The sequence below is a fragment of the Agromyces atrinae genome, from assembly GCF_013407835.1.
GTDB lineage: Bacteria > Actinomycetota > Actinomycetes > Actinomycetales > Microbacteriaceae > Agromyces > Agromyces atrinae.
This window is the reverse complement of the sequence record NZ_JACCBI010000001.1, coordinates 3,539,775-3,597,165: the sequence shown is the minus strand read 5'-3', so window position 1 is coordinate 3,597,165 and position 57,391 is coordinate 3,539,775. Positions and strand designations below refer to the sequence as shown.

Below are 57,391 nucleotides of genomic sequence, written 5' to 3'. Positions count from 1 at the left end.
GAGCCCGTAGCCCTCGACGAGGTATCCCCCGGTCTCGGCCTCCCACGGCTCGACGACCTCGGCCGAGAGCGGCATGGCCCCCGAGATCGCGATGTCGATGCCCGCGAGCGAGACGCCCCGCTCGGCGGCCGCACGCGTGAGCCGCTCGTAGATCGGCGGAACGGCGGGCAGGAAGGTCGCCGGGCGCTTCTTGACCACGGCGAGGACGAGATCGGGCTCGAACTTGGGGAAGAGCACGAGGCGCGCGCCCATGCTCATCGCGAACGTCAGACACAGGGTGAGGCCGTACGCGTGGAACATCGGCAGCACCGCGTAGACGACGGCCGTGCCGCGCTCGACCTGCGGCACCCAGGCACGCGACTGCGCGGCGTTCGCGAGCAGGTTGCCGTGGCTGAGGGTCGCGCCCTTCGGCGAGCCCGTCGTGCCGCTCGTGTACTGGATGAGGGCGACGTCGTCGACCGTCGGGCTGATGATGCGTTCCTCGATCGGGTCGGCCTCGAGGAGCTTCGGCCACGGCACCGTGCCGCGCACGCTCGTCGTGAGCGCGGCGCGCGACTCGCGTGCCTTCCGGATCGGCAGACGGAGCGCCGCACGCGTCGCGAAGGGCATCGCCCGCGTCACGTCGACCGAGACGATCGTGGCGATCTCGATGTCGTCCGGGAAGTCCTGGATCGTCTCGACGACCTTGTTCCAGGCGATGACGACGCGCGCGCCGTGATCCTCGAACTGGTGCCGGAGCTCGCGCGGCGTGTAGAGCGGATTGTGCTCGACGACGATCGCGCCGAGCCGGAGCACCGCGTAGAACGCGACGATGTGCTGCGGGCAGTTGGGCAGCACGAGGGCAACGGGGTCGCCCTTCTGCACGCCGAGCAGACGCAGCCCCTCGGCGGCGCGATCGATCTCGGCCCCGAGCTCGGCGTACGTCGTCGTACGCCCGAAGAACTCGAGCGCGACGTGCGAACCGTAGGTCGCCACCGAGGCCGCGACGAGGTCGTAGAGCGAGCCCTCGGCGGGCTCGATCTCATCGGGCACCCCCTCGGCATAGCTCGCAAGCCACGGACGCGGGGTGCCGATACCCATCGGCTACGCCGCTCCGTCGAACATGCTCGTCACCGAGCCGTCATCGAAGACCTCGTGGATGGCACGCGCGAGCAGCGGCGCGATCGGCAGGATCGTGAGACGGTCCCAGCGCTTGTCCTCGGGGATCGGCAGCGTGTCGGTGACGACGACCGAGTCGATGAAGTCGCTCTGCAGGATCTCGACGGCGGGCGGGCTGAAGACCGCGTGGGTCGCGGCGACGACGACGCCGATGGCGCCCGCCTTCTTGAGCGCCTCGGCGGCCTTGACGATCGTGCGGCCGGTGTCGATGAGGTCGTCGACGAGGAGGCACACGCGGCCCTCGACCTCACCGACGATCTCGTGCACCGAGACCTGGTTCGGAACGAGCGGGTCGCGACGCTTGTGGATGATCGCGAGAGGCACACCGAGTTTGTCGCTCCAGATGTCGGCGACGCGCACACGGCCCATGTCGGGCGAGACGACGGTCAGCTTGTCGGTGGCGATGTTGGCCTTGAAGTGCTCGAGCAGCACGGGCATCGCGAAGAGGTGGTCGACGGGGCCGTCGAAGAAGCCCTGGATCTGCGCGGCGTGCAGGTCGACGCTCATGATGCGGTCGGCGCCAGCTGCCTTGTAGAGGTCGGCGACGAGGCGGGCCGAGATCGGCTCGCGGCCGCGACCCTTCTTGTCCTGACGCGCGTAGGGGTAGAACGGCGAGACGACGGTGATGCGCTTGGCCGACGCACGCTTCAGGGCGTCGACCATGATGAGCTGCTCCATGAGCCACTCGTTGATGGGCGCCGTGTGCGACTGGATGACGAATGCGTCGCAGCCGCGCACCGACTCGTCGAAACGGGCGTAGAGCTCACCGTTCGCGAACGTGCGGGCATCGGTCGGCACGAGCTCCGAGCCGAGCTCGTCGGCGATGTCGACCGCGAGCTGCGGGTGAGCGCGCCCCGACACGAGTACGAGGCGCTTCTCGCCCTTGACCTTGATTCCCGACATGTGAGTCCTCTCGTCCGGTAGGAGACCGGTTGTCAGTGTTCGTCGGTCTCGATCGCGGACTCAGCCGCGTGAGCGGCTGCCGACCCCGGGCGATTCTTCTGCACCCAACCTTCGATGTTGCGTTGCGGAGCGACGTTCACGGCGAGCGAGCCGGCCGGCACGTCCTTGCGGACGACCGTTCCTGCTCCCGTGTACGCTCCGTCGCCAATCCTAATCGGCGCGACGAACACACCGTGCGATCCGGTGCGCACATGCGACCCGATCTCGGAGCGATGCTTCGCGACGCCGTCGTAGTTCGCGAAGATCGAGCCCGCTCCGATGTTGGAGCCCTCACCGATCTCGGCGTCACCGACGTACGAGAGGTGCGGCACCTTCGAGCCGTCGCCGATGCGCGCGTTCTTCGTCTCGACGAAGGTTCCGATCTTGCCGTCGGCTCCGAGGATCGAGCCGGGACGGAGGTACGAGAACGGGCCGACGGTGGCATTGCGTCCGATGACGGCGAGCGTGGCATCCGTGCGCTTGACGGTCGCCCCCTCGCCGATCTCGCAGTCGACGAGCGTCGTGTCGGGGCCGATCGTCGCGCCGGTCGCGACGACCGTCGCGCCGAGGATCTGGGTGCCGGGCAGGATCGTGACGTCGGGCTCGAGTTTCGCCGTGAGGTCGATCCACGTCGTCGCCGGGTCCTGGATGGTCACGCCCGCGAGCTGCCAGCCGCGCACGATGAGCGCGTTGAGACGAAGACCCGCCTCGGCGAGCTGCGCACGGTCGTTGACGCCCGCGACGAGCCACGGCTCAGCCACGGCGACGGCTTCGACCTCGGAGCCCGCGCGACGGAGGAGCCCGATGACGTCGGTGAGGTACTTCTCGCCCTGCGCGTTCTCGGTCGTGAGGTTCGCGAGCTGGTCGCGGAGCGCGCCGACGCCGAACGCGTAGACGCCCGCGTTGATCTCGGAGATGGCGAGCTCGGCCGCCGTGGCGTCCTTCTGCTCGACGATGCGGTCGAACGCGCCGTTCTCGCCGCGCACGACACGGCCGTAGCCCGTCGCGTCGTCGTAGATCGCCGAGAGCACCGAAGCGGCCGAACCGCGATCGCGGTGCGCCGCGAGGAACGCGCCGAGCGTGTCGGCGTCGAGGAGCGGCACGTCCCCGTTCAGCACGAGCACGTCGCCGTCGAAGTCATCGGGCAGTGCCGCGACGGCCTGCTCGACCGCTCGGCCCGTTCCGGGGACCTCGTCCTGGTCGATGATCGCGGAATCGGGCATCGCGGCCTCGATCACCGCGGCGACGCGATCGCGCTCGAAGCGCACGACCGAGAGCACGTGCGCCGCGTCGAGGGCGCGCGCCGTCGAGAGCACGTGCACGACGATCGGCGCACCCGCGATCGCGTGGAGGAGCTTGGGGGTCTGCGACTTCATGCGCGTACCCTGACCTGCGGCGAGGACGATGATGGCGAGCTTCTGATCCGTCATGCTCCGCCGCCAGGACTCGAACCTAGACCTCACAGCTCCAAAGGCTGTCGTGCTGCCATTACACCACGGCGGACCGCGCGCCACCGGGCGCGCGTCCTCCAGTCTGCCAGACGCCGCCTGCGCGACCCGCACGTGTCGCGGGGCGTGGCAGCGAGATAATGGACGGATGGCCGCACATGACGAAGTCGATCGCATCGTCGACGACTGGGAGCGCGAGCGACCCGACCTCGACTTCTCTCCGCTGCAGGTGCTCTCGCGCGTGGCGCGGCTCACGAAGCATCTCGATCGGGCCCGGCGCACGGCGTTCGCGCGCTCCGAACTCGAGTCATGGGAGTTCGACGTGCTCTCTGCGCTCCGCCGAGCGGGCTCGCCCTACCGGCTCTCGCCGAAGGCGCTCCTGCAGCAGACGCTCGTCTCGAGCGGCACCATGACGAACCGCATCGACCGACTCGTCGAGCGCGGGCTCGTCACCCGTCAGACCGACCCGAACGACGGCCGGGGCATCCTCGTCGTCATGTCGCAGCCGGGGCTCACCCGGGTGGATGCCGCGATCACGCGTCTCGTGGACGCCGAGGCCGAGCTCCTGTCGACCCTGCCGCTGGCTGATCGCACGCGCCTCGCCGCGCTGCTGCGGAAGCTCAGCCTCGACTTCGACTGAGCATCCCGCCGGCAGAGCACGCGCGCTAGCGGCGCAGCACCTTCTTCGCGAGCGAATTGCCGAGCCACTGCAGCAGCTGCACGATGATGATGATGACCGCGACGGCCGTCCACGTGACCCACGGGTTGTAGAGGCGATAGCCGTACTGGATCGCGAAGTTGCCGAGTCCACCCGCACCGATGAGGCCCGCGACCGCCGACATGTCGACGAGCGCGACGACCGCGAACGTGTAGCCGAGGATGAGCGGGCCGAGCGCCTCGGGCACGACGACCGTCACGAGGATGCGGAACGGGCCCGCACCCATCGACCGGGCCGCCTCGATGACGCCCGGCGGCACCGTGACGAGGTTCTGCTCGACGAGGCGCGAGATGCCGAAGACCGCGGCGAAGGCGATCGAGAACGTCACCGCGTTCAGTCCGATGCCGCTGCCCGTCACGGCCCGTGCGAGCGGCTGCAGAGCCGCGACGAGGATGATGAACGGGATCGGCCGGAAGATGTTGACGATGAGGTTCAGGATGCCGTAGACGACGCGATTCGGGAGCACACCGCTCGAGCGGGTCGCGTAGAGCGCGAGGCCGACGATCAGTCCGCCGAACCCGCCGAAGAGCAGGGCCAGCGTGACCATGTAGAGCGTCTCGCCGATGATGCCCGGGAGCTTCGGCAGCTGCTCGATGAGATCGTTCATCGTGCGGCCTCCGTCACGGTCGAACGCCGGGCGATGCCGGCGAGGGTCTGATCGATCGCGGCGTCGTCGCCGCGCAGGGCGAAGGTCAGGTGCCCGAAGGCGCGGCCGCCGATGTCGTTGATGCCGCCGTAGACGAGTTCGAACTCGATGCCCGCGCGCGCGAACTCGAGGAACACCGTGGCCTGGGAGGCATCCGTCTCGCTGAAGGAGACCGTGACGATGCGGCCGACGTGCCGCTCGCGGAGGGCCGCGAGCTCGGCGGGCGAGGGCACGCCCTTCACGACCGTGGCCACGAAGCGCTGCGAGGCCGGATTCTGCGGGGCGGAGAACACGTCGAAGACGGGCCCCGCCTCGACGACGCGGCCGTTCTCCATGACGGCGACCTTCGTCGCGAGCGACTGGATGACGTCCATCTCGTGCGTGATGACGATCATGGTCACGCCGAGTTCGCGGTTCGCGCGCCCGAGCACCTCGAGCACCTCGCCCGTCGTCTCGGGGTCGAGGGCGCTCGTCGCCTCGTCGGCGAGCAGGATGCTCGGCGTCGTCGCGAGCGCACGGGCGATGCCGACGCGCTGCTTCTGACCGCCCGAGAGCTGCTCGGGGTAGGAGCCGGCCTTGTCGGCGAGACCGACGAAGTCGAGAGCCTCACGCGCGCGGGTCAGGGCCTCGCTCTTCGCGACACCCTGCAGACGCAGCGGGTAGGCGACGTTCTTCAGGGCCGTGCGTGACTGGAAGAGGTTGAACTGCTGGAAGATCATGCCGATTCCGGCACGCACGCGGCGCAGCTCCTTCTCGGGCAGCGCCGTGATCTCTTCGCCCGCGACGGTGATGGTGCCGCCGGTCGCCGGTTCGAGGGCGTTGACGAGTCGCACGAGGGTCGACTTGCCCGCGCCCGAGTAGCCGATGACGCCGTAGACCTCACCGGCCTCGATGTCGAGACTGACGCGGTCGACGGCGACGACCGTCGGGGCGCCCTTCGAGGAGCCGGGATAGCTCTTGCTCACGTCCTTCAGACTGACGAGCGGCATGTGACCTCCGTGAAACGGGGCGAGCCCGGCCGGAGAGATCCGGCCGGGCGCACCCTGGTGTTCGGTAAAACTACTTCTGAGCCTTGGTGTCGGCTTCGACCTTCTTGAGCGACTCGACGAGGTCGGCGACCGGGGTCTGCAGGAGCACCGCGGTGCCGCCCGAGACCTCGAGCACGCCATCCTGAACGGACTGCGTGTTCTGGAAGATCTCGACGAGCTTCAGGTAGGTGGGGTTGTCGACCTGGTCGGCCTTCGCGGCGAAGATGTTGACGTACGGGAGCGCGTTGGGGTCGCTCGGGTCGTCCTGCGCGATGGCGTCGCTGGCCGAGAGGCCCGCACGCTCGACGAAGTCGTTGTTGATGATCGCCGCGGCGACGTCGGGGAGCGAGTTCGCCGTGATGTCGGCGGCGAGCTCGGTGACGGTGACCTTCGACTTCTCGGTGTCGACGTCGTCGAGGTTCGAGAAGATCGATCCACCGCTCTTCAGCTCGATGAGGCCGGCCGACTGCAGCACGAGGAGGCCGCGGGCGCGGTTCGACTCGTCGTTCGGCACGGCGACGGTCTCGCCGGCGGGGATGTCCTCGACCGAGTCGTACTTCGTCGAGTAGAGGCCGAGGGGGTAGATCGCGGTCGAACCGATCGGCTGGAGGTCTTCGCCCGAGGCGACGTTGTAGCCGGCGAGGTACACGATGTGCTGGAACTGGTTGAGGTCGAGTTCGCCCTCGGTCAGCGCCGGGTTCGGCTGCGAGTAGTCGGTGAAGTCGACGAGCTCGACCTCGATGCCCTCGGCCGCTGCGGCCTCGACGTAGTCGGCCCAGTACGGGTCGCTCGCGCCGACGACGCCGATCGTGACGGGGCCCTCGGTCTCGGCGTTGTCGCCCGAACCGGCGTCGCCGGTCGAAGCGCACGCGGCGAGGAGCGCGGCGAGGGGCAGGGCTGCGAGTGCGGTGAGGATGCTCTTCCGAGCGGTGCGGCGTGACATGCAAGTTCCTTTCTCAGGTCTCGCGAGCGTGCTGGTGGCAAGGGGGTGCTGACAGCGTGCAAGGACTGCCAACACAGAAAATGGCACGACCCGAGTGCGCCGGTAGGCGAGGGATCGTGCCGCTGCTGTGCGAGACGACCTCAGGCTATGCCACACCGCCGACGAGTGTTGAAACGATTGTCATACAGGGTCACGAGAGCCAAGCTCAGTCGAGCAGCTCCGAGAGCTCGAGCCAGCGCATCTCGAGGTCGGCGACGGATGACTCGTGCGCGCGCAACTCGTCGGTCACCGCCGCGAGGCCGACGTAGTCGCCCTGATCGTGCTGGGCGAGCTTCTCGTGGAGACGCGCGATCTCGGCCTGCAGTTTGACGAGCTTCCTGTCGATCGCGGCGACCTCCTTCTCGGCCGAGCGACGCTCGGCACCCGAGAGTGTCGCGATCGGCGTGGGCGCGCCCGCGTCATCCGCTTGGTCGGGGCGGTCGGTCGTCGCGACCGCGCCCTCGAGACCGACCCGGCGGAGCTCCAGGTACTGGTCGACGCCGCCGGGGAGGTGGCGGAAGTGCCCGTCCATGACGGCGTACTGCTGATCGGTGACGCGCTCGACGAGGTACCGGTCGTGGCTCACGACGAGGAGGGTGCCCGGCCACGTGTCGAGGAGGTCCTCGATCGCGGCGAGCATGTCGGTGTCGAGGTCGTTCGTGGGCTCGTCGAGGATGAGCACGTTCGGCTCGTCGAGGAGGATGAGGAGCAGCTGGAGCCGACGTTTCTGTCCACCCGAGAGGTCCTTCACGGGAGTCTGCAGCTGGGCGCTCGTGAATCCGAGGCGCTCGAGCAGCTGGCCGGGGGTGAGTTCCTTGTCGCCGACGGCGTAGCTCGTGCGCTGGCGGCCGATGATCGTCGCGACGCGTTCGTCACCGAGGTCGGCGAGTTCGGCGAGCTCCTGGGTGAGACTCGCGATCTTGACCGTCTTACCGCGCTTGACCCGACCGCTCGTCGGCTCGACGGCGCCCGTGACGAGGCCGAGGAGCGTCGACTTGCCCGCACCGTTGACGCCGAGGATGCCCGTGCGCTCGCCCGGCGCGATGCGCCACTCGACACCGCGGAGAACCGTGCGGTCGCCGTAGACGACACCCGCGTCGAGGAGGTCGACGACGTCCTTGCCGAGACGGGCCGTCGCCATCTGCTTCAGCTCGACGGTCGATCGCACGGGCGGTTCGTTCTCGATGAGCTCGTTGGCGGCGTCGATGCGGAACTTCGGCTTCGACGTGCGGGCGGGGGCTCCGCGTCGCAGCCAGGCGAGCTCCTTGCGCATGAGGTTCTGGCGCTTGGCCTCGCTCGCCGCCGCCATCCGGTCGCGCTCGACGCGCTGCAGGACGTAGGCGGCGTACCCGCCCTCGAAGGGCTCGAGGATGCGGTCGTGCACCTCCCACGTCGCCGTGCAGACCTCGTCGAGGAACCACCGGTCGTGGGTCACGACGACGAGCGCGCCCGAGTGGGCCGGCCAGCGGCGCTTGACGTGCTCGGCGAGCCAGGCGATGCCCTCGACGTCGAGGTGGTTGGTGGGCTCGTCGAGGAACACGACGTCCCAATCGCCGACGAGGAGCGCCGCGAGACCGACGCGGCGACGCTGCCCTCCCGAGAGGTCGCCGACACGGGCCTGCCACGGGATGTCGCCGAGGAGGCCTCCGATGACGTCGCGCGCCCGGGCGTCGCCCGCCCACACGTGCTCGTCGACTCCGCCGACGACGGCCTCGGCGACGGTGAGCTCGGGGTCGACGGTGTCGGACTGGTCGAGCATGCCGATGCGCACGTCGCGGCGACGCGTCACCCGACCGCCGTCCGGTTCGAGGCGGCCGGCGAGGAGCTTGAGGAGTGTCGACTTTCCGTCGCCGTTCTTGCCGACGATGCCGACGCGATCACCCTCGTCGAGCCCGATCGTCACCTCGTCGAAGACGACGCGGGTGGGGAACTCGAGGTGCAGGCGCTCGGCGCCGAGGAGATGTGCCATGTCCCGTCGAGCCTACCCGCGCGCCGACGGGCGGATGACGGGCGTCAGTGGATGACGCGGGCACCGTGCACGGGCCCGTGAACGCGCAGCGCGGTGAGGCGAGCGGCCGAGAGCGCGACCTGCAGTTCGAGCGCGGCATCGGCGTCGGCCGCGAGGAAGGCGAGGGTCGGGCCCGAGCCCGAGACGATGCCGGCAAGGGCGCCGTGCTTCTCGCCGAGTTCGAGGATCGCGCCGAGGCCCGGTGCGAGGTGCAGCGTCGCCGCCTGGAGGTCGTTGTGGAGCGAGTCGGCGAGCAGTCGCGCGTCACCGGCGCGCAGAGCCTGCAGCACGGCGGTGTCGACCGACGGGGACGACGTGGGCACGGCGAGCTCGTTCGCGTGCAGCTCCCGGTGGCGGTCGAGTTCGCCGTAGACGAGCGGCGTCGACATGCCGAACTCGGCGATCGCGAGCACCCAGTGGAAGTCGCCCGTCGCGAGCGCGGGGCTCAACCGGTCGCCGCGACCGGTTCCGATGGCCGTGCCTCCCATGAGCGAGAACGGCACGTCGGCACCGAGCTTCGCCGCGAGTGCGAGCAGCTCATCCTTCGCGAACTCGGTTCCCCAGAGAGCGTCGCACGCGACGAGAGTGGCCGCGGCATCAGCCGACCCGCCGCCCATGCCACCGGCGATCGGCACGTTCTTCTGGATCTCGAGACGCACACCCGTCGGAATGCCCGCCTTCCGCGCGAGCATCTTCGCGGCGCGGATGGCGAGGTTCGTGCGATCGGCCGGCAGCGCCGACGTGTCGATCGAGCCGCTGAACTCCACCGAGAACGTCTCCGACGGGTAGGCCGTGACCTCTTCGTAGAGCGACACCGCCTGATAGGCCGTCGCGACGTCGTGGTACCCGTCGTCGTGCAGAGCACCGACCTTCATGAAGAGGTTGATCTTGCCCGGCGCCCGCACGCGCACACTCGGTACGGTCTGGGCGAACGTCATGCGACAACGCTATACCAGGGGTCGCGCCGCCCATTTCGGCTTCTCCCAGTTCGCAATTCAGGTGCGGAGCGGCGTGTCGGCGAATCGCACGGGCCAGAACAGGCCGCGACACGCGCGCGGGCCTGAATTGCGAACACTGAGATGTCGCGGGGTGGGGGAACTCAGTGCGGCGAGCGGGCGATCGCGAGGAAGTCGTGCACCGAGAGCTGCTCGCCGCGCGCCTGCGGGTCGAGGCCCGCCGCTTCGATGGCCGCGCTCGCCGCGCCCGAGCTTCCGAAGACGCCCGAGAGCGACTGCCGCAGCATCTTCCTGCGCTGCTGGAAGGCGGCGTCGACGAGGGCGAACACGCGCACGCGCTCCTCCTCGGAACCGAGCATGTCGGTCCGGCGGTCGAACCCGATGAGCACCGAGTCGACGTTCGGCACCGGCCAGAACACGAAACGCGAGACCTGACCGACGGTCCTCCACGATCCGTACCACGCGGCCTTGACGCTCGGGCTGCCGTACACCTTCGATCCGGGGCCTGCCGCGAGACGGTAGCCGACCTCGGCCTGCACCATGACGACGCCCGCGACGATCGACGGGAAGTGCTCGAGCAGGTGCAGCAGCACGGGCACCGAGACGTTGTACGGCAGGTTCGCGACGAGGCGCGACGGCGAGCCGGGGAGTTCGGCGATGCGCAGGGCATCGGCATGGATGACGGTGATCGACGTTCCCGGCTGCATGATCGCGACGGTGTGTCGGAGCTGCTCCGCGAGTCGGCCGTCGATCTCGACGGCGACGACGTCGGCTCCGGCCTCGAGCAGGCCGAGTGTCAGCGAGCCGAGCCCGGGGCCGACCTCGAGCACGGTCTCACCGGCGGTGACACCGGCGGTCTGCACGATGCGGCGCACGGTGTTGGCGTCGTGCACGAAGTTCTGACCGAGCTTCTTCGTCGGCGTGACGTCGAGCAGCTCGGCGAGGTCGCGGATCTCCGCCGGCCCGAGAAGGCGCGGCTGTGCGACCTCGAGCGATTCGTTCTCGTGCTTGTGGGCGTTCACCGGCACCTCCCGCGCTGCGAGGCTACCGTCACGAGGGGTCACCGGAGAGGCTCGGCGCGCCGTCGCCCGCCGAAACGACGGGCTCCGCGTTCCAGGCGCCGTACGCGCGTTCCGTGTTGCGCACGAGCTGACCGCAGAACTCGTCGAGGTCGGTGCCGAGGAACTCGGCCATGAAGCGCACGGTGTGCGGCACGAGGTACGGAGCGTTGGGCCGGCCGCGGTACGGCGCTGGCGTGAGGTACGGGGCGTCCGTCTCGACGAGGATCGACTCGATCGGTGTGAGGGCGAGAGCCTCGCGCAGGTTGCCCGCGTTCTTGAAGGTGATGTTGCCCGCGAACGAGAGGTACCAGCCCTCGTCGATGCAGACTTTCGCGAAGGCGGCGTCTCCCGAGAAGCAGTGCAGCACGACGCGGTCAGGGGCACCGACCCGGTGGAGGGTGCTCGCGACGTCGTCGTGCGCGTCACGGTCGTGGATCTGCAGGGCGAGGCCGTGCTTCTTCGCGATCGCGATGTGCGCCTCGAAGCTCTCGAACTGCGCGGGTCGCCCCGCGTCATCCGTGCGGTAGAAGTCGAGCCCGGTCTCACCGACGGCGACGACGCGCGGGCGCGAGGCGAGCTCGTCGATCACGGCGAGCGCGTCGCCGAGCTGACCCGCCGCGGCGAGTACGGGGGCCTCGTTCGGGTGCAGGGCGACGGCCGCGAGCACACGCGGGTCGCGCGCGGCGAGCTCGGCCGACCAGATCGACGTCGGGACGTCGGTGCCCACCTGCACGACACCGCGCACGCCGGCCGCCGCCGCGCGCGCGAGGTGCTCGTCGGCATTGATCGGCATCGCGCCGTCGGCGATCTCGAGGTGCGTGTGGTTGTCGATCACGGCGACGCCGAGGTGGTCGGGGACGGGCGGGTACTCGACGACACGGCCCTCCTGCGCGCGAGCGCGGATGTGCGTGTCGCTCGAACTCACTCGGACTTCTCCTCGACGCGCGGGAACAGGGCCTCGAGCGCACTCACGCGCTCGCCGCCGGTCCACTCCCAGGCGCGGTCGATGCGCTGGTCGGCCACGGAGCCCTCGCCTCCGATGGCGGTCCAGAGCTTCGCCGTCGCGACGGGCAGCACGGGCGACAGGAGCACGCCGAGCGTGCCGAGGCCACGGAAGGCCGTGTGCAGCACGGTCTCGAGACGCTCACGCTTGTCGGGATCCTTCGCGAGCGACCACGGCTCTTCCGAGGTGATGTAGCCGTTCAGGGCGTCGACGAGCTCCCACACGGCGGCGATCGCGTCGTGCGGCGCGAGGCGTTCGATCGCGGCGAGCGACGCTTCGGTCGCGCGGATCTCGATGGCACGGATCTCGTCGTCGGCCTCGGTCGTCGCACCCGCCGCGGGCACCACGCCGTCGCAGTAGCGCGTGATCATCGCGACGACACGTGACGCGAGGTTGCCGAATCCGTTGGCGAGCTCGGCCTGGTAGCGGGCGGCGAGGTCCTCCCACGAGAACGAGCCGTCCTGGCCGAACGCGATGGCGCGCAGGAAGTAGTAGCGGAACGCATCCGAGCCGAACGTCTCGGTGATCTGCACGGGGGCGATGCCCGTGAGCTTCGACTTCGACATCTTCTCGCCGCCGACGAGCAGCCAGCCGTGGCCGAACACGCCGCGCGGCACGTCGAGGCCCGCAGCGAGCAGCATGGCGGGCCAGATGACGGCGTGGAATCGCAGGATGTCCTTGCCGACGATGTGCTGCGCCGGCCAGCGACGAGCGAACTCCTCGTCATCCTGTCCGTAGCCGACGGCGGTGATGTAGTTGAGCAGCGCATCGAACCACACGTAGACGACGTGCGACTCGTCCCACGGGACCTTGACGCCCCAGTCGAACGTCGAGCGCGAGATCGACAGGTCGTCGAGGCCGCTCCGCACGAACGAGAGCACCTCGTTGCGCGCGCTCTCGGGCTGCACGAAGTCGGGGCGCTCCTCGTAGAGCGCGAGGAGCTGCTCGGCGAAGGCCGACATGCGGAAGAAGTAGTTCTTCTCGTTGAGGAGCTCGACGGGCTTCGAGTGGATCGCGCAGACCTTCTGGCCCTCGTACTCCCCGGTTCCGTCGACGAGGTCGGACGGCTGCTTGTACTCCTCGCAGCCGACGCAGTAGTAGCCCTCGTACTCGCCCGTGTAGATGTGGCCGGCGTCGTAGAGGCGCTGCAGGAAGAGCTGCACGTTCTTCTCGTGACGCTCGTCGGTCGTGCGGATGAAGTCGTCGTTGGCGACGTCGACGGTGTCGAGCAGCGGCTTCCACGCCTCGGCGACGAGCTTGTCGGCCCACTCCTGCGGCGTGACACCGTTGGCCGTCGCGGTGCGCAGGATCTTCTGCCCGTGCTCGTCGGTTCCCGTGAGCATCCACGTGTCGTCGCCCGCCTGGCGGTGCCAGCGCGCGAGCACGTCGGCAGCCACCTCCGTGTACGCGTGCCCGATGTGGGGCACATCGTTGACGTAGAAGATGGGCGTGGTGATATAGAACGAGGAGCCGTCGGCCATGGCTCCAATCCTAGGTCGGCAACGGATGCCGGCTGCGCGTGTTACCCGCCGACCGGGCGATACCGCTTGTCGCCGATGACCGGCGGCAGGTTCTCGTGCACGTCGATGCGCTCGTGATCGGTCGGGACGCCGAGTGTGGCGTCCTGCTGCTTCAGGTCGTCGGGGTGGGCCTTCTCGCCCGAGTACGACACGAGCCGCGTGCCGAGCACGATCTTGCCGGGCGCCTCGCGGCGGTCGAGGGCGCGGTAGGCCTCGGCGACCCGCTCGAGCGGGAAGATGTCGGCGATCGGGAAGACGATCTGCCGATCGGTGACGAGTTTCGCGACGTTCGAGAGCGCCTCGAGATCGCCGGCCCCCGCGAGCACGACGCCGTACTCGTCGGCGGCCTCGCGGTCGAGCACCGTGACGATGCGCTTCGGCTCGATGCCGAGCGCGATGGCCGTCTCGACACCGCCGCCGCCGAGGAAGTCGAGGAACGCCGAGGCTCCGCCGGGCGCGATCTCACGAACCCGGGCTTCGAGGTCGTCGTCGTAGGCGAGGGGGGTGATGCCGAACTGGCGCAGGAAGTCCGCGCGGAGCGGGGCTGCGGTGCCGATGACGGTCGCACCGGCGCGCACCGCGAGTTGGGCGGCGAGGCATCCGAGGCCGCCGGCCGCGGCCGTGATGACGACGACGTCGCCGGGCTGCAGGTTGAGCGAGCGCACGACGGTCCACGCCGTCGTGCCGGCGACGTAGAGGCTTCCGGCGTTCTCCCACCCGAGGCGCGGCGGCTTCTTCAGCAGCTGGGTCACGGGAACGGCGACGCGCAGAGCCTGCGCCCCGGAACGGACGAATCCGAAGACCTCGTCGCCGACGCGGAACTCGGTGACGCCGTCGCCGACCGCGCTGACGATCCCGGCGATGTCACGGCCTTGGCCGGAGGCGAAGTCGTCGTGGCCGCCGAACCGACCCTCGCGCACGGTGCTCTCGATGGGGTTGAGGCCCGTCGCGATGACGTCGATGACGACCTCCCCCATGCCCGCGACGGGGTCGGGGATCTCGACGAGCTCGAGCACATCGGGCCCGCCGTGTCGGGTGAATCTCACTGCTTGCGTCATCACGCACCTCCACGCTGGGGTCGATGAGCTCCTCGGCCCATTGTCCCCCGATCGAGGCGCGTCAGACCGGGGGTTGACTGTGAGTTGACCGCGCCTGTAGCGCCGCTTCGTAGAGGTCTCGGCGGCTCAGCCCGGTCGCGAGGGCGACGTCGCCCGCCGCCTCCTTGAGGCGCACGCCTCCCGCTACGAGGGCGAGCACTCGCGCGAGGGCGTCGCCCGCATCGGCGATGCGCTCGGGCGCCCCGTCGACGACGACGCAGATCTCACCGCGGACGCCGGCCTCGGCCCACGCGGCGAGCTCTCCGAGCGGCCCGCGCTTGACCTCTTCGTGCAGTTTCGTGAGCTCACGGCAGACGGCCGCCCGGCGGTCGGCGCCGAACACCTCTGCGGCATCGGCGAGGCTCGCCGCGATGCGCGACGGTGCTTCGAAGAACACCATCGTGCGGCGTTCGTCGACGAGGCTCGTGAAGGTGCGCACGCGGTCGCCGTGCTTCCGCGGCAGGAAACCCTCGAAGCTGAAGCGGTCGGTCGGCAGCCCCGAGACGGCGAGTGCGGTGAGCACGGCGCTCGGCCCGGGGATGACGGTCACATCGACACCCGCGGCGACCGCCGCTTCGACGAGCGGGAATCCGGGGTCGGAGACGGCGGGCATGCCGGCGTCGCTCAGCACGAGCACGTCCGCCTCGCGGGCGAGCTCGACGATCTCGCTTGCCCTGACGCGTTCGTTGTGCTCGTGGAGCGCGATGAGTCGCGGCCGGTTCGCGATGCCGAGGGCGGCGAGCAGACGCTGGGTCACCCGCGTGTCCTCCGCGGCGACGACGGTCGCCGCCGCGAGAGCCTCACGCAGTCGGGGCGACGCATCGCCCAGATTGCCGATTGGTGTCGCCGCGAGGATGATCATCGCTCCAGTCTCCCCCATCGCTTCCCCTACGATGAGCGCATGCATGCGGAGGGGGCGACGGGGTCGCGCGAGGCGACGACGACGGATGACGAGGCCCCCGAGTCGGCTCCCGCAGCCCCGGCTCCCCGCGGCACGCGGCTCGACGCCTGGTGGGCTCGTGTGCTCGGCACGCCGGCACGGCGCCGGTTCTGGTACTGGGCCGGGCCGATCGCGGTCACGCTGCTCGCCGGCATCCTGAGGTTCTGGAATCTCGGCCATCCGCACACGCTCGTCTTCGACGAGACCTACTACGTCAAGGACGCCTGGACCCTCATCGGCAACGGCTACGAGTCGCGCTGGCCGGAGGACGCCGACGCCGGTTTCGCCGCGGGCGACACCGACACGTACCTCGACGAGCCGTCGTACGTCGTGCACCCGCCGCTCGGCAAGTGGATGATCGGCCTCGGCATGGCCGCCTTCGGCGCGGGCGATCCGTTCTGGTGGCGCGCGACGACCGCGCTCGCGGGAACGATCGCCGTCCTCCTCGTCTCGCTCATCGCGCGGCGCCTCTTCGGATCGACGATCGTCGCCGTCATCGCCGGCTTGCTGTTCGCCATCGACGGCAACGCGATCGTCATGTCGCGCGTCGCGCTGCTCGACACGTGGGTCATGTTCTTCGCGCTCCTCGGCTTCGGGTGCGTGCTCCTCGATCGCGAGTGGCACGCGACGCGTCTCGCCGCGCGTCTCGCCGAACGACGGGCGCGCGGCGTCGACCCGGCCTGGGGCCCCGTGCTGTGGTGGCGCCCGTGGCTCCTCGCCGCCGGCATCGCCTTCGGCGCGACGACCGCCGTGAAGTGGTCGGGGCTGTACTTCCTCGCCGCGTTCGGCATCTACCTCGTCGTCGTCGATGCGCTCGCACGGCGCCGCGCCGGCCTGCCGTTCTGGATCACGAGCGCGATCCTCCGCCAGGGGCCGGCGACGTTCCTCCTCGTCGTACCGATCGCCGCCGTCGTCTACCTCGCGAGCTGGACGGGCTGGCTCGTGACCGACGGCGGCTACTACCGCGACTGGGCGACGACGACGAGCGCCGACCAGCTCGCCGGCATCGAGTGGCTGCCCGCCCCGCTGCAGAGCCTCTGGCACTACCACCAGGAGGCGTACAAGTACCACGTGGGCCTCAGCACTCCGCATCCCTGGCAGTCGCACCCCCTCGGCTGGCTCGTCATGGAGCGGCCGACGAACATGTACTACGTCTCGCTCGAGAACGGCGACGGCGGATGCACCGTCGATGCGTGCGTGCAGACGATCAACGGCATCGGCAACCCGCTCATCTGGTGGGGCGCGGCCGCCGCCGTTCTCTACCTGCTCTACCGGCTCGTGCGCTGGCGCGAGTGGCAGGTCGGCCTCGTGCTCGTCGGCCTCGCGGCCGGATACCTGCCGTGGCTCCTCTACCCCGACCGCACGATGTTCACGTTCTACACGATCGCGTTCCAGCCCTACACGATGCTCGCGCTCGCCGGGGTACTCGGCATCATCCTCGGTCGACGCGACGACCTCGAGTGGCGGCGAGCGCGCGGTATCGGGGTCGTCGGCGTGTACCTCGCCTTCGCCGTGCTGCTGTCGGCGTTCTTCTACCCGCTGTGGACGGGCACGACGATCCCCTTCACGTTCTGGCAGCTCCACATCTGGCTGCCGGGCTGGCGCTGACGGGCGCCCTGTTCGCCCTGTTCGACCTGTTCGACCTGTTCGCGCTGTTCGCTCAGGGCGATGGCAACAGAACGTCATCCTGCCGACCCGCCTGTCGGGGCGGGAGAGAATGAATCAGTGACATCCCCCCACAACTCGCTCCCCCTCGGCGACGCCCGAGCCGCCTCGAAGCGCTGGCATGACGAACGACACGACTTCGTGACGTCGCCCCTCGGCAACCTGGCGCTCGTCCTCACCCACTGGTCCCCCGCGGGCGACGAACCCGTGAGCGACGAGCAGGCGCGAGCCGGCCACCCCGTCGATGCCGTGCTCACGCGGCTGACGCGCGCCGACATCGACACGGGCGAGACCCAGCACGGCTATCGCATCTGGCAGACCGACTCGCCCGCGAACCTCGCCTTCGAAGGCATCGAATCGTACGACTACGACCCCGACTGGGTCATCGACGCCGAGTTCGAACTCGTCGCCGACGACCGCGTCATCCCCTTCGAGCACCTGCGCGACGCGGGTGCGACGCGCGGGCTCCCCGTGCCCGGCGACCTCGTCTTCGAGCGCGCGGGAATACCGTACCGACTCGCCGCGTTCGCCAACGGAGACGTCCTCCAGCTCGTCTTCGGCGATGCGACGAACGGGGTCGAGAGCTATGGCGCCGGTCGGTTCCTGGCCGTGCCGCGGCCCGAGATCCCCGACGGCGCATCGACGGGAGACCGCGTGCCGGTCACGCTCGACTTCAATCGCGCGTATGTACCGCCGTGCGGATTCTCCTCACAGATGAACTGCCCGTTGCCTCCGCCCCAGAACCGTTTCGCGGTTCCGGTGCGCGCCGGCGAGCGAGTCGCGGTCTTCGCCGAGGGATTCACGCTCTAGAACCTGCATCACCGCTCCACACGCACCACCTCACAGCCCCCCACGAAACGGATTCACCATGCCCCGCCGTTCCCTCACCGCCGTCGCCGGCGGAATCGCCGTCGCTGCAGCGCTCGTCCTCGCCGGGTGCTCGTCGCCCTCGGCCGCTCCCGCTGCCGGAGGTGCCGCCGACCCCGACGCGATCATCACCGTCGGGTCGCAGAACGAGCCGACGAGCCTCGACCAGATCGGCGGTGGAAGCTCGGGCGTGACCGAGGTCTTCACCGGGAACGTCTACGAGGGCCTCTTCCGCATCACCGACGACGCCGAGGTCGAGCCGCTCCTCGCCGCCGAGACCTCGGTCTCCGACGACGGCCTCACTTACACGTTCACGCTCGCCGACGCGACGTTCCACTCGGGCGACCCGGTCACGGCCGACGACGTCAAGTACAGCCTCGAACGCTTCATCAGCGAAGAGTCGATCGCGGCCCGCAAGCGCCAGCTGAGCGTCATCGACACCGTGACCGTCGTCGACGACAAGACCGTCGACGTGACGCTCGTCTCGAAGTCGGTGAGCTTCACCTACAACCTCGGTTACGTGTGGATCGTCAACGACACCGCAACCGACCGCGCGACGACAGAAGACGGTTCGGGCCCCTACACGCTCGCCGACTACCGCAAGGGCGACTCGATCACGCTCGACCGCTACGCCGACTACTGGGGTGACGAGCCCGCCAACGGCGGCGTCGTCTACCAGTACTACGCCGACCCGACCGCGCTCAACAACGCCCTTCTCACGGGCGCCGTCGACCTCGTCACGAGCCAGTCGAACCCCGATGGTCTCGCCCAGTTCGACAACGACGACTTCACGATCATCGAGGGCACCTCGACGACCAAGGAGATCCTCGGCCTCAACGACCGGATCGCCCCGTTCGACTCGGTCGACGTGCGCAAGGCCATCTACTCGGCGATCGACCGCGAGCGCCTCCTCGACTCGATCTGGGACGGCCGCGGCCAGCTCATCGGCTCGATGGTGCCCCCGTCGGAGCCGTGGTACATCGACCTCGCCGACAACAACCCGTACGACGTCGAACTCGCCGAAGACCTCCTCGCTCAGGCGGGCTACGCCGACGGCTTCGAGTTCACGATCGACACCCCCGACAGCGGTGTGCACTCGACCGTCGCCGAGTTCATCAAGTCGGAGCTCGCGAAGGTCGGCGTCACGGTGAACATCAACATCATCACCGACGACGAGTGGTACGAGAAGATCTACACGAACCACGACTTCCAGGCGACGCTCCAGGGCCACGTCAACGACCGCGACATCAACTTCTACGGCAACCCCGACTTCTACTGGGGCTACAACGACGCCGACGTGCAGACGTGGCTCGCCGAGTCGGAGGCCGCTGACAGCGTCGAGGCCCAGACCGATCTCGTCAAGCTCGCCAACCAGAAGATCTCGGATGACGCGGCGAGCGTGTGGCTCTACCTCAACCCGCAGCTGCGCATCGCCGCATCGACGGTGACGGGTGTTCCCGAGAACGGGCTCAACTCGCTCTTCTACGTCGCCGGTATCGCGAAGGCGGCCTCATAGCCGCGTATCTGCTCCGTCGCACCGGCCTGCTCCTCCTGAGCCTCGCGCTCGCGGCGGCGCTGCTCTTCCTCGTGCTCCGGGTTCTCGGCAACCCGGTGTACGCCCTGATCTCGGTCGGGGCCACCGAAGAAGACATCGCCGCCGCAGCCGCGAGGCTCGGTGTGGACAGGCCGATCGGCGAGCAATTCGTCGAGTACATACAGCAGCTCGTCACCCTCGATCTCGGTACGTCGTTCACCAACCAGCTCTCGGTCGGCGACGAGATCGCCCGGCGGTTGAACGTCACACTCCCGCTCACCCTCATCTCCTTCGCGCTCTCCGTGCTCATCGCGATCCCGGTCGGCTTCATCGCCGCGTGGCGCTCACGCACCTGGTACGGCACGGCGTTCTCGGCCGCGACGCAGCTCGGCGGCGCGATCCCCGTGTTCTGGGTCGGCATCCTCCTCATCACGGTGTTCGCCCTGCAGAATCGCTTCCTCCCCGCCGGCGGATTCCCGCGCAGCGACTGGGCCGACCCGGCCGACGCCCTGCGATCTCTCACCCTCCCCGTGCTCACGATCGCGATCGTCGCGGGCAGCGATCTCGCGCGGTACGTCCGCAGCGCGACGCTCGACGTGCTCGGGCAGGTCTACCTCCGCACGGCGCGCGCGACGGGTCAGAGCTTCGGCGGCGCGATCTGGCGCCACGGCGTGCGCAACGGCATCGTCCCGGTCATCTCGATCCTCGCTATCCAGCTGTCGACGACGTTCGTCGGCGCCGTGATCGTCGAGAACGTCTTCGGCCTCCCCGGCCTCGGCGACATGCTCCTCACGGCGATCCGCGAGCGCGACTTCCCGAGCGTGCAGGGCGTCGTGCTCTTCTCCACCGTGCTCGTGCTCGGCCTCGGCTTCGCGGCCGACGTCACCCAGCGCATCATCGACCCGCGCCTGCGCACGACCCTGTCGGGCAATCGCCGCGCGGGCAGCCGCCGAGCGGCGGTGAGCGCATGACCGATACGGCCCTCCGACCGGATGACGCGGTGACGCGACCCTCGTCGGCCGCACGTCGCCGTCGTCGGGCGTCGCTCAACCTCATCGCGGGCGCCGTGCTCTTCGGCATCGTCCTCATCACGGCGATCGTCTCGGTCATCGCGACGCCGTACTCCCCCGACGACACCACGGGCGGTCGCCTGAGCGCCCCGTCGCTCGAGCACTGGGCCGGAACTGACCGGCTCGGGCGCGACGTCTTCACCCAGCTCATGATCGGCGCACGCCTCGCGATGCTCGTCGGATTCGGCTCGGTCGTCATCGCCGCCGTCGTCGGAATCGCGATCGGCCTCCTCGCGGCGTTCTCGACGCGGTGGATCGACGACGCGATCTCGACGCTCATCGACATCGCGATCGCGTTCCCGACGCTCCTCCTCGCGATGCTCATCGTCGCGTGGCGGGGTGCGTCGCTCGAGTCCGCGATCCTCGCGATCGGCCTCGCGGGCGCGACGGTCATCGCCCGTCTGACGCGGCTCGTCACGGTCCGGGTACTGCGCGAGGACTACATCACGGCGTCCCGGGTCTCGGGCACGTCGTCGTTCCGCATCCTCGGTCTCCACGTCCTGCCGAACGTCTGGCCGACGCTCGCCGTGCCGCTCGCGCTGCAGTTCGGCGGCGCCGTCGTCGCCGAGGCGTCGCTCTCCTACCTGGGCCTCGGGTCGCCTCCGCCGAACGCCTCGTGGGGGCGACTGCTCCAGGAGGCGCAAGCGACCGTGCTCGTCGCGCCGATCGGAGCCATCGCCCCGGGCATCCTGCTCGTCGCGACCATCATCGGCGTGAACCTCCTCGTCGACGGCCTCCGCGACGTCATCGACCCGACGCAGAGGGGCGGCCGATGAGCATCCTCCTCGACATCCGCGGACTCCGCGTCACGGGCGATGACGGCGCCCTCGTCGATGGCGTCGACGCGACGATCGCCTCCGGCGAGCGCCTCGGAGTCATCGGCGAGTCGGGCTCGGGCAAGAGCCTGACGGCGCTCTCCGTGCTCGGCCTCCTGCCGCACCCGCTGCGCGCGGAGGGCTCGATCCTGCTCGGCGACGTCGATGTCGTCACCGCGCGGCAGCGCCGCCTCGACGCGGTGCGCGGGGCCGTCGTGAGCGCCGTCTTCCAGGAGCCGCTCACGGCCCTCGACCCGCTCATGCGCGTCGGCAAGCAGCTCGCGTGGCCTCTCAGGAAGCACCGGGGGCTTCGCGGCGACGCGCTGCGCCGGGCCGTGCTCGACGCGCTCTCGGCCGTTCAGCTCGACGACCCCGAGCGCATCGCACGCTCGTACATCCACGAGATCTCCGGCGGTCAGCGCCAGCGCGTCGCGCTCGCGATCGCCCTCGCGTGCGAGCCGCGCCTCCTCATCGCCGACGAACCGACGACGGCCCTCGATGTGACCGTGCAGGCCGGCATCCTCGATCTCCTCGACGAGGAGGTCCGCGAGCGGGGCATGTCGCTGCTCTTCATCAGTCACGACCTGCCCGTCGTCTCGCGCATCGTCGATCGCGTCATGGTCATGAGGGCGGGAGCCGCCGTCGAGACGGGCACGGTCGATCAGGTGCTGCGCGCGCCCGCACATCCGTACACGGCGACGCTCGTCGCCTCCGCACGCGGACTGGAGGCGCACCTGCCGTGACCGATTCGCCGATCCCGCCGCTCCTCGCGGCCGAGAACCTGACCTTCCGCTACCCGGGAGCCGAGCGCGACGTCCTGCGCGGCGTCGACCTCTCCGTCGGGCCCGGCGCGAGCCTCGGACTCGTCGGCGAATCGGGTGCGGGCAAGTCCACGATCCTGTCGCTCCTCCTCGGGCTGCAGCGGCCGACGGGCGGGCGCATCCTCGTCGACGGTGCACCGCTCGACCTGTCGCGCCCCGCGTCGCGTCTCGCCTATCGCCGCACGGTGCAGACGGTCTTCCAGGACCCCTACTCGTCGCTCGACCCTCGGATGCGCGTCGGCCGCTCGATCGCCGAGCCGCTCCGCTCGCTCGGAATCGAGCCCGACGCCCGCGCGCGCGAGGCACGCGTGGCCGAGCTCCTCGCCGACGTCGGGCTGCCGGCCGATGCCGCAACGCGCTACCCGAACGCCTTCTCGGGCGGTCAGCGACAGCGCATCGCGATCGCTCGGGCCCTCGCCGCCGAGCCCCGTGTGCTCCTCGCCGACGAGCCGGTGAGCGCCCTCGACACGTCGGTGCGCCTGCAGATCATCGAGCTCCTGCAGCGACTCGCGCGCGAGCGTTCGCTCTCGCTCCTCCTCGTCTCGCACGACCTCACGATCGTCGCGGCCCTCTGCGAACGGATGTCGGTCATCGAGTCCGGTCGGATCGTCGAGTCAGGGCAGACGACCGACATCCTCACGGCACCGAGCGATCCCTACACGCAGCGACTGATCGCCGCCGTGCCGCGCCTCCCCTCCGCCTGACGCTGCGCCGGTAGCGTGTGATGGTGCGGAGCCTCGGATCGGGAGTCGCCGTCGCGATCGCGGCGGCGCTCGTCGCGTGGGCGCTGCACTCCGTCTGGCCCGCGGCGCCGCTCCTCACGATCGCCGTCGTGCTCGGCATCGCCGTCGGTCAGTTCCCCGCCTTCCGGCGAGCGCGCGCGAACCGCCTCGGCGCGGGTCTGCGGTGGAGCGCCCGCACGCCGCTTCGCGCCGGCATCGTGCTGCTCGGCCTGCAGCTGAGCCTCGTCGACATCGTCGCTCTCGGCCCCGTCACGATCGCGACGACCGTCGCCATCGTTGTGGTGACGTTCTTCGCGACGTGGTGGCTCGGCCGCCTGCTCGGGCTGAGCGGTCAGCAGCCCCTCCTCGTCGCGAGCGGCTTCTCGATCTGCGGCGCCTCGGCGATCGGCGCGATGGCGCACGCGGTTCGCGCCCGAGACGAGGACCAGTCGATCCCCGTCGCGCTCGTCACGCTGTGCGGAACACTCGCGATCGCGATCCTGCCGCTCCTCCGTCATCCGCTCGGCCTTACCGATGCGGGCTTCGGCCACTGGGTCGGCGCGAGCGTGCACGACGTGGGTCAGGTCGTCGCGACGGCGCAGATCGCCGGAACGACCGCTCTCGCCGTCGCCGTCGTCGTGAAGCTCACGCGCGTCGTGCTGCTCGCCCCGATGGTGGCCGTCGCGAGCGGCATCGAGCGCCGGCGCTCGGTCGAACCGGGCGCGCGTCCGCCGATCGTGCCGCTCTTCATCGTCGGCTTCCTCGCTGCCGTCGCGCTCAACACCCTCGTGCCGCTCCCCGGCGCGCTGCTCGAGACGGCCGGGTTCATGCAGACGGCGCTCCTCACCACGGCGCTCTTCGCGCTCGGCACCTCGGTCGACGTGACGAAGCTCGCGGCGACGGGGTGGCGTGCACTTGTCGTGGGCCTCACCTCGTGGGCCCTCATCGCGACGCTCGCGTACGGCGCCGTCCTCGTCGGCTGAGCACTGCTCGCGAGGCCGTCCAGCCGCTCAGCCGCCGGGGCTCATCGTCGTGTCGATGACGCAGAACCGGTTGCCCTCGGTGTCTTCGAGGATCACGTAGTCGGCGTCCGGCGGGTAGCGATCCCAGTCGATGTGGCGCGCGCCGAGCGCGAGGAGCCGCTCGATCTCGGCAGCCTGGTCGTCGGCGTAGAGGTCGAGGTGCATGCGCGGCGGGAGCGACACCTGTGCACGACCGAGTTGAAGCGCGAGACTCGCGCCCGTGCCCGACACCGGATCGAGGATCACCCAGTCGTCGTCGGGCTCGCGACGCGGTCGATAGTCGAGCGCCGCAGACCAGAAGGCGAGGGCGCGCGGCAGGTCGTCGACGCCGAGGACGGTCGTTCCGAGAGTGAGCATGCTCCAGCCTGACGCCGCCCGCCCGCAACGGCAAGAGCCGGGATGCGGGGCCTCAGTGACCGGTGTCGACGAGCTTGAGTCCGACGATGCAGCCGACGAGACCGACGAGAAGCAGGATCTTGACCCACGAGACATCCGTGTCGCCCGTGATCATCGCCCACGCGACGGTGAGCGACGCACCGATGCCGACCCAGACGGCGTACGCCGTTCCCGTCGAGATGTCGCGCATCGCCCAGGCGAGACCGCCCATGCTCACGACGAGGGCGACACCGAAGATGATCGACGGCCAGAGCTTCGTGAAGCCCTCCGACTTGCCGAGCGCTGTCGCCCAGACGGCCTCGAGAACGCCCGAGGCGATGAGGATGATCCATGACATGACTGACCTCCGTGGCCAGTCTTGTCGCGTTCCGGGTACTGATCCGTCGTCCGGGGCCGGTCATCTCGGCCTGACCCGAGCGTAGCAAAGCTCCCTGCGCAGGCACCGTGCACGAGGATAGCTGTATGAACCTCGACGACAACGCCGCCCTCATCGTCATCGACGTGCAGCAGGGATTCGGCGACGCGGTGTGGGGCGCGAGGAACAACCCGCGCGCCGAGGAGAACATCGAACGGCTCCTGACCGCGTGGACGGCGGCGGCGCGGCCGATCGTCCTCGTGCGACACGACTCCGTCTCGCCCGGTTCGCCGCTCGGCGCCGGAACCGCCGGCAACGCGCTGCAGCCGTTCGTCGCCGCGGTCCCGCACGAGCTCCTCGTCACGAAAGACGTCAACTCCGCCTTCTACGGCGACCCCGATCTCGCGGCGTGGCTCGGTGAGCGCGGCATCCGCCAGATCGTCGTCGTCGGCATCCAGACCAACATGTGCGTCGAGACGACGGCGCGCATGGGCGGCAACCTCGGATTCGACGTCATCGTGCCGATCGACGCGACCCACACCTTCGATCTCGAGGGGCCGGCGGGGATCGTCCTGCGCGCCGACGACCTCGCCCGGGCGACCGCGGTGAACCTCCACGGCGGCGGGTTCGCACGGGTCGTCGAGACCGACGAACTCGTCGGCTGATCGCGAGCGGCGAGCGTTGCTCCGCGTTACGGCCGGCAGCCGGAGCGGGTGCGCCGACGCAGTAGCGTTGAACCCATGGCAGATCGCGAATACGGCTTCAAGACCCGCTCGATCCACGCGGGCAACATTCCCGATGCGGTGACGGGTTCACGCGCCCTTCCGATCTACCAGTCGAGTGCGTTCGTCTTCGACGACACCGCCGACGCCGCGGCACGATTCGCGCTGCAGAAGTACGGCAACATCTACTCGCGTCTCGCGAACCCCACGGTCGCGAGCTTCGAAGAGCGCGTCGCGAGCCTCGAGGGCGGCCTCGGTGCCGTCGCCACGGCGAGCGGCCTGTCGGCGCAGTACATCACCTTCGCGAGCCTCGCGGGCGCCGGCGACCACATCGTGGCGAGCGCCAACCTCTACGGCGGCTCGATCACCCAGCTCGACGTCACGCTCCGCCGCTTCGGCATCGAGACGACGTTCGTGCAGAGCTCCGACCCGGCCGACTACGCCGCGGCCATCACCGAGAAGACCAAGGCGCTCTTCGTCGAGACGATCGCCAACCCGTCGGGCGCCGTCGCCGATCTCGAGGGCCTCGCCGATGTGGCGCACGCCCACGGCATCCCCTTCATCGTCGACTCGACCATCGCGACGCCCTACCTCAACCGCCCGATCGAGTGGGGTGCCGACATCGTGACGCACTCCGCCACCAAGTTCCTCGGCGGTCACGGCACGACGCTCGGCGGCGTCGTCGTCGAGTCGGGTCGGTTCGACTGGCACTCCGACAAGTTCCCGCTCTTCGGGCAGCCGGTTCCGAGCTACGGCGGGCTGCAGTGGTCGGGCAACTTCGGCGAGTACGCGTTCCTCACGCGCCTCCGCGCCGAGCAGCTCCGCGACATCGGCCCGGCGCTCGCTCCGCACTCGGCCTTCCTCCTCGCGCAGGGCGTCGAGACGCTCCCGTACCGCATCCAGGCGCACGTCGACAACGCACGCGCCGTCGCCGAGTGGCTCGAGGCCGACGACCGCATCGAGCGCGTCTGGTGGGCGGGCCTCGCCAACCACCCGCACTTCGACCGGGCGCAGAAGTACCTGCCGAAGGGGCCGGGCTCGGTCTTCAGCTTCGAGGTCAAGGGCGGCCGCGCCGTCGGCCAGAAGCTCATCGAGTCGGTCAACCTCGCGAGCCACCTCGCCAACATCGGCGACGCGAAGACGCTCATCATCCACCCGGCATCCACGACCCACGCGCAGCTGACCGATCAGCAGCTCGTCGACGCGGGCGTCCTGCCGGGCGTCGTGCGCCTCTCCGTCGGCATCGAAGACGTCGACGACATCATCTACGATCTCGACCAGGCTCTCTCGGCCGCCACGAAGGGCGAATGATGACCACCGACACCTCGACCGCGATCCTCGACGACGCCGCCACGACCGGCGACGACATCGAGACCGTCCGACTCGTCAACGGCCTCTCGTGCTCGCTCCCCGCGAACTCGCCGCTCGCCAAGCTGCTGAAGTCGCAGCGCACATGGGCCGGCCCCGACGCCAAGCAGCGACTCGGCATCCTGCGGGCTGCGAAGTCTGTCGCGATCGTCGGCGCCTCACCGAACCCCGCGCGTTCGAGCTACTTCGTCGGCACGTACCTGCAGCAGTCGAGCGACTACCGTCTGTACTTCGTGAACCCGAACGCCGACGTCATCCTCGGTCAGCCCGCATACGCGAGCCTCACCGACCTGCCCGAGGTTCCCGATATCGTCGTGGTGTTCCGCCGCGGCAGCGACATCCCGCAGGTCGTCGACGAGGTCGTCGCCGCGGGAGCGAAGACGATCTGGGTCCAGCTCGGCATTTGGAACGAAGAGGCGGCCTACTACGGCGAAGAGCAGGGGCTCACCGTCGTCATGGACCGCTGCATCAAGGTCGAGCACGCCCGCTTCCACGGCGGACTGCACCTGCTCGGCTTCGACACCGGCCAGATCTCGGCGCGCAAGACCATCCGCTAGGCGGCCGCCGCGCGAGGGGCTATAGCGTCAGCGCGTCTCGACGCGGTTGTCGATGCCGGTGTCGTTCACCGATCCCGGCGCACCATCCGACTCGACCGTGTTCTTGGTGCCGACGAGCACGAGGCTGCCGATTCGCCCCGCGTCGAGGTCGTTGCTGTCTCCGGTGATCTCGGCCGAGTCGAGCGCTTCGGCGTCGATCTCGTTCGCATTTCCGCGCACGACGAGCGACGCCGCATCGCTCTGCAGGTCGAGATCGATCTGCTGACCCTCGACGAGCACGCTCCCGGCCGAGGCGATCTCGACGTCGAGAGCATTGCCGCGCACCGTCACCGATGCGCACGAACCGGTGACGTCGATGTCGATCGCGTCGCCACCGACCTCGATGTCCTCGCCGTCGGCGCACGCGAAGGCCTGATCGCCCGAGCCGTCGTTCGGTCGCGCGTCGCTCGACGCCGCCGGTCGATCGTCGCGATCGGAGGAGTCGTCGCGATCGACCATCCACACGGGCACGCACCCGGCGAGCATGACGAGCAGGGTCGCCGCTCCGGCGACGGCGGTGAGGGTTCGAGCGGTTCGAGCGGTTCGCATGCGTCCAGCCTAGAGGCCGCGCTCGTGGAAGATTCGTGCACGAGATTCCCCACTCTCCGCAGGAATCCTGCGGCGGCATCAGGATTGCTGCGCACCCTGCGGCGTAGCCTGGGAAGGTGACAGCGTTCGTCTCAGCTCTCGATCTCTTCTCGATCGGGATCGGCCCCTCGAGCTCCCACACGGTGGGACCGATGCGGGCCGCGCGAGCCTTCGCGACCGAGCTCGCCGAGAAGGCCGTGCTCACCCGCACCGCCCGCATCGTCTGCACCCTCTACGGGTCGCTCGGCGCGACCGGGGTCGGCCACGGCACCCCCGGCGCCGTCATCGCCGGCCTCGGCGGGGCCGAGCCCGAGACGTGCGACCCCGATGCCGTGCGTACCCTGTGGGAGTCGTGCCCTGTCCGCCTCGCGCTCTCGGGCGGCCACACCATCGACTTGAGCGCGAGCGACATCGAGTTCGAGCCACGCACGCGCCTGCCCGGCCACTCGAACGGCCTCCGCTTCGCCGCGCTCGACGACGAGGGCGACGTCCTCCACGCCGCGACCTTCTACTCGGTGGGCGGCGGGTTCATCACGCGCGCTCAGGATGACGGTCGAGCCGCCGCGGTCGGCCGCTCCGCGTCATCCGCCCCGCCCCTCCCCTACTCGAGCGCCGCCGAGCTCCTCGCCCTGTGCGACAGCGAGGCGGTGTCGATGTGCGATGTCGCCTACCGCAACGAGGTCGCCTTCCACGGTGCGCCGCGCATCGAGGAGGGTCTCGATGCGATCTGGGCGGCCATGTCGGAGTGCGTCGATCGGGGTCTCGACCGCTCGGGCACCCTGCCGGGCGGGCTCGGCGTGCGGCGACGCGCCGCCTCGGTGCGCGAGCGTCTCGACGACTACGACCTCACCGCTCACGAGCGTGACACGTCGACCGAATGGCTGCACGCGTTCGCTCTCGCCGTCAATGAGGAGAATGCCTCGGGCGGCCGTGTCGTCACGGCTCCGACGAACGGCGCGGCGGGCATCATCCCCGCGGTCGGCCGGTACTACCTCCGATTCGTGCCCGGAGCCGACGCCGGCGGCATCCGTCGTTATCTCCTGACGGCGACGGCGATCGGCTCCCTCTTCAAGGCGAACGCCTCGATCTCCGGGGCGGAGGGCGGATGTCAGGCCGAGGTGGGTTCCGCGTGCGCGATGGCGGCCGGCGGCCTGTGCGCCGTGCTCGGCGGAACGCCCCACCAGATCGAGAACGCGGCCGAGATCGCGATGGAGCACCACCTGGGGCTCACGTGCGATCCGGTCGGCGGCCTCGTGCAGGTGCCGTGCATCGAGCGCAACGCGATCGCCGCGTCGACCGCGGTCTCCGCCGCCCGTCTCGCCCTCCACGGCGACGGCTCGCACATCGTGTCGCTCGATGCCGTCATCGAGACGATGCGTCAGACCGGGCTCGACATGAAGACGAAGTACAAGGAGACGAGTCGCGGCGGCCTCGCCGTCAACGTCATCGAGTGCTGATGCTCAGCAGCCGCAACTCGGCGCCGGTTCTCCCGCCGCGGTGATCCCGCCGCTCGTGGGCCCCGTCAGAGCATCGACGGGAAACTGGACGACACCCTCGTCGGTCTCGAAGGTGTAGCCCTCGCGCGCCCAGTACTCGAAGCCGCCGATCATCTCCTTGACCGGGTAGCCGAGCAGGCTGAGGGCGAGCGCCGCCTTCGTGCCGCCGTTGCACCCGGGGCTCCAGCAGTAGACGACGACGGGCGTGCCGGCGGGGATGAGTGCGGGCGCCTCGTCGGCGATACGGCGCGTCGGGAGGTGCACGGCTCCGGGAACCCGGCCCTGCGCCCACGCCGCGTCGCTCCGCGAATCGACGACGACGAAGCCGGGTGCGCCGGCACCGAGCTCGGCCGCGACATCGCTCGCGTCCGTCTCGAACGCGAGGCGACGGCGGAAGTGCTCAGTCGACTCGGCGGGCGTCGGCAGCACGGTGAAGACGCCGACGGCGGCTCCGGTGACGGTGGTTTCGCTCATGCCCCCAGCCTCTCCGATCGGGAACGTCGCGTCCGCGCGCGAGCCGGTCGATGTTCCTCGATATCCTGCCAGGATGGGATTCGGCGAGACCTTCCTCCTCCTCTTCGGCGCACTCGCCGTCACCGCGTTCGCACGCTGGCGCGGCTGGTCGGCGCCGCTGCTCGTGACGGCCGTGGCTCTCGTGGTGTCGTACATCCCCGGCATCCCGACGTTCGAGATCGACGGCGAGCTCATCCTCACCCTCGTGCTGCCGCCGCTCCTCTACTCGGCGGCCCTCGACGTCTCGTTCCTCAACTTCCGCAACTCCCTGCCGCAGATCCGCAACCTCGGCATCTGGCTCGTCGTCGCGACGACCGTCGTCGTCGGCGGCATCGCGTACCTCATCATGCCGTCGCTCACCCTCGCCGGCGCGCTCCTGCTCGGTGCGATCGTCTCCCCGCCCGATGCCGTCTCGGCCGCATCGATCGGCCGACGCCTCGGGCTGCCGCGCCGCGTGATGACGGTCATGTCGGGCGAGAGCCTCATCAACGACGCGAGCTCGCTCACGCTCTTCCGGGTCTTCCTCGCGATCGTCGCGGGCTCGACGGTCACGTGGGGCGACGGCATCACCGACTTCCTCCTCGCCGTCGGAGTCGGCGTCGGCCTCGGTCTCGTGATCGGTCGCATCGTCACGGCCATCCGCCGGCGTCTCGACGACCCGGTCGTGCTCGGCACCTTGGGGCTCCTCGTGCCCTTCGCCGCCTACGCGATCGCCGAGCGCTTCGAGGGCTCGGGCGTGCTCGCCGTCGTGACGACGGGGCTCATCGTCGGTTTCAACGCCCCGCGCACGAGCTACGCGACGCGCCAGCAGGAACGGCCGGTCTGGCTCTCGATCGATCTCCTCCTCGAGGGCTTCGTCTTCGCGCTCATCGGCCTGCAGCTCCACGACGTCGTCTCCGACGTGTGGTCGAGTCCCCTCGGCCCGTGGCGGAGCCTCGGCCTCGCGGTCGCGGTGTTCGCGGCCGTCGTGCTCGTCCGCCCGATCTGGATCTTCGGCAACCACGGCATCCTTCGCCTCCTCGCGCCGCTCAGCGCCCGGCGGCGTGCCCGCCGCGAGCTCCGCCTCGACGAGTTCGAACGGAGGAAGGATGCCGAGTTCGATGCGCGCGGAGTGCCGGCCGATCATCCTCGACGGCGCCGTCGTCCCCGGCCGCCGTCGGATCAGTCGCTCCTCTCCATCCCCGAACTGACCGTGCTGTCGTGGGCCGGCATGCGCGGCGTCGTCACGCTCGCGACGGCGACGGCGATCCCCGTCGGAGCGGGGCTCGGACTGCCCGAAGCCGAGCGGCAGACCATCTTCCTCGTCGCCTTCGCCGTGACGGTCGGCACGCTCCTCGTGCAGGGGCTCACGATGCCGGCGCTCATCAAGCGGTTGGGGCTCAACTCCGAGGCCGAAGAGCAGCAGGATGCCGCCGAGCTCGCCGCGGTCCGCTCCCGCGCCGCCGCGGTCGGCCTCGCCTACCTCGAAGAGCGCCGCGACGAGTGGCGGCAGAAGTACGGTGCCGAGGCGACGGATGCCGTCTTCGACCGCTTCACCGCGACGCTCGAACGCATCGACGCGGGAGCGGAGGCGGCCGAGGAGCTCGCCGACGACGAGAGCGCCGATCGACGCCGCGATCAGCTCATCGAACTCAGCCGTGGCTGGCTCGCGGTGCGTCGCTCCGTGGTGCTCGACGAGCGCGACGCCGGCAACCTCAACGAGGAGGTCATGCGACGCCTCGTCGTGAGCCTCGACGCCGAGGAGCTCGCGCTCGACACCCTCGCCTCACAGCGCGACGACCGCTGAGGAACACCCCCGGCCCCGTCATCCGCCCCGCTCATCCCGGCCCGCTCGCTCCACCCACCCGCACCACCGCGTGCGCGGATGCTGCGGTCGGCGGCGATCACCGCGTGTCGGATGACGGTGGGCGGCGTGCCTCTCGATTCCGCAGCATCCGTGACCGGGCACGCCCCGGCGCAGGGTCAGCTGCGGGGCGTGAAGAAGGCGCTCGCGACGCGTGCGAGGGCGGCGAGGTCGTCGACGTGGGCGAGTTCGCGAGCGGAGTGCATCGAGAGCAGCGGAACGCCGACGTCGACCGTGCGGATGCCGATGCGCGTCGCCGTGAGCGGACCGATCGTCGAGCCGCACGGGATCTGGTTGTTCGAGACGAACTCCTGGAACTCGACGCCCGCCTGCCAGCACGTGCGCGCCCAGAGCGCGGCTCCGTGGGCGTCGGTCGCGTAGCGCTGGTTGGCGTTGATCTTGAGGAGGGGGCCACCGCCCGCGACGGGACGGTTCACGGGGTCATGACGCTCGGGATAGTTCGGGTGCACCGCGTGCCCGGCGTCGGCCGAGAGGCACCAGGAGCCCGCGATCGCCTGCCGCTGCTCGGCCTCGGTCGCGCCGAGCGCATCGCCGAGCCGGACGAGCACATCGGCGAGGAACGGGCCCGACGCGCCTGATCGCGACTCGGAGCCGAGCTCCTCGTGGTCGAAGGCCGCGAGCACCGAGATGTGGGTGTCGGCGGGTGTCGTCGTCGCCCGGGCGTGGAGCAGCGCGGTGAGCCCCGCGAACACCGATGAGAGGTTGTCCATGCGCGATGCGGCGAGGAGGGAGCGGCCCTGACCGAACCGCTCGGCGCGCTGGGTGGGGGCGGTGAGCAGGTCGAACCCGGCGATGTTCTTCGAGCGCACCCCGGCGATACCGGCGATGTGCGCGAGGAGGTCGGCGCGACTCGCATCGCCCACACCCCAGATCGGCTGGATGTGCCGCTGCTTGTCGAGGGTCAGCCCGTTGTTCACCTCACGGTCGAGGTGGATCGCGAGCTGCGGGATGCGGAGCAGCGGCCCTGTGCGCACGAGCGTCTCCGTGCCGTCGATCGAGACGATCCGGCCGGCGAGCTCGAGCTCGCGGTCAAGCCACGAGTTGAGGAGCGGGCCGCCGTAGATCTCGACGCCGGCCTGCAGCCAGCCGGCACTCCCCGTCGTCGGCTTCGGCTTGAGCTTGAACGCGGGCGAATCGGTGTGCGCGCCGAGGATGCGGTACGGCGTCGTCGGGGTGGCATCCGCGGGCACGATCCAGGCGATGACCGCACCGTCGCGCACGACGTAGTTGTACGACGGCCCCGCCGCTCGCGTCTCGGCCCAGTCGACGGTCTCGTCGAGTCGGCTGAACCCGGCGGCATCGAGCCGCGTCGCCACCGCAGCGGCCGCGTGATACGACGACGGCGAATCGGCGATGAACGCGGAGAAGTCGTCGATGTACGCGTCGGTGGCAGCAGAACTCATACCTCTATCCAACACCGTGCGCCTGAACGTTGTGGCCGACATATGACGGCTGTGTGACAGCTGTTCACGAGACGCTGACAACGAGAATCGGTCGGGTACCAGCACTCACGGCACGACGTGCACGGCGCACGTCGGGCATGCAGATGGCGTCGATGATGGCGATGCTCTCCGCCATGATGACGCAGGCCGAAGCGTGCGCCGCGGAGTGCATGAAGTACGCCGACATGCACGAGGACTGCCGGATGTGCGCCGAGGTCTGCCGTCAGTGCGCCATGGCGTGCAGCGAGATGATGGCCTCGATGTCGGACTCGATGGCCTGAGTCGGTCCGCGCCGATCAGGCGACGGCGATGCTGCGGCGGTCCGAGCCGACCGCGATGACGCCGTAGACGAGGTGCACGGCGACGGGTTCGTCGACCGATGCGCCGATGCCCGCGTGCGACCAGACGTCGACGGTGCCCCCGTCGAGCAGGGAGAGTGTGCTCCAGCCCGAGGCATCCGTTGCGACGACGATCGCGTCGCGCCACTGACCCGTGGTCGTCTCCGCGACGCGCGCTTGCATGGCGCCGAGGAGATGACCGGGACGCTGCATCGTGCAGCGCTCACCGGCGTGCGCCGTGCACGTCGTGCCGTGAGTGCTGGTACCCGAGCATTGCGTCATCTCGACCTCCGTGCGAGCGAGCCTAGGCCGACTCGATCGACCGTGCACGGGCCGGCGTCACACGACGCAATGGCCGGTCAGGCGAACCGCACGCTCTGCTGGAGGCGCGTGCGGACCTCCATGAGATCCGTGCCACCGATGCGCGCCGCACCCGGCAGACCATCGCGCAGCACCTGCGCGAGACGACTGCGCTGCACGAGTGCCGTCACCGCCCCGCGGGACGAGCCGACGATCTCGACGCCCTCGGCGCTCGCGTCGTCGGGGACGACGATGAGGAGGGCCGTGACCTTCACCTTGGCGGCCTTGGCGACCGACTTCGCGCGGAGTGCCAGGGCGTGCATCGGCCGTTCGCCCGCGAGCGCCTCTCCGATGAGTTCGCCGCGACGCACCCGCACCTCTCCACCCCAGTCTTCGGATGCGATGGCGTAGAGACCGCTCGGGCCGAGCACGAGATGGTCGAGCTTCGGCAGGAGCGCGGAGAGTCGCGAGACGTTCGAGCCGGCATCCGTCGCGACGTCGTGCCAGATGGTGAACGCGATTCCGAGGGTCGAGAGCGTTCGCGCGGTCGCCTCTTCGGCGAGCGCGTTGGCGAGGGCGTGGCGGATCTCCGTCGGGGCGCTCCGCACGAGACTCGGTTCGTAGGGGTCGCCGAGGTCGGCGCCGCGACCCGACCACTCGCGCATGAGATCGAGGAAGCGCTCGCGCGAGAGACCGCCGGGGTGACCGTACGACCTCGCCGAGGGCCGGGTGTCGCGGCGCGGCGCGGCCGTGCGTGCGGTGGCCCAGACCGCTGAGTCGTCGTCGGTCTGCCCGCTCGTGCCACGGTCGTACGCCGATCGACTCGACGACGTGCCGATCTTCTCCCACGCGACCTGGACGGCGTGGAAGCGCGCAGCATCGCCACCGGCGTCGGGGTGCGTCTCGCGGAGCATCCGTCGATAGGCGCGCTTCAGTTCGTCGTCGGTCGCCGAGCTGGAAACCCCGAGCACCTCGTAGGGCGTGGCCGACGTGGGACTCTCGTGCATCGCATCGACATTACTCTGCCTGGCTCGGGGTCCGCCGAGAATGCCCGGTCAGCTCGTTCGCGCGTCGACCCGGCGGACGGCGCCCGCCGGGAGGAGGAAGCCTCCGAGCACGAGCTCGCGCGCATCGACGACGAGCTCCGCCGCGACCGCGGCACCGTCGACGCCGAGCAGATCTCCGAGCGCCGCAGCGATCGCGCCGAGGCTCAGGTCACCGTCGCTCGCGCCGACGAACGCGGTGAGCGCGGTGCCCGCGACGACCTGTCGGCCGAAGCCGCCGCCCTGCCGGAGGATCATCGCCGTCGGGTCTTCATCGCCGGGCCAGTAGTGGCGCTCGACGGTGACATCCGGCGCGACGGTGAACGCGACCGCCTCCAGTTCGGCGTCCGGCAGACCGGCAATACGGTCGTGGGCGTCGAGGCAGTCGGCGAGGTGGAGCCCGAGAGGGGTCGTGCCGAGGGGCGTGACGACGCGTTCCGCACGTCGGAGGAGCGGCTGCCCGATGGGCTTCCTCACGAGCACGTAGCCGAAGCCGACCGCGTCGACCCCGCGATGCTCGAAGTCCTCGAGCCAGGCATCGGCGAGTCGGTCGAACTCCTCCGTGCCGGGCCGCGTGCCGCCGTCACGAATCCAGGTCTCCGCGTACTCGGCGGCGTCCTGACGCTCACGTTCGACGATCCAGTACTCGAGCCCCGACCCCTCGAGCCACGCCTCGATGCGTTCGAGCCCGTCGACGCCGTCGCGGTACTCCCAGTTGGCGAGGAACTGCGCGATCCCGCCGGGTTCGAGGATGTCGGCGGTGCCGCGCACGACGGATTCGACGAGCGCGTCGCCGACGAGTCCGCCGTCGCGGTACTCGTAGGAGGGAACACCCTCGATGCGCGGGGTGATGACGAACGGCGGATTCGACACGAGGCGGTCGAACGTCTCACCCTGCACCGGGGCGAAGAGGTCGCCGAGACGCAGCTCGACGCCCTCGATGCCGTTGAGGTCGAGGTTCAGACGTGCGAGGCGGATCGCGCGCTCCGAGATGTCGGTGGCGACGACGGCGTCGGCGAATCGCGAGGCGTGCATCGCCTGGATTCCGCAGCCCGTGCCGAGGTCGAGCACGCGCCGCGCTCGCTCGGGGATCATGAGCGAGCTGAGACTCATCGACGCGCCGCCGACGCCGAGCACGTGGTCCTCGGGCAGTGCGCCGCCGCGTGCGAGTTCCCCGAGATCGGAGAGGAGCCACCAGTGGCCCGCGCCGACACCGTCGTCGAACGAATAGGGGCGGAGGTCGAGCGCCGCGTGCACGAGGCCGTCCTCGATGTCGAGGAGGCCGAGTTCGCGGGCCGCGGCGAGCCCGAGCGTCGGGAACGCGGTCGTGGTTTCCTCTGTCGTGAGCGGTTCGTTCAGCAGGAAGAGGCGCACGAGAAGTGACAGGGGCGATGGCTCGCGGTGCAGGATCCCGCGCCGAGCCGGAACTCGATTGCCGCGCTCGAGGGCCGCGGTAGCCTCCTCGCCGAGGAGCTCGTCGACCCGCTCGACGCGGTAGTCGGCCGCCTCGAGATCGTGCCGGAGAGCGAGGAGTGCGTCGTTCGTCGAGGGAGCCACTCCCCCATTCAACCGTGTGTGACGATGAGAAATGCGACCGACACAATCCGCGCTTAGCCTAGAGAGGTCCACGAGGGGGGAGGCGAGAGATGGCTGAGACGGAACGCACGCTCGAACGAATGCGTCAGGACGCGCGCGACGAGCTCGCCGCTCTCATCGATCTGCGCTGCCGTCTCGGCGAGGATCCGTGGGAGTTCCTGCCCGACCTTCCGTCGGTCGACGAGCAGGTCGTTGCGACGATCCGCGAAGAACTCATCCACTCCGAGGACTGGCGCGGTCTCCGAGCCCGCGCGTACCATCCGACGGCGCGCGACGGGGATGTCGAGAAGTTCGAGTTCCAGCTCCTGCGTCAGATCTCGCTCGAGCACCCCGATCTGAGCGGTGCCGTGTGGAGCATGCTGGGTCGCGTTCCGACCTCGTGGTGAACCGACGGCGAGTTCAGACTCCGCCGTCGAGCGCGTCGGCGTCCGTCACCGGAAGCCGGCACACGAAGTCCCGGCACACATAGGCCGTCGCCCGCGAACCGCGCACGCCCCGACCGGCGAAGAGCTCGAAGCCGGACTCGGCGAGCTCGGCTGCGGCGCGCTCGGTCACGACAGCGGTGACGGATGACGGCAGCGACCTCGCTCGTCCGATGAGCGCCGCGGCTCTCGTGTCGGCGGTGTCGGCGTCATCCGGAACGACCACCACGATCTGCACGAGCGCACCGTCGAGCCGCTCGAGGGCGGTGAGTGCCGAACCGAAGGAGAGCGGCTGCGCGAGAGCGAGAGCGGACACACGGGAGAGTGCGCCTTCGGCGGCCTGTCGATACGCGTCGACGCCGGTGAGCGCGAAGAGATCGAGCGCCGCGTCGGAGCACGCGGAGATCTCTGACGGGTAGGCGCCCTCCGACGGATCCGCTTCCCGCGCGTGCCCGTGCTCGACGAGCACCGCGTCCCCTCCTCCCGGCGGGCGGAAGCCGTCGGCGGTGAGCACTTCGTCGATCAGCCGTCGCCCCTCGACGAGGTAGCGCGGATCGCCCGCGGCGAGACCGAGTGCGAGCAGCGCTCCCGCGAGCATCCCGTAGTCCTCGAGCGTCGCCGCGGCCTCGGAACGGTCGGCTCCCCGCGAGACCCGGGCGAGAGCGCGGTCGGCGTCGCGCGCGAGCAGCACGTCAGCCGCCTCCCGCGCGGCGTCGAGGTAGTCGGCATCGCCCAGCACCGTGCTCGCTCGGGCGAGTGCGCCGATGGCGAGTCCGTTCCACCCCGTGAGGGTCTTGTCGTCGAGGGCGGGCGCGTCGACGAGCGACCTCGCCTCGAGATCGAGCGCGTAGTACCCGCCCTCGGTGCGTCGGCCGTCGATGACGCTCTCCGAGTCCTGACCGCTCGCGAACGTGCCGTCGGGAAGCCGGAGGACGTCGATCAGGAAGCGCGCGATGCCACGCGCGACCGTCGCCGACCACGTCGACCCGGTGCGCGCGTGGATGCGCGTGTACAGGTCGAGGAGGAGCGCATTGTCGTAGAGCATCCGCTCGAAGTGCGGATGGGTCCAGTCGGGCTCGGTCGCGTAGCGGAAGAAACCGCCTTCAACCGGGTCTCGGAGCGCCGAGCTGCCCATCTTCCTGGCGATGCGCTCGGCGACGACAGCGCTCTCCCCACCGTGCTGCTCGAGGAAGATCAGAGCGGGTGCGACGGGGAACTTCGGAGCGGTGCCGAAACCGCCGAACCGCGGGTCCTCCGCGCCGGCGAGGCGGCGGGCGGCATTGTCGATCAGGTCGGCGCCGACTCGAGTGCCACCTGTATCGGGGCGCACGGCGTCGACGGCATCCGAGACGGCCGTCGCCGCCTGCTCGACCTCATCGCGTCGTTCGGTCCACGCGTCATCGACCGCGTCGAGCACCTGCCGGAACGACGGCGTGCCCCCGCGCGGCTCGGGCGGAAAGTACGTGCCCGCGAAGAACGCACGCCCGTCGGGGGTCGCGAACACCGTGAGCGGCCAACCGAGGTTCGACGTGAACGCACTCGCCGACGCGAGATACCGCGAATCGACGTCGGGGTGCTCTTCACGGTCGACCTTGATCGTGACGAGCTTCTCGTTCATCACGGCGGCGATCGCGGGGTCGGAGAAGCTCTCGCGCGCCATGACGTGGCACCAGTGACAGGTCGCGTAGCCGATCGAGATGAGCACGGGGACGTCGCGGCGACGAGCCTCGGCGAATGCCTCGCGACCCCACGGATACCAGTCGACGGGATTCGCGGCGTGCGAGCGCACATACGGACTGATGGCGCCGTCCAAGCGAGTCATAGCCGCAGTCTACGAGGCGCCGACGACCTCGTCGAAGCCCGCGAAGCGCTGCGCCGCGGTGCGGACGAGCGGAACACGGTGGGTGTTCTCCGGCCGACCGAGCCCGAGGTGCTCGCGGAGGGTGCGCCCTTCGTACCCGCTCCGGAACCGACCGCGACGCACGAGTTCGGGAACGACGAGTTCGGTGAACGCCGCGAACGGCGCGGGGAGGAACGGCGACTGCACGACGAATCCGTCGACGGCGCCGAGGTCGACCCACTCTTCGAAATGATCGGCGACGGATGACGCGTCGCCCACGATCACGGGAGCTGGCACGGCGTGAGTTGCGAGCACGTGCCGGTAGGTGATCGCACGATCGCCGGTCTCGAGCGATCGACCCGTGCGCGCGGCGACGAGGGCGAGCAGCTGCTGCCCGTACTCGTTGAAGCGAGCCGCCGCTCGGCGGGTGACCGGTTCGTCGAGCTCGACGTTCGTGAGCGGTGTATCGATCACCTGGGCGAGCGAGCGGAGCGATCGCGCCGACGGCAGCGCGCCTCCCGCATTGTCGTCGCCGACGGGCAGCAGCCGAACGAGCTCGTCGAAGATGGCCCACGATTCCGGGACCGTGTCCGCGACGATCGGCATGATCGGCGCGACGAGAAGCACGTCCTCCGCTGCACGGCCCGCGGCGAGGGCGTGCTCGGCGATCTCGCGCCGGATGGCCACACCCTCGGACGGCGCACCGATCGCGACGAGCGCCACATCGGCGTTGCGACCCGCGAAGCGAAGGGATGCCGCGGAGCTGCCGGCGTGGATGATGGGTGGGTGACCTTGCGGGGGTCGCGGCGCGTTCAGGGGCCCCGCGACGTGGACGAAGTCTCCGTCGAAGTCCGTCGCATGCAGGCCCTCGGCGTCGATGAGTCGGCCCGTCGACCGATCGGCGACGAAGGCGTCGTCGTCCCAGCTGTCCCAGAGCGAACGAAGCGCGTCGACGAACTCCTCCGCGTGCTCGAACCGGCGATCGGCGGGTACGGGTGCCACACCGAAGTTCGCGTCGGCGCCGGTGTCGGAGGAGACGGCCAGACCGATCGCCACTCGCCCCGAGCTCAGCACGTCGGAGGAAGCGGTGGCACGCGCTGTCGCGTACGGACCGGAGTAGCTTGCATTGATGGTGCCCACGAGACCGATCCGCCGCGTGATGCCGGCGGCGAAGGTCACCGCCGAGAGCGGGTCGACGCGTGCGAGGAGGTAGGGGTCGCGGTGCTCGAGGTCGAGACCCGTCGAGAGCCACTCCCCGAAGTAGAGGAAGTCGAGCCCTGCGGCCTCGGCGAGCTTGGCCGTACGGCGGAGGACGGTCGCGTCGGCCCGTGGGTCACGATGCGCTCCGGCGTGCCGCCACCCCGATGGGTAGGCACCGAGCGCCCGAAACATCGCACCGAGTACGATCGGGCGCGTCACCGCGTGCTCCGTCACCAGGTACCGACGTACGTCGAAACCTCTTCGTCGACGCGGGCGGTGGTGCGAACGATGGGCAGTCCTCGGGTGACCGCTTGCGCGATGCGCTCCCGCAGGGCGTCGCTCGAGATCTCGTACGACTCGAAGTCGCTGTCCTTCGCGTACACGCCGAGCGGCAGCGTGAAGGACTGGAAGAACGAGAAGAGCGGCCGGAACTGGTGCTCGAGGATGAGCGCGTGTCGGTCGCTGCCACCCGTGGCCGCGAGCAGCACGGGCTTGTCGATGAGGGCGTACTGGCCGACGAAGTCGAAGACGTGCTTGAAGAGCCCGGTGAAGGATGCCCGGTACACGGGACTCGCGACGATGAGCAGGTCGGCAGCCTCGATGCGCTGCAGCTCCTCCTCAGCGCGAGGCGACAGATCGTCGCGGCGCAGCGCGCCCGAGAACGCCGGGCCCACCTCGCTCAGCTCGATGACGTGGCTCTGCACGTCGACACGATCGCCGATCTGGAGGATCACCTCGTCGAGCAGCGCCCGCACGAGAACTGACGTCTTCGACGGGGCATGGAGGCTGCCGGAGACAGCGACGATCGAGAGGCTCTTGGACATACCTTGACGCTATTCCTGGTGCGCCCGCCCTCCAACCCGGATCGACGCACGAGGTAAGAGTGTTACCGCGTGTGTCTCAGCGCCCCAGGAAACAAAAAAGCCGCCCGGAAGGGCGGCTGAATCGATCTGACTGCTCGAAGCGAGGGACGTACGCGCTGTACCTACGTCTACTGCCGTGTGCGTGGTGTTAAAGCATGATGGCCACCCCGGTGTGGGGTGGCCATCATGTAATGGTTGTCCGGCGGTGTCCTACTCTCCCACAGGGTCCCCCCTGCAGTACCATCGGCGCTGCGAGTCTTAGCTTCCGGGTTCGGAATGTGTCCGGGCGTTTCCCTCGCGCTATGGCCGCCGAAACTCTCTCGACCAACACCCCGGTGAGGGGTGTGGGTAGGGCGTTTCACGAAACATATGTTGTGTTGTGTGTTGCCCGACCGTATGTCGGGAACCACAGAGTGGACGCGAGCAGATCTTCTGCCACCTCATACGGCCTTTACATGAATGTGTTCAAACGTATGGGTGTAGTGATTGTCAAGTTATCGGCTTATTAGTACCGGTCAGCTTCACGAGTCTTTCGTCCTCGCTTCCACATCCGGCCTATCAACCCAGTCGTCTGGCTGGGAGCCTCTCCCCCGAAGGGATGGAAATCTCATCTTGAGGCCGGCTTCCCGCTTAGATGCTTTCAGCGGTTATCCATCCCGAACGTAGCTAACCAGCGGTGCTCCTGGCGGAACAACTGGCACACCAGAGGTTCGTCCAACCCGGTCCTCTCGTACTAGGGTCAGATCCTCTCAAATTTCCTGCGCGCGCAGCGGATAGGGACCGAACTGTCTCACGACGTTCTAAACCCAGCTCGCGTACCGCTTTAATGGGCGAACAGCCCAACCCTTGGGACCTACTCCAGCCCCAGGATGCGACGAGCCGACATCGAGGTGCCAAACCATGCCGTCGATATGGACTCTTGGGCAAGATCAGCCTGTTATCCCCGAGGTACCTTTTATCCGTTGAGCGACAGCGCTTCCACAAGCCACTGCCGGATCACTAGTCCCGACTTTCGTCCCTGCTCGACCTGTCAGTCTCACAGTCAAGCTCCCTTGTGCACTTACACTCGCCACCTGATTGCCAACCAGGTTGAGGGAACCTTTGGGCGCCTCCGTTACTTTTTGGGAGGCAACCGCCCCAGTTAAACTACCCACCAGGCACTGTCCCTGAACCGGATCACGGTTCGAAGTTAGATATCCAGAGTGACCAGAGTGGTATTTCAACAATGACTCCACGAACACTAGCGTGCCCGCTTCACAGTCTCCCACCTATCCTACACAAGCCACACCGAACACCAATACCAAGCTGTAGTAAAGGTCACGGGGTCTTTCCGTCCTGCTGCGCGTAACGAGCATCTTTACTCGTAGTGCAATTTCGCCGAGTTCGCGGTTGAGACAGCTGGGAAGTCGTTACGCCATTCGTGCAGGTCGGAACTTACCCGACAAGGAATTTCGCTACCTTAGGATGGTTATAGTTACCACCGCCGTTTACTGGGGCTTAAATTCTCAGCTTCGCCTTGCGGCTAACCGGTCCTCTTAACCTTCCAGCACCGGGCAGGCGTCAGTCCGTATACATCGTCTTGCGACTTAGCACGGACCTGTGTTTTTAGTAAACAGTCGCTTCCCACTGGTCTCTGCGGCCATCGAACGCTTTCGGAGCAAGTCCTAATACGCCTCAGGCCCCCCTTCTCCCGAAGTTACGGGGGCATTTTGCCGAGTTCCTTAACCACGATTCTCTCGATCTCCTTAGTATTCTCTACCTGACCACCTGAGTCGGTTTGGGGTACGGGCGGCTAGAACCTCGCGTCGATGCTTTTCTTGGCAGCTGAGGATCACCGACTTCGACTTGCGTCTCCCCATCACGTCTCAGCCTTATATGAGAGACGGATTTGCCTATCTCTCGGCCTACACGCTTGGACCGGGTCTACCATCGCCCGGCTTCGGCTACCTTCCTGCGTCACACCTGTTAATACGCTAACCGCACCAGAACGGGGTCCCACGCTCCACCCCCGATGCACTCCCGAAGGAGCACGGTGGGGGTTTCGGATGGTTAGCACTACTGGATTAGCTTGGGCGGTTCTTCGCCGGTACGGGAATATCAACCCGTTGTCCATCGACTACGCCTGTCGGCCTCGCCTTAGGTCCCGACTTACCCAGGGAAGATTAGCTTGACCCTGGAACCCTTGGTCTTCCGGAGGACGGGTTTCTCACCCGTCTTTCGCTACTCATGCCTGCATTCTCACTCGTGTAGCCTCCACGGCTGGTTTACACCGCCGCTTCGCTGGCCACACGACGCTCTCCTACCCATCAACACGACTGAACCAACACCACAAGGGTGCGGCTGATCTATAGCGTCAATGCCACGACTTCGGTGGCGTGCTTGAGCCCCGTTACATTGTCGGCGCGGAATCACTTGACCAGTGAGCTATTACGCACTCTTTCAAGGGTGGCTGCTTCTAAGCCAACCTCCTGGTTGTCTGTGCAACTCCACATCCTTTCCCACTTAGCACGCGCTTAGGGACCTTAGTCGGTGGTCTGGGTTGTTTCCCTCTCGACGATGAAGCTTATCCCCCACCGTCTCACTGCTGCGCTCTCACTTACCGGCATTCGGAGTTTGGCTAACGTCAGTAACCTTTTGGGGCCCATCGGCTATCCAGTAGCTCTACCTCCGGCAAGAAACACGCAACGCTGCACCTAAATGCATTTCGGAGAGAACCAGCTATCACGAAGTTTGATTGGCCTTTCACCCCTATCCACAGCTCATCCCCTCCATTTTCAACTGAAGTGGGTTCGGTCCTCCACGACGTCTTACCGTCGCTTCAACCTGGCCATGGATAGATCACTTCGCTTCGGGTCTAGGACATGCGACTGAATCGCCCTATTCAGACTCGCTTTCGCTACGGCTGCCCCTCACGGGTTAACCTCGCCACATATCACTAACTCGCAGGCTCATTCTTCAAAAGGCACGCTGTCACCCCAACAAGGAGGCTCCAACGGTTTGTAAGCAGACGGTTTCAGGTACTATTTCACTCCCCTCCCGGGGTACTTTTCACCTTTCCCTCACGGTACTTGTCCGCTATCGGTCATCTGGGAGTATTTAGGCTTATCAGGTGGTCCTGACAGATTCACACGGGATTTCTCGGGCCCCGTGCTACTTGGGATACTTCCCCAGCCGGCCACGCATTTCGACTACCGGACTCACACCGTCTCTGGTCAGGCTTTCAATCCTGTTCGTCTATACGCAACACGTCACTGTCGATGTGCGGCAGCACATCACGGAAAGTCCCACAACCCCGAACCTGCAACCCCTGCCGGGTATCACACAGGCACGGTTTAGCCTGATCCGCGTTCGCTCGCCACTACTAACGGAATCACTATTGTTTTCTCTTCCTGTGGGTACTGAGATGTTTCACTTCCCCACGTTCCCTCTACCCGCCCTATATATTCAGGCGGGAGTCACCAGGTCACCCAAAGGGCCTGGCGGGGTTTCCCCATTCGGAAATCCTCGGATCACAGCTCGTTTATCAACTCCCCGAGGCTTATCGCAGATTACGACGTCCTTCTTCGGCTCCAGATGCCAAGGCATCCACCGTCTGCTCTTAGAAACTTGAAATCACATGAGTTCGATCGAATTCGTTGCAACACCCAAAGGGTGCTGCGAAATTGACCAATGATTAGTCGAACACCACCCAGAAGGTGATGTCCTAAAAATCTTTGTGACCCAACACACGAATGTGTTGAATCTAAGATGCTCGCGTCCACTATGTAGTTCTCAAAATACGGTCGGAACCCCCACCCCCAGCAGCCACAGCCACCTTCAGCAGAGATCCGAGAGATCCCGCCACACCCCCACCACACCAGTAGCCCCCCTTACGGGAAACCACCACCGTGACGGTGATGTTGTCCGGTCCCTCAGGACCCAACAGCGTGCATGTACCCCCACTCACCACCCCCACCTTTCCAACCAACCCAAGGGCCGGCGTACTCAACAGAAGCAATTCACGAAAGCACCTATGTCAATGTTCCACCCATGAGCAACCAGCACGACTCAGAGCAAACCCAACGGTCTGATGATCGTGATCTGGCGCACTGCGAAACCCCCCGAAGAGGATTCCGAGTTGCTCCTTAGAAAGGAGGTGATCCAGCCGCACCTTCCGGTACGGCTACCTTGTTACGACTTAGTCCTAATCACCGATCCCACCTTCGACAGCTCCCTCCTTACGGTTAGGCCACTGGCTTCGGGTGTTACCGACTTTCATGACTTGACGGGCGGTGTGTACAAGGCCCGGGAACGTATTCACCGCAGCGTTGCTGATCTGCGATTACTAGCGACTCCGACTTCATGAGGTCGAGTTGCAGACCTCAATCCGAACTGAGACCGGCTTTTTGGGATTCGCTCCGCCTTACGACATCGCAGCCCTTTGTACCGGCCATTGTAGCATGCGTGAAGCCCAAGACATAAGGGGCATGATGATTTGACGTCATCCCCACCTTCCTCCGAGTTGACCCCGGCAGTCTCATATGAGTTCCCACCATTACGTGCTGGCAACATACGACGAGGGTTGCGCTCGTTGCGGGACTTAACCCAACATCTCACGACACGAGCTGACGACAACCATGCACCACCTGCATACGAGTGTCCAAAGAGTTCCTCATTTCTGAGGCGTTCTCGTACATGTCAAGCCTTGGTAAGGTTCTTCGCGTTGCATCGAATTAATCCGCATGCTCCGCCGCTTGTGCGGGCCCCCGTCAATTCCTTTGAGTTTTAGCCTTGCGGCCGTACTCCCCAGGCGGGGCGCTTAATGCGTTAGCTACGACACGGAAACCGTGGAAAGGTCCCCACATCTAGCGCCCAACGTTTACGGCGTGGACTACCAGGGTATCTAATCCTGTTCGCTCCCCACGCTTTCGCTCCTCAGCGTCAGTTACGGCCCAGAGAACTGCCTTCGCCATCGGTGTTCCTCCTGATATCTGCGCATTCCACCGCTACACCAGGAATTCCATTCTCCCCTACCGCACTCCAGTCTGCCCGTACCCACTGCACGCCCGAGGTTGAGCCTCGGGATTTCACAGCAGACGCGACAAACCGCCTACGAGCTCTTTACGCCCAATAATTCCGGACAACGCTTGCACCCTACGTATTACCGCGGCTGCTGGCACGTAGTTAGCCGGTGCTTTTTCTGCAAGTACCGTCACCCGAAGGCTTCTTCCTTACTAAAAGAGGTTTACAACCCGAAGGCCGTCATCCCCCACGCGGCGTTGCTGCATCAGGCTTGCGCCCATTGTGCAATATTCCCCACTGCTGCCTCCCGTAGGAGTCTGGGCCGTGTCTCAGTCCCAGTGTGGCCGGTCACCCTCTCAGGCCGGCTACCCGTCGACGCCTTGGTGAGCCATTACCTCACCAACAAGCTGATAGGCCGCGAGTCCATCCCAGACCGAAAAACTTTCCACCAAGAATCATGCGATCCAAGGTCATATCCGGTATTAGCTACAGTTTCCCGCAGTTATCCCAGAGTCCAGGGCAGGTTACTCACGTGTTACTCACCCGTTCGCCACTAATCCAAAGAGCAAGCTCTCCTTCATCGTTCGACTTGCATGTGTTAAGCACGCCGCCAGCGTTCGTCCTGAGCCAGGATCAAACTCTCCAAAAAAAATTGTTTGATACTAGCTGAACAAACAACCAACATTGCTGGCTGTCCGTATCAATCTCAAAGAAACCACCACATCACCCCAAACGAGGCAATGCCGAGGTATAAATTTGGCATTGAACATAGTGCACGCTGTTGAGTTCTCAAGGAACGGACGCACCGGAGTTTCAGCCGAGTTTCTCCTCGGCCTGCCCTCAGGGCAACCTGTCTATCGTACCACCTCTGCGGCTCAAGTCAAATCGACTCGCGCAGCTCCTCGTGATCCAATACTGGCTTTGAGGAGTGCGATTCTCGCAAAGAGTGGATTGTCATCCTAACCGTTCTGAATCTCGCCTACAAGGCTGGTGATCAGATCGGAGATGGTCCCGCTTGAGGCCGAGAAGCTCTTCCGCTTCCCGCACCTTTGGGGTGACGAGTGATTACATTACGGCGCGGGTGAACGCGCAGCAAATTACGCTTGCATCCCGGGCGTGTCGCGGCCAACTCCCCCGGAATTCCGCGGATGTTGCGTCTCTGAGGAGCCCTCACGTCTCGACGGCCTCCTGAGCGCCAACGACGAACGGCGCCCGGAACTTTCGTTCCGCGGCGCCGTTCGTGCTGAGTCCGGTCAGTTGACCTCGTCGGGGTGACCTCCGACACGGCCCTCACGTTCGAGAGCAGAGAGCGCAGCGACCTCCGAATCGGAGAGCTCGAAGTCGAAGACGTCGAAGTTCTCGGCCATGCGCTCACGCGAGCTCGACTTCGGGAAGACGATCGTTCCGTTCTGGAGGTGCCAGCGGATGACGACCTGCGCGGGTGACTTGCCGTGCGCCGCAGCGGGACCCGTCACCTCGGGAAGCTCGAAGAGCGGGTACTTGCCCTGCCCGAGCGGACCCCACGCCTCGATCGCGATTCCGTTCGCGCGGGCGAGCGCCGTCGTCTCCGGCTGCTGATGAGCGGGGTGCAGTTCGATCTGATCGACCGCCGGAACGACATCGGTCTCGGCGAGGAGCTTCTCGAGGTGCGGGACCAGGAAGTTCGAGACGCCGATCGATCGGGTGCGACCCGACGAGGGGATCTCCTCGAGCGACTTCCACGCCTGCACGTACGTTCCGCGCTCGGGCGCCGGCCAGTGCACGAGGTACAGGTCGACGTGGTCGAGACCGAGCCGCTCGAGACTCGCATCGAACGCATCCTGGGCCTTGCCCTGGTCGTCGTTCCACAGCTTCGTCGTGATGTAGAGCTCGTCACGCGGGATGCCGGACGCGGCGATCGCTCGGCCGACCCCCTCTTCGTTGCCGTAGATGCGGGCCGTGTCGATGTGGCGATAGCCCACCTCGAGCGCCTCGGACACGATGCGCTCCGTCTCGGCCGGATCGACCTTGAAGACTCCGAAGCCGAGTTGCGGGATGGAGTTGCCGTCGTTGAGCTGAATACGGGGTACGTCAGTCATGAATCCATCCCATCACCGTCGGAGCGCGAGCGCAGCGCAGTTCGCTGTCAGCGGTATCGCCGACCCTCGTCCCGGCGGAAGAGCACGAGCGCGAGCACGAAGGTCACCGCGGTCCAGACGATGAGCCCCACCCAGACCCACCACTCGAGCGAACCGCCCTGGACGGCCCAGATGACGAACTCCCGAGCCTGGCGCGACGGCGTGAACGCCGAGATCGCGTTCAGCCAGTCGGCGAAGAGCTGCGGCGGCAGGAAGAGTCCCCCGATGAAGGCGAAGGAGAACATGACGACCTGAACGACCGCGATCGCCGCCTTCGAGGGCATCGAGTAGCCGATGCAGATGCCGATGAACATGAACGGGAGGCCGGCGACGGCGAGCGCGATCATGCCGAGCACGACGTTGATGAGGGGCGCGGTCGCCGCGGTGAAGAGCGCACCGATCACGATGACCGGGATGATCGCCGCGAGTCCGAGCGTTCCCGTGGCGAGCACGTGGGCGAGGACCCGCGCGACACCCGGCGCCGGGAGCGTGCGGAGATACGGATCCCACGGCTTCTCGCGGTTCTCCGCGATCGTCAGACCGAAGCTGAAGAGCGCGTTCGTCATCACGGCGAAGACCGAGAGCGAGATCACGGCCTGAGTCGCGAACATCGGCTCGTCGGCGACCGAACGGTTCGGCACCACGAAGAACAGCAGCGCGAGCGCGGGGAACACGAGGGACCCGATGAGAGCGATCGGGATGCGCGCCGTCTCGATGATCGAGTACCGCGCGTGCAGGACAGTCAGGCTGAGCGTGCTCATCGTCGGAGCTCCTTCGCGTCATCGGTGAGGGCGAGGAAGGCCTCCTCGAGGCTGGCTCCGCGAACGGTGAGGTCGGCGAAGCGGATGTCGGACCGGACGAGTTCGCGGATGAGGGCGTCGGAGTCCTGCGCGTAGAAGGTCGCGCTCGGCGAATCGGACGAGCCGGCGTCATCCGTCGCCTCGAAGCGGGCCACCCCGGGAAGCGCCGCGATGCGGTCGATGTCGGGCGACGACAGCGAGACCTGACGGATGCCGACGCGCTGGAGTACGGCGCCGAGGGCGTCATCCGCGATCACCCGCCCCCCGCCCATGACGACGACGCGTTCGGCGAGCGCCTCGATCTCTTCGAGGTAGTGACTCGTGACGACGACCGTCGATCCCGCGTCGTGCTGACGCCGAACGGCATCCCAGAGGGTTCGACGGGCGTCGACGTCGAGGCCCGTCGTCGGCTCGTCGAGGAGCACGAGTCGGGGGCGCCCGACGAATGCGAGCGCGACGCTCAAGCGACGCTTCTGACCTCCCGACAGGGCGCCCGTCTGCCGCCGGAGCAGATCACGGAGACCGAACTCGTCGGCCAGTTCGTCGCGGGGGACGCGATTCTCGAAGTGGGCACCGACGAAGTCGATGACCTCGCCCACGCGGAGTGTCGGCGGGAGCGCCGTCTCCTGTGGGGTCGACCCGAGCCCCTGTCGGTTGCGGTAGTCGCGGGGCGAGCCGTCGAAGATCGACACGGTTCCCGACGACGGGGTGCGCTGACCGGTCAGGAGCGAAAGGAGCGTGCTCTTGCCTGCGCCGTTCGGGCCGAGCAGACCGAGGATCGCTCCCGGGTGGATCTCGAGTGACACGTCGTCGAGGGCGGTCACGCTGCCGAAGCGTCGTGAGACGTGGTCGAGGCGGGCGAGTGCGGTCATGAGGTTTCTCCCAGTACGGATCGGAGGGTGTCCATGTAGTCCTCGAAGGCGCGTCGACCCGCGCGGCTGAGGGCGAGATAGGTGACGGGCGTTCGGCCCTGGTGCGACTTGTCGACGGTCACGTAGCCCGCGTCCTCGAGCTTGCGGAGGTGGGTCGAGAGGTTTCCGGCCGTCATGTCGAGGAGCTCCTGGAGTCGCGGGAACGTGATCGACTCCTCGGGATCGAGCGTCGAGAGGGCCGCCGTGATGCGGAGGCGGGCCTGGGCGTGGATGACCGGGTCGAGCTCCATCAGCGGATTCCCTGCGCGCGGCGGCGGAGGCGCCCGAGGTAGGCGAACGACACGACGCCGAGGGCGATGAAGCCACCGCCGCCCGCGATCGCGAGGAACAGGTAGTGGTTCGGGTAGCCGAGGAAGGGCGCGATGACGGCGATCACGACCGTGTAGGCGCCGAGGACGACGCACGGCACCGCCTGCCAGATCGCTCCCGCGATGAGGTACATGATGCCCGCGAAGAGCACGAAGGCCGTCGGGTAGAAGATGTTGACCGCGGCTCCCGTCATGCCGTTGAACTGCAGGCCCATCGCGAAGACGAAGATCGCGACGCTGCCGACCGACCAGGTGACGCCGTAGACGGTGCCGGTGAAGGCCGCAGCCCGCGTGGTGCGGATGCCGCGGTTCGACCGGATGCCGAGATAGGCCGACATGCCGATCGCGCCGGCGATGAGCACCGCGAAGATCGTCGCGGCGAGCGGCAGGGGCAGACCGAAAGCGGGCTGCAGACCGTCGATGAGCCAGAGCGCGGAGAAGCCGACGAACCAGACGACTCCCCACATCGTGACGAGGTAGGGCACGAACGCGGCGATCTGGCCTTCCATGCTCTTCCGCTGGTCGGTGAGCAGGGCGAGCATCGCCTCGGGTGAGAGTGCGGCCTCATCGGTGTCGTCTGCGGTCATGTGCCGGCCCTTCGTCGATGCGGCCGCCCGTTCGCTGCCGCACCTACTTTGTAACACAAAGTACTTTTCGAGTGCAATAGCTTTGTGGGGTCGGCAGGGCCGTGAGTGGGCAGTAGTTCGGCGAATGGTGGCTGCTTTGCCCGAACTACTGCCCTCTCAGGGATGAGGTAGGTAGATGGGCAGGGCGGATGGGGGTGGGCGGGGGCGGTCGTAGACTGGAACGCTATGTCTCTGCAGATCACGTACCCCCCGGAGCTGCCCGTCAGCGCGATGCGGGACGAGATCGCCCGGGTCATCAGCGAGAACCAGGTCGTCATCGTCGCGGGAGCCACCGGCTCGGGCAAGACGACGCAGCTGCCGAAGATCTGCCTCGACCTGGGCCGAGAGTCGATCGGTCACACGCAGCCGCGGCGACTCGCGGCGCGCACGATCGCCGAGCGCATCGCCGAGGAGCTCGGTTCGGAGCTCGGCGACCTCGTCGGTTACCAGGTGCGCTTCACCGATCAGGTGAGTGCGGCGACGCGCGTGAAGCTCATGACCGACGGCATCCTGCTCAACGAGATCCACCGTGACCGTGAGCTGCGGAAGTACGACACGATCATCATCGACGAGGCGCACGAACGCAGCCTCAACATCGACTTCCTGCTCGGATACCTCCGCGAGCTCCTGCCGAAGCGCCCCGACCTCAAGGTCATCGTCACGAGCGCGACGATCGACCCCGAGAGCTTCGCCCGACACTTCGCGGACGCAGCGGGCGAACCCGCCCCCATCGTCGAGGTCTCGGGCCGCACCTATCCCGTCGAGATCCGCTACCGCCCGCTCGTCGACGAGGACCACGGATCGGATGACGACGAGGGCGACGACGCCGACGAGAAGGACTACCTGCAGGGCATCCTCGACGCCCTCGACGAACTCGATCGCGAAGAGACCGGCGACGTGCTCGTCTTCCTCTCGGGCGAGAACGAGATCCGCGACGCGGAAGACGCCGTGCGCGGTCACTACTCGGGTCGTCACGCCGGCTACGGCACGACCGAGGTGCTCCCCCTCTACGGACGGCTCTCGTCCGCCGACCAGCACCGCGTGTTCGAGCGATCGAACACGGCCGGCCTCCGGCGCCGCGTCGTGCTCGCGACGAACGTCGCCGAGACGAGTCTCACCGTGCCCGGCATCCGTTACGTCATCGACGCGGGTACGGCGCGCATCAGCCGCTACAGCACGCGCTCGAAGGTGCAGCGTCTGCCGATCGAGGCGATCTCGCAGGCATCCGCCAATCAGCGCTCGGGACGCTCGGGCCGCACGAGCGACGGCATCGCGATCCGCCTGTATTCCGAGGACGACTTCGATCGTCGCCCCGAGTTCACCGACCCCGAGGTGCTCCGCACGAACCTCGCCGCCGTCATCCTGCAGATGGCGTCGCTCGATCTCGGTGCGATCGCGGAGTTCCCCTTCCTCACCCCGCCCGACTCGCGCGGCATCCGCGACGGCATCGACCTGCTCACCGAACTCGGCGCCCTCGTCGAGGGAGCGCGCGATGGGTCGGGCCTCCGGCTCACCCGCATCGGACGTCAGATCTCGCGCCTCCCGATCGAGCCGCGCTTCGCGCGCATGGTCATCGAGTCGAAGGCGCAAGGGGTCAGTCGCGAAGTGCTCGCGATCGTCGCGGGCCTCACGATCCAGGACCCGCGCGAGCGCCCGCTCGAGAAGCGCGAGCAGGCCGACGGCTTCCACGCGCGCTTCGCCGACCCGACGAGCGACTTCCTCTCACTGCTGAACCTCTGGAACCACCTCGAGCAGAAGCAGCGTGAGCTCGGCTCGAGCGCATTCCGACGGATGTGCCGCAGCGAGTTCCTCAACTACCTGCGCATCCGCGAGTGGCAAGACCTCTACCGGCAGCTCGCGCGCCTCGCGAAACCGCTCGGCCTGCACATCGGCGAGCCCTCGGCGAACGGCGACGGCGTGCACCGCGCGCTGCTGTCGGGCCTCCTGTCGCACATCGGACTGCGCGACGAACCCGCGCGCTCGAGTGCGACCGGCGGCCGCGGCGACCGCCGCGCCCGCGCCGAGTACCTCGGTGCGCGCGGCACGAAGTTCGCGCTCTTCCCGGGAAGCGTGCTCTCGAAGAAGCCGCCGGGTGCCGTCATGAGCGCCGAACTCGTCGAGACCGCTCTCCTCTTCGCCCGCACGAACGCCGCGATCGACCCCGCGTGGGCGGAGCCGCTCGCCGGTTCGCTCGCCAAGCGCAGCTTCAGTGCGCCGCGGTGGGAGAAGAACCAGGGTGCGGCCGTCGCCGACGAGAAGGTCATGCTCTACGGCATCCCGATCGTCCCGAAGCGGCGCGTGCAGCTCTCGCGCATCGATGCGGGGCTCGCGCGCGAACTGTTCATCCGCCACGCGCTCGTGCAGGGGGAATGGGACACGCGCTCGCTCGATCGCCGCGTCTTCGCCTTCCTCCAGGCGAACGCGGCCCTGCGCCGCGAACTCGAGGAGATCGAGGAGCGCACCCGTCGCCGCGACGTGCTCTGGGACGACGAGTCGGTCTTCGACTTCTACGATCGACGTCTCCCCGCCGACATGGCGAGCACGCGGGCGTTCGAGAAGTGGTGGCGCGGCACTCACCGCGAGACCCCCGACCTGCTCACGATGACGACGGCGACGCTCGCACCCGAATCGGATGCCTCGGTTGACGCCGACCTCTACCCCACGACGTGGCGTCAGGGCGATCAGTCGCTCGCGCTCAGCTACCGCTTCGAACCGGGCGCCGTCGACGACGGCGTCACGGTGTCGGTTCCGCTCGCCCTCCTCCCCCGCCTCACGCCCGCCGGTTTCGACTGGCAGGTTCCGGGGCTCCGTGCCGAAGCGGTCACGGCCTTGCTGAGGGCGCTCCCGAAGGTCATCCGTCGCCAGGTGGTTCCCGCGGCCGAGTGGGCCGATCGCATCCTCGGCGAACTGCCCGAGACCGCGCCGACGGATGCCGACGCCGAGCCGTTCACAGCCACCGTCGCGCACGCGATCAGGAAGCTCACGTACACGGCCGTCGACCCGGGCGACTTCGACCTCGACCGTGTGCCCGCCCACTTGCGCGTGACGTTCCGCGCGGTCGACGATCGCGGGCGCACCGTGGGCAGCGACAAGGATCTGCGCGCACTCCAGTCGCGCTACGCCGACGAGAGCGCCGCCGCGGTCGCACGAGCCGTCGGGGCCCCGCGAGCGGAGGAGCGCCCGAGTCGTCGGCGCGGCCCCGCCCCGCGCCCGACATCGGCACCCGCGGCGAGCGCGGCACCGCCCGAACGCACGGGCATCACGACGTGGGACTTCGACGAGATCCCCCGTTTCGTCGACGTCGCGCAGGGCGGCAACGCCATCCGTGCGTATCCGAGCCTCGTGGATGACGGGTCGAGTGTGACGCTCCGACCCCTCGCGACGCCCGAGGACCAGCGGCGGGCCACGATCGCCGGCATCCGTCGCCTCGTCATCCTCGCGACGCCGAGCCCCGCCGCCTACGTGCAGGAGCACCTCTCGAACACCGAGAAGCTCACCCTCGCCGGCAGCCCCTACTCCTCGACGAAGGCGCTCCTCGACGACTGCCTCGCCGCGGTCGTCGACGCGGAGATCCGCCGTCGCCACCCCGACGGGCTGCTCTTCACCCGGGCCGAGTTCGAGGCGGCGCGCGACGCCGTCGGGCAGAGCGTCATGCAGTCGATGTTCGACACGGTCGCCCAGGTGGTGCGCATCCTCGGCGCGACGCGTGACGCCGACAAGGCGATCTCGGGAGCATCGAGCCTCGCCTACATGCACGCGCTCGGCGACATGAAGACCCAGCTCGCCGCACTCGTCCGCACCGGGTTCGTGTCGCACACGGGCCTCGAACGCCTGCACCACCTGCCGCGCTACCTCGGCGGCATCACGATGCGCGTCGCGAAGATGGTCGAGAGCCCGGGTCGCGACCGTCAGCGCATGAACGAGATCGAGCCGGTGCTCGAGCGCTACGCGGAAGCCGGGGGCACGATCCCCCTCGCGGCGTTCGCGCCCGAGCAGATCGTGCGCGCCCGCTGGCTCATCGAGGAGCTCCGCATCAGCCTCTTCGCGCAGGAGCTGCGGGCCGCCGAACCCGTGTCGCCGCAGCGCATCGCGAAGGTTCTCGCCTGAGTCATCCGCTCGCCCTCTCCCCCACTCGTTCGCGACCGGGGGGAGGGGTGTGGGGCGTGCCCGCGAAGAGTACGATTATCGATTTGTGAGCCGCTATTCCGACCTGTTGAAGACACCCGGAGTCGCGCGGATCATCTCGGCCCAGCTGACGGCGCGATTCCCCTTCGGGATGCTCTCTCTCGCGTTCCTGCTGCACATCGAACGCCAGACCGGATCGTACGGCGCCGCGGGCCTCGTGCTCGCCGCGATGTCGATCGGGCAGGCGATCGCGGGCCCGCTCACGAGCCGCCTCATGGGTCGCTGGGGCATGCGCCCCGTGCTGACCGTGACCCTGCTCATCTGCTCGGCCGCGATCACGACGATCGGCATCGTCACGCTGAGCGTTCCCGCAGCGATGGCCGTCGCCTTCGTCGCGGGCATCAGCATGCCGCCCATCCAGCCCGCGGTGCGCACGATCTACCCGAAGATGGTCAACTCGAAGCAGCTGACGCCGCTCTTCTCGCTCGATGCGACCGCGCAGGAGATCATCTGGGTCATCGGCCCCGTCGCGACGACGTTCATCTCGACGCAGATCAGCACCGTATGGGGCATCCTCGTCGCCGTCGCGTTCCTCCTCGGCGGAGGAGCGTGGTTCATCTCCTCCCCCGAGCTCGGGCGCGTGCGCATCCCCCGCTCGCGGCGGAAGCTCGGCGTCGTCCTCACCCGCCCGCCCGTGCTCCTCGCAACCGTCGTGGGCTTCCTGCTCGTCGGCGCGTGCGCGGCCATCGAGGCGGGCGTCGTCGCCGTGTTCGGCCACGACGGCGCGGATGCCGGAATCGTGCTCGCCATCTTCTCGATCGGATCGATCGTCGGCGGCCTGAGCCTCGGCCACGTGCCGATCGGACCGTGGTCGACCGCCCGCCGCATGTTCATCGTCTTCGCGGGAACCGCCGCGGCGATGGCGATGATGGACTTCTGGTGGCTCGCCGCAACGCTCTTCATCGCGGGCATCGGCATCGCGCCGGCCCTCGCCGTGCTCTTCGCGATCGTCTCGGCGAGCGTCAAGTTCAGCGACACCGCCGAGGCGTACGGCTGGGTCGGCACGGGCCAGCTCATCGGCGCCGCGCTCGGCTCGGCCGTCGCGGGCTTCCTCATCGACGGCAACGGTGCGGTCGGCGCCTTCTGGGCCGCCGGTGCCTTCGCGTTCGTAGGCTTCCTCATCCCCGCGGTCTTCCGTCGCTGGCACCCCGACCTGCGCGGTCGCGACGCGAGCCCGCTGCCCGATACCGAACCGGTGACGACGATCAGTCCGAGCTGACGCGGCCCGGTTTGCGACCTGTTCGTGCTGTTCTGGTGAGGCGAGAGTGACATCCAAGAGTCACAAACGGGGCGGGGAGGGCGCGGCTGCGGACGGGCAGGTTTAGGCTGGCCCGCGTGACGGCCGAATCGCTCCTCTCTGCTGACCTCCTCGCTCGCATCCATTCGCGTGCCGCCGGGCACGATCGCGAGAACACTTTCTTCGACGACGACCTCGCCGAGCTCGCCGCGGCCGGGTACCTGAGACTCTTCGTTCCGGTCGCGCTCGGCGGCTCGGGCGCGACCCTCGAGACGGCCGTCGCCCTGCAGCGTCGGCTCGCGGCCGCGGCTCCCGCGACCGCGCTCGCGGTCAACATGCACCTCGTCTGGACCGCCGTCGCGGCTCGGCTGTCGGCCCACGGCGACGACTCCCTCGACTTCGTGCTGCGTGAGGCGGCCGACGGCGAGGTCTTCGGCTTCGGCATCAGTGAGGCCGGCAACGACCTCATGCTCTTCGGGTCGACGACGGCCGCCGTACCCGAATCCGACGGCGGCTACCGCTTCACGGGGAGGAAGATCTTCACCTCGATGTCGCCCGCGTGGACCCGCCTCGGCACGATGGGCCTCGACTCGACCTCGGCCGACGCTCCGAAGATCGTGTACGCCTTCCTCGATCGGGGCGACCCCGGAGTGAGCGCCCTCGACGACTGGGACACGCTCGGCATGCGCGCCAGCCAGAGTCGGACGACCGTGTTCGACGGCGCCCGTGCCTCGGCCGACCGCGTGGTGCGGAGGTTCGCCCCCGGACCCCACGCCGATCCGCTCGTCTTCGGTATCTTCGCGGCGTTCGAGATCCTGTTGTCGTCCGTCTACACGGGCATCGCCGACCGTGCCCTCGAACTCGCCGTCGAGGCTGCGCACCGCCGCACGTCGGCGAAGCTCGGCCGCCCCCTCGCCCACGATCCCGACGTCCGCCGCCGCATCGCCGCGGCCGCCATCGCCCTCGACGCCCTCGGCCCGCAGCTCACGGGGCTCGCGCGCGACGTCGACTCCGACGTCGATCACGGAGCATTCTGGTTCGCCCGGCTCTCGGCGCTCAAGGTGCGCGCGACCGAGACGGCGAAAGACGTCGTCGAGGCGTCGGTGCGCGTCGCGGGCGGATCGAGCTACTTCGCGGGCGACGAGCTCGGCCGTCTCTATCGCGACGTGCTCGCGGGTCTCTTCCAGCCGTCGAGCGACGACTCGGCCCACGGCACGATG

Annotated in this window: 48 protein-coding genes, 1 tRNA gene, 3 rRNA genes and 1 riboswitch (2 of these 53 only partly in view); of the genes, 19 read left to right on the top strand and 33 right to left on the bottom strand. The window is 68.2% G+C overall.

Features of this window, described 5'->3' with window-relative positions:
* From BJ972_RS16675 to BJ972_RS16660, 4 genes are all read right to left on the bottom strand, one after another.
* Positions 1-1,080 carry the 5' portion of a long-chain-fatty-acid--CoA ligase gene (locus BJ972_RS16675; protein WP_129176098.1) on the bottom strand. Its footprint begins 630 nt before the window's first position, so only the first 1,080 of its 1,710 coding nucleotides appear in the window; its start codon is at positions 1,078-1,080; its stop codon lies off the left edge, out of view.
* Positions 1,081-1,083: 3 nt separating this feature from the next.
* Positions 1,084-2,061, bottom strand: a complete 978-nt coding sequence (locus BJ972_RS16670) for a ribose-phosphate diphosphokinase (protein ID WP_129176100.1) — start codon at positions 2,059-2,061, stop codon at positions 1,084-1,086.
* A gap of 32 nt (positions 2,062-2,093) precedes the next feature.
* Complete coding sequence (gene glmU, locus BJ972_RS16665; protein ID WP_129176102.1) at positions 2,094-3,530, bottom strand: bifunctional UDP-N-acetylglucosamine diphosphorylase/glucosamine-1-phosphate N-acetyltransferase GlmU; 1,437 nt, start codon at positions 3,528-3,530, stop codon at positions 2,094-2,096.
* Between the two features lies 1 nt (position 3,531).
* Positions 3,532-3,603, bottom strand: a tRNA-Gln gene (locus BJ972_RS16660).
* A gap of 93 nt (positions 3,604-3,696) precedes the next feature.
* On the opposite strand from BJ972_RS16660, the gene BJ972_RS16655 reads away from it, so the two are divergent.
* A complete protein-coding gene (locus BJ972_RS16655; protein ID WP_129176104.1) occupies positions 3,697-4,188 on the top strand; it encodes a MarR family winged helix-turn-helix transcriptional regulator in 492 nt (163 codons plus the stop codon).
* A 25-nt stretch (positions 4,189-4,213) separates the two neighbouring features.
* On the opposite strand, the gene BJ972_RS16650 is transcribed toward BJ972_RS16655, so the two are convergent.
* The 10 genes from BJ972_RS16650 to rsmI all read right to left on the bottom strand — a co-directional run bounded on the left by BJ972_RS16650 (position 4,214) and on the right by rsmI (position 15,429).
* Positions 4,214-4,873 (bottom strand): methionine ABC transporter permease, encoded by a 660-nt coding sequence (locus BJ972_RS16650; RefSeq protein ID WP_129176106.1) that lies wholly within the window; start codon positions 4,871-4,873, stop codon positions 4,214-4,216.
* On the bottom strand, positions 4,870-5,901 hold the full coding sequence (locus BJ972_RS16645; protein ID WP_129176108.1) for a methionine ABC transporter ATP-binding protein: 1,032 nt from the start codon (positions 5,899-5,901) through the stop codon (positions 4,870-4,872). The genes BJ972_RS16650 and BJ972_RS16645 overlap by 4 nt, the downstream gene beginning before the upstream one ends.
* Before the next feature lie 70 nt (positions 5,902-5,971).
* Positions 5,972-6,883 (bottom strand): MetQ/NlpA family ABC transporter substrate-binding protein, encoded by a 912-nt coding sequence (locus tag BJ972_RS16640; RefSeq protein ID WP_129176110.1) that lies wholly within the window; start codon positions 6,881-6,883, stop codon positions 5,972-5,974.
* 205 nt (positions 6,884-7,088) lie between these two features.
* Positions 7,089-8,891, bottom strand: coding sequence for an ABC-F family ATP-binding cassette domain-containing protein (locus tag BJ972_RS16635; protein ID WP_129176112.1), 1,803 nt, complete (start codon positions 8,889-8,891; stop codon positions 7,089-7,091).
* Between the two features lie 44 nt (positions 8,892-8,935).
* Positions 8,936-9,868, bottom strand: a complete 933-nt coding sequence (locus tag BJ972_RS16630) for a 4-(cytidine 5'-diphospho)-2-C-methyl-D-erythritol kinase (protein WP_129176114.1) — start codon at positions 9,866-9,868, stop codon at positions 8,936-8,938.
* A 161-nt stretch (positions 9,869-10,029) separates the two neighbouring features.
* A complete protein-coding gene (rsmA, locus tag BJ972_RS16625; protein WP_129176116.1) occupies positions 10,030-10,908 on the bottom strand; it encodes a 16S rRNA (adenine(1518)-N(6)/adenine(1519)-N(6))-dimethyltransferase RsmA in 879 nt (292 codons plus the stop codon).
* A gap of 28 nt (positions 10,909-10,936) precedes the next feature.
* The gene (locus BJ972_RS16620) at positions 10,937-11,872 is read right to left on the bottom strand and encodes a TatD family hydrolase (RefSeq protein WP_129176118.1); all 936 of its coding nucleotides are present in this window, start codon (positions 11,870-11,872) and stop codon (positions 10,937-10,939) included.
* Positions 11,869-13,431, bottom strand: a complete 1,563-nt coding sequence (gene metG, locus BJ972_RS16615; protein WP_129176121.1) for a methionine--tRNA ligase — start codon at positions 13,429-13,431, stop codon at positions 11,869-11,871. Before metG ends, BJ972_RS16620 begins: the two co-directional genes overlap by 4 nt.
* Before the next feature lie 41 nt (positions 13,432-13,472).
* Positions 13,473-14,516 (bottom strand): NADP-dependent oxidoreductase, encoded by a 1,044-nt coding sequence (locus tag BJ972_RS16610; RefSeq protein WP_206736532.1) that lies wholly within the window; start codon positions 14,514-14,516, stop codon positions 13,473-13,475.
* Between the two features lie 73 nt (positions 14,517-14,589).
* On the bottom strand, positions 14,590-15,429 hold the full coding sequence (gene rsmI / locus BJ972_RS16605; protein WP_129176125.1) for a 16S rRNA (cytidine(1402)-2'-O)-methyltransferase: 840 nt from the start codon (positions 15,427-15,429) through the stop codon (positions 14,590-14,592).
* A 39-nt stretch (positions 15,430-15,468) separates the two neighbouring features.
* On the opposite strand from rsmI, the gene BJ972_RS16600 reads away from it, so the two are divergent.
* The 8 genes from BJ972_RS16600 (at position 15,469) to BJ972_RS16565 (ending at position 23,984) form a co-directional block, all read left to right on the top strand.
* Positions 15,469-17,115, top strand: a complete 1,647-nt coding sequence (locus BJ972_RS16600; RefSeq protein ID WP_129176127.1) for a dolichyl-phosphate-mannose--protein mannosyltransferase — start codon at positions 15,469-15,471, stop codon at positions 17,113-17,115.
* Between the two features lie 117 nt (positions 17,116-17,232).
* Complete coding sequence (locus tag BJ972_RS16595; RefSeq protein WP_241830857.1) at positions 17,233-17,982, top strand: DUF1684 domain-containing protein; 750 nt, start codon at positions 17,233-17,235, stop codon at positions 17,980-17,982.
* Between the two features lie 58 nt (positions 17,983-18,040).
* Complete coding sequence (locus BJ972_RS16590; RefSeq protein WP_129176131.1) at positions 18,041-19,555, top strand: ABC transporter substrate-binding protein; 1,515 nt, start codon at positions 18,041-18,043, stop codon at positions 19,553-19,555.
* Positions 19,552-20,544: an ABC transporter permease gene (locus BJ972_RS16585; protein ID WP_129176193.1), complete on the top strand. Its 993-nt coding sequence runs from the start codon at positions 19,552-19,554 to the stop codon at positions 20,542-20,544. Before BJ972_RS16590 ends, BJ972_RS16585 begins: the two co-directional genes overlap by 4 nt.
* Complete coding sequence (locus tag BJ972_RS16580; protein WP_129176133.1) at positions 20,541-21,419, top strand: ABC transporter permease; 879 nt, start codon at positions 20,541-20,543, stop codon at positions 21,417-21,419. The genes BJ972_RS16585 and BJ972_RS16580 overlap by 4 nt, the downstream gene beginning before the upstream one ends.
* On the top strand, positions 21,416-22,201 hold the full coding sequence (locus tag BJ972_RS16575) for an ABC transporter ATP-binding protein (RefSeq protein WP_129176135.1): 786 nt from the start codon (positions 21,416-21,418) through the stop codon (positions 22,199-22,201). Before BJ972_RS16580 ends, BJ972_RS16575 begins: the two co-directional genes overlap by 4 nt.
* Positions 22,198-22,983: an ABC transporter ATP-binding protein gene (locus tag BJ972_RS16570; protein WP_241830858.1), complete on the top strand. Its 786-nt coding sequence runs from the start codon at positions 22,198-22,200 to the stop codon at positions 22,981-22,983. Before BJ972_RS16575 ends, BJ972_RS16570 begins: the two co-directional genes overlap by 4 nt.
* A 23-nt stretch (positions 22,984-23,006) precedes the next feature.
* A complete protein-coding gene (locus BJ972_RS16565; RefSeq protein WP_241830859.1) occupies positions 23,007-23,984 on the top strand; it encodes a YeiH family protein in 978 nt (325 codons plus the stop codon).
* Between the two features lie 27 nt (positions 23,985-24,011).
* Here BJ972_RS16565 and BJ972_RS16560 read toward each other — a convergent pair whose 3' ends face one another.
* Positions 24,012-24,380 (bottom strand): VOC family protein, encoded by a 369-nt coding sequence (locus BJ972_RS16560; protein ID WP_129176139.1) that lies wholly within the window; start codon positions 24,378-24,380, stop codon positions 24,012-24,014.
* A gap of 52 nt (positions 24,381-24,432) precedes the next feature.
* Positions 24,433-24,756 carry a DMT family transporter gene (locus BJ972_RS16555; RefSeq protein ID WP_129176141.1) on the bottom strand — a complete coding sequence of 108 codons (324 nt, stop codon included), beginning with the start codon at positions 24,754-24,756 and terminating at the stop codon, positions 24,433-24,435.
* A gap of 10 nt (positions 24,757-24,766) precedes the next feature.
* Positions 24,767-24,831, bottom strand: a riboswitch (guanidine-III (ykkC-III) riboswitch).
* A 50-nt stretch (positions 24,832-24,881) separates the two neighbouring features.
* Between BJ972_RS16555 and BJ972_RS16550 the strand changes: the two genes are divergently transcribed.
* The 3 genes from BJ972_RS16550 (at position 24,882) to BJ972_RS16540 (ending at position 27,421) form a co-directional block, all read left to right on the top strand.
* Positions 24,882-25,439, top strand: a complete 558-nt coding sequence (locus tag BJ972_RS16550) for a cysteine hydrolase family protein (RefSeq protein ID WP_129176144.1) — start codon at positions 24,882-24,884, stop codon at positions 25,437-25,439.
* Positions 25,440-25,514: 75 nt separating this feature from the next.
* On the top strand, positions 25,515-26,807 hold the full coding sequence (locus BJ972_RS16545; RefSeq protein WP_129176146.1) for an O-acetylhomoserine aminocarboxypropyltransferase/cysteine synthase family protein: 1,293 nt from the start codon (positions 25,515-25,517) through the stop codon (positions 26,805-26,807).
* Positions 26,808-26,929: 122 nt separating this feature from the next.
* Positions 26,930-27,421: a CoA-binding protein gene (locus tag BJ972_RS16540; RefSeq protein WP_241830862.1), complete on the top strand. Its 492-nt coding sequence runs from the start codon at positions 26,930-26,932 to the stop codon at positions 27,419-27,421.
* 27 nt (positions 27,422-27,448) lie between these two features.
* On the opposite strand, the gene BJ972_RS16535 is transcribed toward BJ972_RS16540, so the two are convergent.
* Positions 27,449-28,009: a DUF3060 domain-containing protein gene (locus tag BJ972_RS16535; protein ID WP_129176150.1), complete on the bottom strand. Its 561-nt coding sequence runs from the start codon at positions 28,007-28,009 to the stop codon at positions 27,449-27,451.
* A gap of 116 nt (positions 28,010-28,125) precedes the next feature.
* Here BJ972_RS16535 and BJ972_RS16530 point away from each other — a divergent pair, with 116 nt between their 5' ends.
* Positions 28,126-29,505 carry an L-serine ammonia-lyase gene (locus BJ972_RS16530; protein ID WP_129176152.1) on the top strand — a complete coding sequence of 460 codons (1,380 nt, stop codon included), beginning with the start codon at positions 28,126-28,128 and terminating at the stop codon, positions 29,503-29,505.
* Positions 29,506-29,508: 3 nt separating this feature from the next.
* On the opposite strand, the gene BJ972_RS16525 is transcribed toward BJ972_RS16530, so the two are convergent.
* On the bottom strand, positions 29,509-30,018 hold the full coding sequence (locus BJ972_RS16525; RefSeq protein WP_129176154.1) for a rhodanese-like domain-containing protein: 510 nt from the start codon (positions 30,016-30,018) through the stop codon (positions 29,509-29,511).
* 73 nt (positions 30,019-30,091) lie between these two features.
* Between BJ972_RS16525 and BJ972_RS16520 the strand changes: the two genes are divergently transcribed.
* Entirely contained in the window at positions 30,092-31,843 is a 1,752-nt protein-coding gene (locus BJ972_RS16520; protein ID WP_129176156.1) for a cation:proton antiporter, read from the top strand.
* A gap of 176 nt (positions 31,844-32,019) precedes the next feature.
* On the opposite strand, the gene BJ972_RS16515 is transcribed toward BJ972_RS16520, so the two are convergent.
* Positions 32,020-33,324, bottom strand: coding sequence for a M18 family aminopeptidase (locus BJ972_RS16515; protein WP_129176158.1), 1,305 nt, complete (start codon positions 33,322-33,324; stop codon positions 32,020-32,022).
* Positions 33,325-33,377: 53 nt separating this feature from the next.
* On the opposite strand from BJ972_RS16515, the gene BJ972_RS17815 reads away from it, so the two are divergent.
* Positions 33,378-33,644, top strand: a complete 267-nt coding sequence (locus tag BJ972_RS17815; RefSeq protein ID WP_206736533.1) for a four-helix bundle copper-binding protein — start codon at positions 33,378-33,380, stop codon at positions 33,642-33,644.
* A 15-nt stretch (positions 33,645-33,659) separates the two neighbouring features.
* Here BJ972_RS17815 and BJ972_RS16505 read toward each other — a convergent pair whose 3' ends face one another.
* From BJ972_RS16505 to BJ972_RS16495, 3 genes are all read right to left on the bottom strand, one after another.
* A complete protein-coding gene (locus BJ972_RS16505; protein ID WP_129176162.1) occupies positions 33,660-33,983 on the bottom strand; it encodes a hypothetical protein in 324 nt (107 codons plus the stop codon).
* A gap of 77 nt (positions 33,984-34,060) precedes the next feature.
* Complete coding sequence (locus BJ972_RS16500) at positions 34,061-35,008, bottom strand: J domain-containing protein (protein WP_129176164.1); 948 nt, start codon at positions 35,006-35,008, stop codon at positions 34,061-34,063.
* A 48-nt stretch (positions 35,009-35,056) separates the two neighbouring features.
* Entirely contained in the window at positions 35,057-36,601 is a 1,545-nt protein-coding gene (locus BJ972_RS16495; RefSeq protein WP_241830860.1) for a DUF7059 domain-containing protein, read from the bottom strand.
* Between the two features lie 89 nt (positions 36,602-36,690).
* On the opposite strand from BJ972_RS16495, the gene BJ972_RS16490 reads away from it, so the two are divergent.
* Positions 36,691-37,026, top strand: a complete 336-nt coding sequence (locus BJ972_RS16490; protein WP_129176168.1) for a hypothetical protein — start codon at positions 36,691-36,693, stop codon at positions 37,024-37,026.
* A gap of 13 nt (positions 37,027-37,039) precedes the next feature.
* Here the strand turns inward: BJ972_RS16490 and BJ972_RS16485 are convergent, their stop codons facing one another.
* The 11 genes from BJ972_RS16485 to BJ972_RS16435 form a co-directional block, all read right to left on the bottom strand.
* Positions 37,040-38,884, bottom strand: a complete 1,845-nt coding sequence (locus BJ972_RS16485) for a thioredoxin domain-containing protein (RefSeq protein ID WP_129176170.1) — start codon at positions 38,882-38,884, stop codon at positions 37,040-37,042.
* Positions 38,885-38,893: 9 nt separating this feature from the next.
* A complete protein-coding gene (locus BJ972_RS16480) occupies positions 38,894-40,321 on the bottom strand; it encodes an NtaA/DmoA family FMN-dependent monooxygenase (RefSeq protein ID WP_241830861.1) in 1,428 nt (475 codons plus the stop codon).
* 11 nt (positions 40,322-40,332) lie between these two features.
* A complete protein-coding gene (gene msuE / locus BJ972_RS16475) occupies positions 40,333-40,926 on the bottom strand; it encodes an FMN reductase (protein ID WP_129176172.1) in 594 nt (197 codons plus the stop codon).
* Positions 40,927-41,162: 236 nt separating this feature from the next.
* Positions 41,163-41,279, bottom strand: a 5S ribosomal RNA gene (gene rrf, locus BJ972_RS16470).
* Between the two features lie 171 nt (positions 41,280-41,450).
* A 23S ribosomal RNA gene (locus BJ972_RS16465) occupies positions 41,451-44,577 on the bottom strand.
* Between the two features lie 516 nt (positions 44,578-45,093).
* Positions 45,094-46,615, bottom strand: a 16S ribosomal RNA gene (locus BJ972_RS16460).
* Together the 16S, 23S and 5S rRNA genes form the textbook arrangement of a ribosomal RNA operon.
* Positions 46,616-47,219: 604 nt before the next feature.
* Positions 47,220-48,044, bottom strand: coding sequence for an aldo/keto reductase (locus tag BJ972_RS16455; RefSeq protein WP_129175817.1), 825 nt, complete (start codon positions 48,042-48,044; stop codon positions 47,220-47,222).
* A gap of 47 nt (positions 48,045-48,091) precedes the next feature.
* Positions 48,092-48,844 carry an ABC transporter permease gene (locus tag BJ972_RS16450; RefSeq protein WP_129175814.1) on the bottom strand — a complete coding sequence of 251 codons (753 nt, stop codon included), beginning with the start codon at positions 48,842-48,844 and terminating at the stop codon, positions 48,092-48,094.
* The gene (locus BJ972_RS16445; protein WP_129175812.1) at positions 48,841-49,755 is read right to left on the bottom strand and encodes an ABC transporter ATP-binding protein; all 915 of its coding nucleotides are present in this window, start codon (positions 49,753-49,755) and stop codon (positions 48,841-48,843) included. Before BJ972_RS16445 ends, BJ972_RS16450 begins: the two co-directional genes overlap by 4 nt.
* Entirely contained in the window at positions 49,752-50,045 is a 294-nt protein-coding gene (locus tag BJ972_RS16440) for a winged helix-turn-helix domain-containing protein (RefSeq protein WP_129175810.1), read from the bottom strand. The genes BJ972_RS16445 and BJ972_RS16440 overlap by 4 nt, the downstream gene beginning before the upstream one ends.
* The gene (locus BJ972_RS16435; protein ID WP_129175808.1) at positions 50,045-50,710 is read right to left on the bottom strand and encodes a hypothetical protein; all 666 of its coding nucleotides are present in this window, start codon (positions 50,708-50,710) and stop codon (positions 50,045-50,047) included. Before BJ972_RS16435 ends, BJ972_RS16440 begins: the two co-directional genes overlap by 1 nt.
* A 225-nt stretch (positions 50,711-50,935) precedes the next feature.
* On the opposite strand from BJ972_RS16435, the gene hrpA reads away from it, so the two are divergent.
* The 3 genes from hrpA to BJ972_RS16420 form a co-directional block, all read left to right on the top strand.
* Entirely contained in the window at positions 50,936-54,856 is a 3,921-nt protein-coding gene (gene hrpA / locus BJ972_RS16430; protein ID WP_129175806.1) for an ATP-dependent RNA helicase HrpA, read from the top strand.
* Positions 54,857-54,941: 85 nt separating this feature from the next.
* Positions 54,942-56,153: an MFS transporter gene (locus BJ972_RS16425; protein WP_129175804.1), complete on the top strand. Its 1,212-nt coding sequence runs from the start codon at positions 54,942-54,944 to the stop codon at positions 56,151-56,153.
* Between the two features lie 116 nt (positions 56,154-56,269).
* Positions 56,270-57,391, top strand: the 5' portion of a protein-coding gene (locus BJ972_RS16420) for an acyl-CoA dehydrogenase family protein (RefSeq protein WP_129175802.1). 45 nt of this gene lie beyond the right edge of the window; 1,122 of the gene's 1,167 nt are visible here — the first part of the coding sequence; its start codon is at positions 56,270-56,272; its stop codon lies beyond the right edge, outside the window.

What these genes read in the sequence shown, in the direction of transcription:
- msuE (WP_129176172.1), bottom strand. Translation starts at nt 40,926, where the DNA reads ATGTCCAAGAGCCTCTCGATCGTCGCTGTCTCCGGCAGCCTCCATGCC.
- BJ972_RS16450 (WP_129175814.1), bottom strand. Translation starts at nt 48,844, where the DNA reads ATGAGCACGCTCAGCCTGACTGTCCTGCACGCGCGGTACTCGATCATC.
- BJ972_RS16590 (WP_129176131.1), top strand. Translation starts at nt 18,041, where the DNA reads ATGCCCCGCCGTTCCCTCACCGCCGTCGCCGGCGGAATCGCCGTCGCT.
- BJ972_RS16485 (WP_129176170.1), bottom strand. Translation starts at nt 38,884, where the DNA reads ATGACTCGCTTGGACGGCGCCATCAGTCCGTATGTGCGCTCGCACGCC.
- BJ972_RS16635 (WP_129176112.1), bottom strand. Translation starts at nt 8,891, where the DNA reads ATGGCACATCTCCTCGGCGCCGAGCGCCTGCACCTCGAGTTCCCCACC.
- BJ972_RS16505 (WP_129176162.1), bottom strand. Translation starts at nt 33,983, where the DNA reads ATGACGCAATGCTCGGGTACCAGCACTCACGGCACGACGTGCACGGCG.
- BJ972_RS16655 (WP_129176104.1), top strand. Translation starts at nt 3,697, where the DNA reads ATGGCCGCACATGACGAAGTCGATCGCATCGTCGACGACTGGGAGCGC.
- BJ972_RS16515 (WP_129176158.1), bottom strand. Translation starts at nt 33,324, where the DNA reads ATGAGTTCTGCTGCCACCGACGCGTACATCGACGACTTCTCCGCGTTC.
- metG (WP_129176121.1), bottom strand. Translation starts at nt 13,431, where the DNA reads ATGGCCGACGGCTCCTCGTTCTATATCACCACGCCCATCTTCTACGTC.
- BJ972_RS16440 (WP_129175810.1), bottom strand. Translation starts at nt 50,045, where the DNA reads ATGGAGCTCGACCCGGTCATCCACGCCCAGGCCCGCCTCCGCATCACG.
- BJ972_RS16490 (WP_129176168.1), top strand. Translation starts at nt 36,691, where the DNA reads ATGGCTGAGACGGAACGCACGCTCGAACGAATGCGTCAGGACGCGCGC.
- BJ972_RS16575 (WP_129176135.1), top strand. Translation starts at nt 21,416, where the DNA reads ATGAGCATCCTCCTCGACATCCGCGGACTCCGCGTCACGGGCGATGAC.
- BJ972_RS16560 (WP_129176139.1), bottom strand. Translation starts at nt 24,380, where the DNA reads ATGCTCACTCTCGGAACGACCGTCCTCGGCGTCGACGACCTGCCGCGC.
- BJ972_RS16550 (WP_129176144.1), top strand. Translation starts at nt 24,882, where the DNA reads ATGAACCTCGACGACAACGCCGCCCTCATCGTCATCGACGTGCAGCAG.
- BJ972_RS16455 (WP_129175817.1), bottom strand. Translation starts at nt 48,044, where the DNA reads ATGACTGACGTACCCCGTATTCAGCTCAACGACGGCAACTCCATCCCG.
- BJ972_RS16445 (WP_129175812.1), bottom strand. Translation starts at nt 49,755, where the DNA reads ATGACCGCACTCGCCCGCCTCGACCACGTCTCACGACGCTTCGGCAGC.
- BJ972_RS16535 (WP_129176150.1), bottom strand. Translation starts at nt 28,009, where the DNA reads ATGCGAACCGCTCGAACCGCTCGAACCCTCACCGCCGTCGCCGGAGCG.
- BJ972_RS16555 (WP_129176141.1), bottom strand. Translation starts at nt 24,756, where the DNA reads ATGTCATGGATCATCCTCATCGCCTCGGGCGTTCTCGAGGCCGTCTGG.
- BJ972_RS16600 (WP_129176127.1), top strand. Translation starts at nt 15,469, where the DNA reads ATGCATGCGGAGGGGGCGACGGGGTCGCGCGAGGCGACGACGACGGAT.
- BJ972_RS16650 (WP_129176106.1), bottom strand. Translation starts at nt 4,873, where the DNA reads ATGAACGATCTCATCGAGCAGCTGCCGAAGCTCCCGGGCATCATCGGC.
- BJ972_RS16435 (WP_129175808.1), bottom strand. Translation starts at nt 50,710, where the DNA reads ATGACCGCAGACGACACCGATGAGGCCGCACTCTCACCCGAGGCGATG.
- hrpA (WP_129175806.1), top strand. Translation starts at nt 50,936, where the DNA reads ATGTCTCTGCAGATCACGTACCCCCCGGAGCTGCCCGTCAGCGCGATG.
- BJ972_RS16500 (WP_129176164.1), bottom strand. Translation starts at nt 35,008, where the DNA reads ATGCACGAGAGTCCCACGTCGGCCACGCCCTACGAGGTGCTCGGGGTT.
- BJ972_RS16525 (WP_129176154.1), bottom strand. Translation starts at nt 30,018, where the DNA reads ATGAGCGAAACCACCGTCACCGGAGCCGCCGTCGGCGTCTTCACCGTG.
- BJ972_RS16645 (WP_129176108.1), bottom strand. Translation starts at nt 5,901, where the DNA reads ATGCCGCTCGTCAGTCTGAAGGACGTGAGCAAGAGCTATCCCGGCTCC.
- BJ972_RS16670 (WP_129176100.1), bottom strand. Translation starts at nt 2,061, where the DNA reads ATGTCGGGAATCAAGGTCAAGGGCGAGAAGCGCCTCGTACTCGTGTCG.
- glmU (WP_129176102.1), bottom strand. Translation starts at nt 3,530, where the DNA reads ATGACGGATCAGAAGCTCGCCATCATCGTCCTCGCCGCAGGTCAGGGT.
- BJ972_RS16640 (WP_129176110.1), bottom strand. Translation starts at nt 6,883, where the DNA reads ATGTCACGCCGCACCGCTCGGAAGAGCATCCTCACCGCACTCGCAGCC.
- BJ972_RS16580 (WP_129176133.1), top strand. Translation starts at nt 20,541, where the DNA reads ATGACCGATACGGCCCTCCGACCGGATGACGCGGTGACGCGACCCTCG.
- rsmI (WP_129176125.1), bottom strand. Translation starts at nt 15,429, where the DNA reads ATGATCATCCTCGCGGCGACACCAATCGGCAATCTGGGCGATGCGTCG.
- BJ972_RS16630 (WP_129176114.1), bottom strand. Translation starts at nt 9,868, where the DNA reads ATGACGTTCGCCCAGACCGTACCGAGTGTGCGCGTGCGGGCGCCGGGC.
- BJ972_RS16545 (WP_129176146.1), top strand. Translation starts at nt 25,515, where the DNA reads ATGGCAGATCGCGAATACGGCTTCAAGACCCGCTCGATCCACGCGGGC.
- BJ972_RS16520 (WP_129176156.1), top strand. Translation starts at nt 30,092, where the DNA reads ATGGGATTCGGCGAGACCTTCCTCCTCCTCTTCGGCGCACTCGCCGTC.